General features: G+C 70.9%; 44 protein-coding genes, 1 tRNA gene, 3 pseudogenes and 1 riboswitch (1 of these 49 cut by a window edge). Of the genes and pseudogenes, 21 read left to right on the top strand and 27 right to left on the bottom strand.

Features of this window, described 5'->3' with window-relative positions; genetic code table 11:
• Positions 1–139 precede the first annotated feature (139 nt).
• The 6 genes from SH922_RS36650 to SH922_RS36675 all read right to left on the bottom strand — a co-directional run bounded on the left by SH922_RS36650 (position 140) and on the right by SH922_RS36675 (position 7,653).
• On the bottom strand, positions 140–2,041 hold the full coding sequence (locus tag SH922_RS36650) for a DUF2264 domain-containing protein (RefSeq protein ID WP_393062848.1): 1,902 nt from the start codon (positions 2,039–2,041) through the stop codon (positions 140–142).
• Positions 2,038–3,078 carry a hydroxyacid dehydrogenase gene (locus SH922_RS36655; protein ID WP_393062849.1) on the bottom strand — a complete coding sequence of 347 codons (1,041 nt, stop codon included), beginning with the start codon at positions 3,076–3,078 and terminating at the stop codon, positions 2,038–2,040. The genes SH922_RS36650 and SH922_RS36655 overlap by 4 nt, the downstream gene beginning before the upstream one ends.
• A 35-nt stretch (positions 3,079–3,113) precedes the next feature.
• Positions 3,114–3,989 (bottom strand): carbohydrate ABC transporter permease, encoded by an 876-nt coding sequence (locus tag SH922_RS36660; RefSeq protein ID WP_393062850.1) that lies wholly within the window; start codon positions 3,987–3,989, stop codon positions 3,114–3,116.
• Positions 3,986–4,981, bottom strand: a complete 996-nt coding sequence (locus tag SH922_RS36665) for a carbohydrate ABC transporter permease (protein ID WP_393062851.1) — start codon at positions 4,979–4,981, stop codon at positions 3,986–3,988. Before SH922_RS36665 ends, SH922_RS36660 begins: the two co-directional genes overlap by 4 nt.
• 47 nt (positions 4,982–5,028) lie before the next feature.
• Positions 5,029–6,387 (bottom strand): ABC transporter substrate-binding protein, encoded by a 1,359-nt coding sequence (locus SH922_RS36670; RefSeq protein WP_393062852.1) that lies wholly within the window; start codon positions 6,385–6,387, stop codon positions 5,029–5,031.
• A 102-nt stretch (positions 6,388–6,489) separates the two neighbouring features.
• Positions 6,490–7,653 carry a substrate-binding domain-containing protein gene (locus SH922_RS36675; RefSeq protein WP_393062853.1) on the bottom strand — a complete coding sequence of 388 codons (1,164 nt, stop codon included), beginning with the start codon at positions 7,651–7,653 and terminating at the stop codon, positions 6,490–6,492.
• A 138-nt stretch (positions 7,654–7,791) separates the two neighbouring features.
• Here SH922_RS36675 and SH922_RS36680 point away from each other — a divergent pair, with 138 nt between their 5' ends.
• Positions 7,792–8,562 (top strand): sulfite exporter TauE/SafE family protein, encoded by a 771-nt coding sequence (locus SH922_RS36680; RefSeq protein ID WP_393062854.1) that lies wholly within the window; start codon positions 7,792–7,794, stop codon positions 8,560–8,562.
• Positions 8,563–8,617: 55 nt separating this feature from the next.
• Here SH922_RS36680 and SH922_RS36685 read toward each other — a convergent pair whose 3' ends face one another.
• Both SH922_RS36685 and SH922_RS36690 read right to left on the bottom strand, forming a co-directional pair.
• Positions 8,618–10,147, bottom strand: a complete 1,530-nt coding sequence (locus SH922_RS36685) for an amino acid permease (RefSeq protein ID WP_393062855.1) — start codon at positions 10,145–10,147, stop codon at positions 8,618–8,620.
• An 83-nt stretch (positions 10,148–10,230) separates the two neighbouring features.
• Positions 10,231–11,238, bottom strand: a complete 1,008-nt coding sequence (locus SH922_RS36690) for a hypothetical protein (protein WP_393062856.1) — start codon at positions 11,236–11,238, stop codon at positions 10,231–10,233.
• A gap of 320 nt (positions 11,239–11,558) precedes the next feature.
• Between SH922_RS36690 and SH922_RS36695 the strand changes: the two genes are divergently transcribed.
• From SH922_RS36695 to SH922_RS36705, 3 genes are read left to right on the top strand one after another with little or no spacing between them, the layout of a single operon-like run.
• Positions 11,559–12,992, top strand: a complete 1,434-nt coding sequence (locus SH922_RS36695) for an FGGY family carbohydrate kinase (protein ID WP_393062857.1) — start codon at positions 11,559–11,561, stop codon at positions 12,990–12,992.
• Between the two features lie 19 nt (positions 12,993–13,011).
• Positions 13,012–14,433 carry an NAD(P)/FAD-dependent oxidoreductase gene (locus SH922_RS36700; RefSeq protein ID WP_393062858.1) on the top strand — a complete coding sequence of 474 codons (1,422 nt, stop codon included), beginning with the start codon at positions 13,012–13,014 and terminating at the stop codon, positions 14,431–14,433.
• Entirely contained in the window at positions 14,430–15,659 is a 1,230-nt protein-coding gene (locus SH922_RS36705) for an FAD-dependent oxidoreductase (protein WP_393062859.1), read from the top strand. The genes SH922_RS36700 and SH922_RS36705 overlap by 4 nt, the downstream gene beginning before the upstream one ends.
• A gap of 28 nt (positions 15,660–15,687) precedes the next feature.
• On the opposite strand, the gene SH922_RS36710 is transcribed toward SH922_RS36705, so the two are convergent.
• Both SH922_RS36710 and SH922_RS36715 read right to left on the bottom strand, forming a co-directional pair.
• Positions 15,688–16,026, bottom strand: a complete 339-nt coding sequence (locus SH922_RS36710) for a hypothetical protein (RefSeq protein ID WP_393062860.1) — start codon at positions 16,024–16,026, stop codon at positions 15,688–15,690.
• 94 nt (positions 16,027–16,120) lie between these two features.
• A complete protein-coding gene (locus SH922_RS36715) occupies positions 16,121–16,645 on the bottom strand; it encodes a DUF309 domain-containing protein (protein WP_393062861.1) in 525 nt (174 codons plus the stop codon).
• 109 nt (positions 16,646–16,754) lie between these two features.
• On the opposite strand from SH922_RS36715, the gene SH922_RS36720 reads away from it, so the two are divergent.
• Positions 16,755–19,388 (top strand): ATP-binding protein, encoded by a 2,634-nt coding sequence (locus tag SH922_RS36720; protein WP_393062862.1) that lies wholly within the window; start codon positions 16,755–16,757, stop codon positions 19,386–19,388.
• 49 nt (positions 19,389–19,437) lie between these two features.
• Positions 19,438–19,511: transfer RNA gene (locus SH922_RS36725), tRNA-Pro, on the top strand.
• Between the two features lie 441 nt (positions 19,512–19,952).
• Here the strand turns inward: SH922_RS36725 and SH922_RS36730 are convergent.
• Together SH922_RS36730 and SH922_RS36735 are read right to left on the bottom strand one after the other, a co-directional pair.
• Entirely contained in the window at positions 19,953–20,111 is a 159-nt protein-coding gene (locus SH922_RS36730) for a hypothetical protein (protein ID WP_393062863.1), read from the bottom strand.
• Positions 20,108–21,700, bottom strand: coding sequence for a glycoside hydrolase family 27 protein (locus SH922_RS36735; RefSeq protein ID WP_393063796.1), 1,593 nt, complete (start codon positions 21,698–21,700; stop codon positions 20,108–20,110). The genes SH922_RS36730 and SH922_RS36735 overlap by 4 nt, the downstream gene beginning before the upstream one ends.
• Positions 21,701–22,095: 395 nt before the next feature.
• On the opposite strand from SH922_RS36735, the gene SH922_RS36740 reads away from it, so the two are divergent.
• The gene (locus tag SH922_RS36740; RefSeq protein WP_393062864.1) at positions 22,096–23,706 is read left to right on the top strand and encodes a glycoside hydrolase 43 family protein; all 1,611 of its coding nucleotides are present in this window, start codon (positions 22,096–22,098) and stop codon (positions 23,704–23,706) included.
• 306 nt (positions 23,707–24,012) lie between these two features.
• Here SH922_RS36740 and SH922_RS36745 read toward each other — a convergent pair.
• Positions 24,013–25,027: pseudogene (locus SH922_RS36745) on the bottom strand (LacI family DNA-binding transcriptional regulator).
• 232 nt (positions 25,028–25,259) lie between these two features.
• Here SH922_RS36745 and SH922_RS36750 point away from each other — a divergent pair.
• Positions 25,260–26,201: a glycoside hydrolase family 6 protein gene (locus SH922_RS36750; RefSeq protein ID WP_393063797.1), complete on the top strand. Its 942-nt coding sequence runs from the start codon at positions 25,260–25,262 to the stop codon at positions 26,199–26,201.
• Between the two features lie 330 nt (positions 26,202–26,531).
• Here SH922_RS36750 and SH922_RS36755 read toward each other — a convergent pair.
• Positions 26,532–27,181, bottom strand: a pseudogene (locus tag SH922_RS36755) (tyrosine-type recombinase/integrase); the annotation flags it as partial.
• Positions 27,182–27,359: 178 nt separating this feature from the next.
• Here SH922_RS36755 and SH922_RS36760 point away from each other — a divergent pair.
• The gene (locus tag SH922_RS36760) at positions 27,360–30,251 is read left to right on the top strand and encodes a BTAD domain-containing putative transcriptional regulator (protein ID WP_393062865.1); all 2,892 of its coding nucleotides are present in this window, start codon (positions 27,360–27,362) and stop codon (positions 30,249–30,251) included.
• A gap of 270 nt (positions 30,252–30,521) precedes the next feature.
• On the opposite strand, the gene SH922_RS36765 is transcribed toward SH922_RS36760, so the two are convergent.
• Complete coding sequence (locus SH922_RS36765; protein WP_393062866.1) at positions 30,522–31,097, bottom strand: M23 family metallopeptidase; 576 nt, start codon at positions 31,095–31,097, stop codon at positions 30,522–30,524.
• Positions 31,098–31,699: 602 nt separating this feature from the next.
• On the opposite strand from SH922_RS36765, the gene SH922_RS36770 reads away from it, so the two are divergent.
• Positions 31,700–32,434: a dienelactone hydrolase family protein gene (locus SH922_RS36770; RefSeq protein WP_393062867.1), complete on the top strand. Its 735-nt coding sequence runs from the start codon at positions 31,700–31,702 to the stop codon at positions 32,432–32,434.
• A gap of 70 nt (positions 32,435–32,504) precedes the next feature.
• Here SH922_RS36770 and SH922_RS36775 read toward each other — a convergent pair whose 3' ends face one another.
• The 3 genes from SH922_RS36775 to SH922_RS36785 form a co-directional block, all read right to left on the bottom strand.
• Positions 32,505–33,905: a purine-cytosine permease family protein gene (locus tag SH922_RS36775; protein ID WP_393062868.1), complete on the bottom strand. Its 1,401-nt coding sequence runs from the start codon at positions 33,903–33,905 to the stop codon at positions 32,505–32,507.
• Positions 33,895–33,988, bottom strand: a riboswitch (TPP riboswitch). (Overlaps the previous gene by 11 nt.)
• 44 nt (positions 33,989–34,032) lie before the next feature.
• Entirely contained in the window at positions 34,033–35,007 is a 975-nt protein-coding gene (locus SH922_RS36780; protein WP_393062869.1) for a formylglycine-generating enzyme family protein, read from the bottom strand.
• A complete protein-coding gene (locus SH922_RS36785) occupies positions 35,004–36,026 on the bottom strand; it encodes an ROK family protein (RefSeq protein WP_393062870.1) in 1,023 nt (340 codons plus the stop codon). The genes SH922_RS36780 and SH922_RS36785 overlap by 4 nt, the downstream gene beginning before the upstream one ends.
• Here SH922_RS36785 and SH922_RS36790 point away from each other — a divergent pair.
• The 4 genes and pseudogenes from SH922_RS36790 to SH922_RS36805 all read left to right on the top strand — a co-directional run.
• A pseudogene (locus tag SH922_RS36790) lies at positions 36,022–36,186 on the top strand (ATP-binding protein); the annotation flags it as partial. The gene SH922_RS36785 and the pseudogene SH922_RS36790 overlap by 5 nt on opposite strands.
• A complete protein-coding gene (locus tag SH922_RS36795) occupies positions 36,183–37,184 on the top strand; it encodes an ABC transporter substrate-binding protein (protein WP_393062871.1) in 1,002 nt (333 codons plus the stop codon). The pseudogene SH922_RS36790 and the gene SH922_RS36795, both read left to right, overlap by 4 nt.
• Positions 37,185–37,334: 150 nt before the next feature.
• Complete coding sequence (locus SH922_RS36800; protein WP_393063798.1) at positions 37,335–39,248, top strand: beta-N-acetylglucosaminidase domain-containing protein; 1,914 nt, start codon at positions 37,335–37,337, stop codon at positions 39,246–39,248.
• Positions 39,249–39,314: 66 nt separating this feature from the next.
• On the top strand, positions 39,315–39,497 hold the full coding sequence (locus SH922_RS36805) for a hypothetical protein (protein WP_393062872.1): 183 nt from the start codon (positions 39,315–39,317) through the stop codon (positions 39,495–39,497).
• 67 nt (positions 39,498–39,564) lie between these two features.
• Here SH922_RS36805 and SH922_RS36810 read toward each other — a convergent pair whose 3' ends face one another.
• The 5 genes from SH922_RS36810 to SH922_RS36830 form a co-directional block, all read right to left on the bottom strand.
• Positions 39,565–40,059, bottom strand: coding sequence for an FBP domain-containing protein (locus tag SH922_RS36810; RefSeq protein ID WP_393062873.1), 495 nt, complete (start codon positions 40,057–40,059; stop codon positions 39,565–39,567).
• A 56-nt stretch (positions 40,060–40,115) separates the two neighbouring features.
• Positions 40,116–40,628, bottom strand: a complete 513-nt coding sequence (locus SH922_RS36815) for an NUDIX hydrolase (RefSeq protein WP_393062874.1) — start codon at positions 40,626–40,628, stop codon at positions 40,116–40,118.
• Between the two features lie 78 nt (positions 40,629–40,706).
• On the bottom strand, positions 40,707–41,606 hold the full coding sequence (locus SH922_RS36820) for a hypothetical protein (RefSeq protein WP_393062875.1): 900 nt from the start codon (positions 41,604–41,606) through the stop codon (positions 40,707–40,709).
• Positions 41,603–42,616, bottom strand: a complete 1,014-nt coding sequence (locus tag SH922_RS36825) for an SPFH domain-containing protein (protein WP_393062876.1) — start codon at positions 42,614–42,616, stop codon at positions 41,603–41,605. Before SH922_RS36825 ends, SH922_RS36820 begins: the two co-directional genes overlap by 4 nt.
• Positions 42,617–42,849: 233 nt before the next feature.
• On the bottom strand, positions 42,850–43,479 hold the full coding sequence (locus tag SH922_RS36830; RefSeq protein ID WP_393062877.1) for a TetR/AcrR family transcriptional regulator: 630 nt from the start codon (positions 43,477–43,479) through the stop codon (positions 42,850–42,852).
• Positions 43,480–43,642: 163 nt separating this feature from the next.
• Between SH922_RS36830 and SH922_RS36835 the strand changes: the two genes are divergently transcribed.
• Both SH922_RS36835 and SH922_RS36840 read left to right on the top strand, forming a co-directional pair.
• Positions 43,643–44,488 (top strand): phosphatase PAP2 family protein, encoded by an 846-nt coding sequence (locus tag SH922_RS36835; RefSeq protein WP_393062878.1) that lies wholly within the window; start codon positions 43,643–43,645, stop codon positions 44,486–44,488.
• Positions 44,485–45,441, top strand: coding sequence for a DMT family transporter (locus tag SH922_RS36840; protein ID WP_393062879.1), 957 nt, complete (start codon positions 44,485–44,487; stop codon positions 45,439–45,441). The genes SH922_RS36835 and SH922_RS36840 overlap by 4 nt, the downstream gene beginning before the upstream one ends.
• Positions 45,442–45,489: 48 nt before the next feature.
• Here SH922_RS36840 and SH922_RS36845 read toward each other — a convergent pair whose 3' ends face one another.
• A complete protein-coding gene (locus SH922_RS36845) occupies positions 45,490–46,041 on the bottom strand; it encodes a PadR family transcriptional regulator (protein WP_393062880.1) in 552 nt (183 codons plus the stop codon).
• A gap of 65 nt (positions 46,042–46,106) precedes the next feature.
• Positions 46,107–48,122: an FAD-dependent oxidoreductase gene (locus SH922_RS36850; RefSeq protein WP_393062881.1), complete on the bottom strand. Its 2,016-nt coding sequence runs from the start codon at positions 48,120–48,122 to the stop codon at positions 46,107–46,109.
• Positions 48,123–48,359: 237 nt separating this feature from the next.
• On the opposite strand from SH922_RS36850, the gene SH922_RS36855 reads away from it, so the two are divergent.
• Positions 48,360–48,884, top strand: coding sequence for a DoxX family protein (locus SH922_RS36855; RefSeq protein WP_393062882.1), 525 nt, complete (start codon positions 48,360–48,362; stop codon positions 48,882–48,884).
• Positions 48,885–48,933: 49 nt separating this feature from the next.
• Here the strand turns inward: SH922_RS36855 and SH922_RS36860 are convergent, their stop codons facing one another.
• Together SH922_RS36860 and SH922_RS36865 are read right to left on the bottom strand one after the other, a co-directional pair.
• A complete protein-coding gene (locus SH922_RS36860; protein WP_393062883.1) occupies positions 48,934–50,580 on the bottom strand; it encodes an FAD-dependent oxidoreductase in 1,647 nt (548 codons plus the stop codon).
• A gap of 27 nt (positions 50,581–50,607) precedes the next feature.
• Positions 50,608–51,522 carry a diiron oxygenase gene (locus SH922_RS36865; protein WP_393062884.1) on the bottom strand — a complete coding sequence of 305 codons (915 nt, stop codon included), beginning with the start codon at positions 51,520–51,522 and terminating at the stop codon, positions 50,608–50,610.
• A gap of 339 nt (positions 51,523–51,861) precedes the next feature.
• Here SH922_RS36865 and SH922_RS36870 point away from each other — a divergent pair, with 339 nt between their 5' ends.
• From SH922_RS36870 to SH922_RS36885, 4 genes are all read left to right on the top strand, one after another.
• Positions 51,862–52,110, top strand: a complete 249-nt coding sequence (locus tag SH922_RS36870) for a hypothetical protein (RefSeq protein WP_393062885.1) — start codon at positions 51,862–51,864, stop codon at positions 52,108–52,110.
• Positions 52,111–53,105: 995 nt separating this feature from the next.
• Positions 53,106–55,886: a hypothetical protein gene (locus SH922_RS36875; protein WP_393062886.1), complete on the top strand. Its 2,781-nt coding sequence runs from the start codon at positions 53,106–53,108 to the stop codon at positions 55,884–55,886.
• An 80-nt stretch (positions 55,887–55,966) separates the two neighbouring features.
• On the top strand, positions 55,967–56,725 hold the full coding sequence (locus SH922_RS36880) for a hypothetical protein (RefSeq protein WP_393062887.1): 759 nt from the start codon (positions 55,967–55,969) through the stop codon (positions 56,723–56,725).
• 66 nt (positions 56,726–56,791) lie between these two features.
• Positions 56,792–57,671: the 5' portion of a hypothetical protein gene (locus tag SH922_RS36885; protein WP_393062888.1), read on the top strand. It continues 440 nt past the right edge of the window; 880 of the gene's 1,320 nt are visible here — the first part of the coding sequence; it begins with the start codon at positions 56,792–56,794; its stop codon lies beyond the right edge, outside the window.

The raw sequence follows: 57,671 nt of genomic DNA on the forward strand, positions 1-57,671 counted from the left end.
TCCGCTACCGCGGCACCCTCGCCCATAACGCCTGCGAGGGGCCGCCCGGCCTACGGCCGGACAACCCCTCGCCAAGATCCTTTACAAGTCTCCCTGCGGGGACGGGGGCTGCGCCTCGGCGCACCCCCCGTCCCCGTCGTCAGCCGTGCTCGACCGTCACCGGACCGAAGCCGATCCGGGTCGTCGCCGAGTCCTCGGCCCAGCACACCTCGACGGTGTCCCCGTCGACGTTCACCCCGCTCACCGCCGTGTCGAGTGCATCCGCTTCCGGCTCCGCGCTCAGCGAGGCCAGCGCCACCAGGACCACCGTGCCCTCCGCGTCCGCGCCCAGCCGGGGCAGCACCGCCCACGGCGTGTACGCCGTGCCCTGCGGGGCGCGAACCTCGTCCCGCGACTCCCAGCCGTGCAGACCGTACAGCGCGGATGTCACCGCGGACTCGGGACCGGTCGCCCAGCCCGTCTGCTCCACCCGGGCGCCGTGCGGGGCGCCGAGCACCCGGTGCACGCGGAGTTCGTACCGGCCGCGGACCACCGTCACGCTCTCCACCCGCAGACCCGGCACCATCGGCGCCCCGCCCGCGAACACCGGACGGTGCCAGGACGCCGCCCAGCCCCAGCCGTCGCCCCCGCCCGCGCCCAGCGGGCGAATGGCCCGGCGGCCGCTGCGGTTACCGGCGACGACCACGGCCAGGTGGTTGTCGGCCGTGTTCCCCCGCGCGGTGGGACCGGTGACCGTCGAGTACGCCTGACGGCTGTACAGCGGGTCGTCCTGCACCGCCGACTCACCCTCGTGCGGCCGGACATGGTCGCTGCCGTGGTTGTGCAGCCGTACGATCCCGTCCGCCCGCGTCGACTGGACGAGCAGCCCCGGCGCGGACAGTGCGAGCACCCGGTCGGGTCCCTCGCTGGGTGCCGGCTCCTCGGTGGCCGTCCACAGCGGGTGGTCCGCCGGGGCGAGCAGGGAGACGAAGGCCTTGGACGCCCAGTACGGGGAGGCGGGACCCGAGTAGGGCTGGAGCGTCGCCTCGTGCGGACCGTGCCAGCCCAGGCTCAGCAGACCGTCGGTGCCGGTCGCGCCGCGGTCCAGGAAGTAGCGCAGCGACCCGCTGATCACCCGGCGGGAGGCACCCGGCGTGAGCGGGGTGTGCCCGGTGAGCGCGCCGAGCCCGACCGCCGAACCGGCCGCGAACCGGTAGGACAGCGAACGGCCGAAGTGGATCGGGGCACCGTCCCCGCCGAACAGCAGCGCGAAGCTCTCCAGGTGCTCGCGCAGCCGCGCCCCGTAGTGCGCGGACAGCTCGGCGTCGCCGGAGAGGTGGGCGTCCAGCACGGGGTAGAGGTGCAGCGCCCAGCCGTTGTAGTGGTCGAAGGCGCTGCCGTCGCCGTCCGCGTACCAGCCCTGACCGCGGTACCAGCTCTCCATCAGGTCCTGTGCCCGCTCGCGGGCGCGAGCCGTCTCCGCGTCCCCGCGGCCCACCGACTCCAGGAACCCGGCCACCGAGTAGGGGAACAGGTACCAGTTGTTCGGTGCGGGGGTGTGGCGCAGCGCGCCGCGCAGCCACTCCTCGGCGCGGTCCTGCACGGCCGGGTCCAGCCGGTCCCAGAGCCAGGGCCGGGTGAGCCGCAGCCCGATGGCGACCGAGGCGGACTCCACCATGGGCTGGCCGAAGACGGTGTGGTCGAGGATCAGCGGCCACGACTCGGCGTCGTCCCGGCCCGGCGTACGGGTACCGGCCGCGAGTCCGTCCGCGTACCGGTCGAGCCAGCCGTGCGGGTCCTTGCCGTCCGCGCCCGCGACCCGGAACGCGGCGGCGAGGAACGTGCGCGCGTATCCCTCCAGACCGTCGGAACGGACCCCGGACGCGGAGGGGCGTCCGGGCAGGTCGAGAAGCGCGCTGCCGGGGGTGGCCCACTGCCAGGCGGCCTTCAGCAGACCGTCGGCCGCCGCCTCCCAGTGAGCGCGGGTGTAGCCGGTGACCGGGCTCACGGTCCGGTCGTCGGCGGGGAGTTCCAGGGGGGATTCGGGGTGCGGATCGGTCATGCGAGGAATGCCAGCCTTTCGCGTCGTACGGGATGGGCGAAGCCGTCGCCCGCGGCCCAGCGTTCCGCCTCGCCCACCGCCAGGTCGACGAGCCGCTGCCACTCATTGCCCTGCGAGCCCGCCAGATGCGGGGTGATCAGGGCGTTCTCGCACTCCCACAGGGGGTGGTCGGCCGGCAGCTTGTCGGGGTCGGTGACGTCCAGGACCGCGCGGATGCGGTCCGTTCTCAGGACATCGACGAGCGCGTCCTGATCGACGACGGCGCCCCGCGCGGTGTTGAGGAGCACGCCGTCCGGGCGCATCGACATGAGCAGGTCCCGGCTGACGAGTCCGCGCGTTGCGGGCAGCAGCGGGGTGTGGACGCTCACCACATCGCTCCGCGCGAACAGTTCACCGAGTCCGACGGGCCGGACGCCGAGCTCGGCCGCCTCCGCGTCGGAGACGTACGGATCGTGGAGCAGCACCCGCAGGTCGTAGGGGCGCAGCAGCTCGATGACCCGGCGGCCGATGAGCGAAGCGGACAGGATGCCCACCGTCCGGCCGTAGTTTCCCAGGGTGGGCGAGGTGGTCAGCGAGTCGTCGCGGCGGCGCTCCGAGCGGTAGGCCTGCGCCCGTTCCAGGGCCCGTTTGCCGGAGAGCAGGATCATCGCGACGGTGTACTCCGCGACCGGGAGCGCGTTGGCGGCCGCGGCCGACGACACCTCGATGCCGCGCTCCCAGCAGGCGTCGGTGATGTGCCCGCGGACGCTGCCCGCGGTGTGCACCACCGCCCGCAGCCGGGGCGCGGAGGCGAGCGCCGCCGCGTCGAGGGGCGGACAGCCCCACCCGGTGACCAGGAGTTCCGTGTCCGCGAGCACGGTACGGGCCCGGTCGGTGGTGAAGTCGTCGAGTACGGGCGGTGGTGCGAGGTCGCACACCTGGGAGAGCGCGGCCAGCGACCGGGCGTTCAGCAGCGCGGCAGCGGTGCCCGGCTGCATGGCGACGGCGGCGCGCGGCCGTCGCCTTCCGGTAGGTGCGAGGGGGGTGGTGCCGGTCATTCTTCTCCTGGTTCCGGAGGGGGTGCGGGGTCCGGCTACTTCACGGCTCCGGCGGTGAGCCCCGACTTCCAGAAGCGCTGGAGCAGCGCGAAGGCGAGGATCAACGGCAGGACCGCGAGCAGCGACCCCATGATCACCACGGGGTAGTACTCGGGTGAGACGGTGGCGGCGCTGTTCCACGTGTAGAGGCCGAGGCTGACGGGATAGAGGTCCTGGTCGGACAGCATGACCATGGGCAGGAAGAAGTTGTTCCAGATCGCGGTGAGCTGGAAGAGGAACACGGTGACGAGACCGGGGCCGAGCATCCGCATGGCGACCCGGAAGTACGTGGTCAGTTCGCCGGCCCCGTCCACCCGGGCCGCTTCCAGAACCTCGTTCGGTACGTAGCCCTGGCTGAAGATCCGGCCGAGGTACACGCCGAACGGATTGAAGAGCACCGGTATGAAGACCGACCAGAAGGTGTTCACCAGTCCGGTGCCCGACGCCATCAGATACAACGGCAGGGCCAGCACGGTCTGTGGCACCATCACCGCGGCGAGCACGAGGCCGAACAGCTTCTCCTTGTGCGCGAAGCGGTACTTGTCGAAGGCGTAGCCGCAGGCGATGCTGATCAGCGCCCCGAGCGCGGCTCCGAGGACCGCGTACAGCAGGCTGTTGCCGTACCACCGCGTGTACAGGCCCCCGTCCATCGCGAACACGTCCTTGAGGTTCTGCGCGAAGGAGAAGTGGTCGAGCGACAGGATGTCGCTGCCGAACAGCGCGTCCCGGTTCTTGGACGCCGCGAGCACCAGCCACAGCACCGGCAGCAGCGTGTACAGCACGGAGATGCCGACGACGAGGTTGACGACGGAGCGGCCGAGAAGCCGGGGCCGCAGGACGGCGGCGGTGCGGGTGGGAGCGGTCGCGCTCATCGGGCGTCCTCCTCGGCGGCGTTGGAACGGTTGGTCCAGCGGGTCACGCCGTAGGAGAGCGCGATCGTGCACACCAGCAGGACGACCGAGGCAGCCGCGGCCAGGCCGTAGTTGTTACGGGTGAACGCGGCGTCGTAGATGTACATGCTGGGCGAGAAGCGCGAGCTGATCATCGGCGTCGCCTGGCTCAGCAGCATCGGTTCGGTGAACAGCTGCAGCGCGAAGATCAGGGTGAACATCGCGACCATCACGACGGAGGAACGCACCAGGGGCGTCTTGATCTGGAGTGCGGTGCGGACCGGTCCGGCGCCGTCGACGACGGATGCCTCGATGACTTCGCGCGGCACCGCCTGCAGGGCGGCGTAGAAGACCACCATGTTGTAGCCGAGGTTGCTCCACAGGGCGATGTTCACGATCGAGGGCACCACCGAGTGCACCCCGAGGAAGTTGATCGTGATGTCCGCCTTGCCGAGCAGGTCGATCACCGGGCTCAGCCCCGGTGTGTAGAGGTAGAGCCAGATGACGGCTGCGATGATGCCGGGCACGGCGTGCGGCAGGAAGAGCCCGAGCTGGGCCCAGGAGCGCAGCCGCACCACTCCGGAGTCCAGCAGCAGCGCCAGCGCGAGCGCGCCGGTGACCATGACCGGGATGTAGATCACGCAGTACAGGACGACGGTGCCGAGACCGCTCAGGAACGTCGGGTCGGTCAGTACGGCGGTGTAGCTGCGCAGCCCGACGAAGACCGTGCGCTCCGGGCCGAAGCCGAGCCCCGGCTGGTCGTCGCTGAAGAAGCTGAGCCAGACGGCGGTGACGACCGGGATCAGGAAGACCGTCACCAGAAGGATGAAGAAGGGGGTCATCAGGGCGCCGGCCGCGCCGAGTTCACGGCGGCGTGCCGACTTTCGGGCGGTGCGCGGGGACGTGGTGGGTGCCGGCGCCGCCGCGGATACGCTCACGGGGGCGGAAGCCGGCGTGGTGACTGGGCTGGTCATCGGTGTCACCTGCCTCTCTGCTGCAGGGAAGGGGGACGGACTGCGGCTCAGCTGCTGTGCTCGGTGGTGGACAGACCCAGCGCCTTGAGGTCGGGCATGGTGCCCTGCTGGGCCGCGCGCACGGAGTCGAGCAGCGAGCCCTGGCCGCCGCTCACCCGGGCGAAGCCGTCCTGCATGACCTTCAGCGTCGCGGTCATCCGCGGCCCCCAGGTCCAGCCGTCCCGGATCTTGTGGGCCTCCTGCTCGAACAGGGTGTAGACGTCCTGGCCGCCGTAATAGCTGCGGTCGAAGGCCTTGCGGCCGACGGCGACGAGGCCGGGGGCGGCCGGGTACTGGCTGCTGGCGCCGCTGGAGAGCCGGGCGCGCAGGGCGTCGGGGTGCGAGACCTGCCACTCGATGAACTCCAGCGCGGCCTCCGGGTGCCTGCTGCTCCTGGTGACCGCGAAGGTGGATCCGCCGTGGGTGCCGAGCGCGGCATCGGCCGGGTCCCACTGGGGGAGCGGCGCGATGGCCCACTTGCCCTTCTGGCCGGGCCGGGCGTTCATCTGCGCCCCGGCGTCCCAGGCGCCACTGAGCCGGACCAGGACCTGGCCGTCGGTGACCTGGGCGTCGTACTGGCGGCTGTCCACGGGCGTCATGAAGACCAGGTCCTGGTCGATCAGCCGCTGCCAGTACGCCGCCACACGGCGGCTCGGCTCGTCGGTGAGCGAGACGTTCCAGGCACCATTGCGGGTGTCGAACCACTGGGCGCCGGCCTGCCAGGCGAACCCGGAGAACTGCGGTGCGCCGTCCGTGGCGAAGGCCGCCAGCCGCCGGCCGGGCGCCTTGTCGCGTACGGTACGGGCCGTCTCCTCGAACTCTTCCCAGGTGCGCGGGACTTCGATGCCGTATGTGTCGAAGAGGTCGGTGCGGTAGTGCATCACCATCGGTTCGACGTCGAGCGGGATGCTGAAGACGCGCTTCTCGAAGGTGGTCAGCCCCAGGGCCTGCGGCAGCAGTTTGGCCCGCAGGCTGTCGCTCATCAGGTCCGTGAGTTCCAGGGTGACTCCGTCGATGGCGAAGCCCGGGATCTGGGGGTACTCGATCGTCGCGACGTCGGGGGCGTTGCCGGCCCGGGAGGCGTTGCTGAGTTTCGCGTATCCGCCCTGCCCCCCTGTGGGGATCTGCTGGAAGTCGACCTGGACGGTGCTGTGCGTCCGGTTGAACGCGTCCACCACTTCCTGGCTCCCGCGCAGGGCGGACCAGAAGGTGATGTGCGTGGTGTTCCGGCCCCTGTTGCTGACGGTGCTGGTCCTGCTCGTGCTGTCCGCCCCCGATGTACCACCGCTGCAAGCGCTCAGTGCGCCCGCCAGCGGTAGTGCGGTCATCGTGGCGAGCACGGATCGACGGCTGTGTCGACCGGGCATGGGCGCCTCCCGCGGCTCCTGAATGAAGACACGGGGAATCCTGATCGGCTGATCGGTAGCGGTCAATAGATCGCTCAGAAGAAAAATAAAGCGGTCAAACGATCAGCTCATGGCGGGGGTGATCGCCTGAGCCGATCCCCGTACCTTCAACTCGGGCAGCACCTGCGTCCGGCGCACCGGGCCGGCCGCCCCGGCCGCTCCGGAGAGCCGGTGGAGCAGAAGCTCGGCGGCAGCCCTGCCGATCTCCGCCCTCGGCGGCGCCACCGCGGTCAGCGGGGTGCTGCCCAGCGCCGCGACCACGTCGTCGTACGCCACCACCGAGCAGTCCCGGGGCACCTGCACCCCGCTCTCGGCCAGCCGTTGCACCAGCATCAGCGCGTCCACGTCGCCATGCAGCACGGCAGCCGTCGCCCCGCGCTCGCGCAGCAGCGCCGCGAGATCGAGATCGGGCGCGTCGTCCCTGCTTCCGGACGGGACGCCGGGCACCGGGCGCGCCCCGGACGGGCCGGGCCCGGGCACCGCGTCCGGCGAACTCAGCACCACCGTCCATTCGTCCACCTCAGGGTGGGCGGCCGCGATCTCGGCGAACGCGGCGCGTACGGTGCGTGCCGTCGGGCTGTCGTCCCGTGCGGCCAGCACGATCCGGCGGTGGCCCAGCGACACCAGGTGATCCACGGCGAGATGCGTCCCGTACCAGTGGTCGGAACACACGGAGTCCAGGGCGTGCAAGGTGCTGCCCGGCCGGGGCCGCCGCTCCATCAGCACGGTCGGCACGCCCGCGTCGGCCAGCCAGTCGTAGTCCAGCTCCTCGGAGAGCACGCTGCGCCACCGGGGGGCGATCAGCAGCCCGCGCGCCCCGTCCGCCAGTGCCCGCTCCACCAGCGGCCGTTCGGCATCGGCCGACTGCGGCGCGAGGTACAGCGCGATGCGGATTCCGGACTCCTCCAGCACGGTCCGGGCACCGTGCAGCGTCTCGTACAGGTACGAATGCCGCTCCGGTACGACCAGGGCGACCGCACCCCCGTCGCCTGCGGGATCGCCGCCCCGTGGCGCGGGCACCGCCGGCGGCCCCGCCGGATCGCGCACCGGCCGGGCCACGCCGTGCCCGCGCCGCAGCCGCCCCGCCCGCGCCAGCTCCTCCACGTCCCGCCGCACCGTGACCACGGAGACGGCCAGTTCGTCCGCGAGCGCGCTGACCTTGACCGCACCGCGCGACTCCACCACCGCCAGGATTCGCTGACGCCTGAGTTCAACCGGCTCCCGCATGTCTTTGGCCCCCTTGCCCTGCCGCTGTGCGTTGTGCGTTTGAACGCTTCGTGTGAGCGCTTGGAGCGCAGCATAGCCATGCGGCAGTCAGGGCTCACTCAAGGCCGAAAATCACAGGGATTACGATCTGTCCCTGGCATGGACACCCTCACACTCTGGCAACTGGCGGCGCTGGCCGCGGCATCCGCACTCGTCGGCTTCTCCAAGACGGCCGTCAGTGGTGCCAACACGATCAGTCTCGCGGTCTTCGCGGCGGTACTGCCCGCCCGCGAGTCCACCGGAGTACTGCTCCCGATCCTCATCGCCGGCGATCTGCTGGCCGTGCTCACCTACCGACGCCATGCGCACTGGCCGACCCTGCTCCGCCTCTTCCCGGCCGTCGCCGTGGGCGTGGTGGCGGGCACGCTGTTCATGATGTGGGCCGGCGACGCCGCCGTACGGACCTCCATCGGCGCGATCCTGATCTTCATGGCGGGCGTCACGATCTGGCGGCGCCGCACCGCGGCCGCGGGCGAGGAGCCGGCGGCCGGCGGGGAGCCGCCCACCGCGGCCGAGCGGTTCAAGGCGCGCTCGTACGGGGTGCTCGGGGGATTCACGACCATGGTCGCCAACGCGGGCGGCCCCGTCATGTCGCTCTATCTGCTCTCCGCCGGGTTCCGCAAACTCGGCTTCCTCGGCACATCGGCGTGGTTCTTCCTCATCGTCAACACGTCCAAGGTGCCGTTCAGCGTGGGCCTCGGGCTGATCGACGCTCGGTCGCTGCTGCTGGACGCCTGCATGCTCGCGTTCGTCGTCCCGGGTGCCTGGATCGGCCGGAAATGTGTGGACCGGATCAACCAGCGGCTCTTCGAGCGCCTCGTCATCGGCGCCACCGTGCTGGGTGGCCTGCAACTGCTCCTGAACCCGTGAGGCCCCTCCGGATCGTCGTGATCCGGAGGGGCCGGCAGGCACCGGGGAGCGCCCGTCAGACGATGTCCTCCTCGATCTCCGCCTGCTCGCGAGCGTTTCCGTACGCCGACGGCGTGCCGTACGAACCGCGGGCGACGAACCACCACACGGTGGCCAGGACCAGCACGGCGACCAGTGCGACCGACGCGTAGTTCATCGAGTCGATGGTCACGGGCGACCTCTGCGGCAGCAGGAAGAGCACGGTCACGAGGGCGACCCACACCACGGCGATCCAGCCGACCGGCTTCGACCAGCGGCCCAGGTGCCACGGCCCGCGCTCGAAGCGGTCGCCCGCGCGCAGCTTCAGGAAGATCGGGATGGCGTACGCGGGGGTGATGCCGATGACGTTGATCGCGGTCACCGCCCCGTAGGCGGTCGCCGAGTACAGCGACGGAAGGGCGAGCACTCCGGCGACGACGACCGACAGCCACACCGCGTTGACCGGCGTCTGGGTGCGGGCGCTCACCTTGCGCCACAGCGAGGAGCCCGGCAGTGCGTTGTCGCGGCTGAAGGCGAACACCATCCGGCTGGTGGCCGCGACCTCGGCGTTACCGCAGAACAGCTGCGCGGCGATCACGATCAGCAGCATCGCCGTGGCGCCCGAGGTCCCCAGCGCGTCGATCAGGATCTGGGCCGGCGGCACTCCGGTGGCGCTCCCCTGGGTCCCCGCGTAGTCCTGGATCGCGAACGTCAGCCCGGCGAGCAGCACGAAACCGGCCAGCCATGAGACCCAGATCGAACGGACGATGCCACGGGGCGCCGAGACCGAGGCGTCCGAGGTCTCCTCCGACAGGTGGGCGGAGGCGTCGTAGCCGCAGAAGGTGTACTGCGCCAGCAGCAGACCGATCGCCGCCACGTAGAGCGGATTCTCCCAGCCGGTGTCATTGACGAACTCGGTGAAGACGAACGACGGCGACTGGTGGTGCGAGGGAACGATGGCGAGCACGGACACGATCACCGCGACACCGGCCAGATGCCACCACACACTGATCGAGTTGAGCACGCTGACGAGCCGGACGCCGAAGAGGTTCAGTACGGCGTGCAGCAGCAGGATGCAGAGGAAGATGATCATCGTCTTGCCCGGGGTGGGCGTGAAGCCCCACTGCAGGTTCATCAGCGCACCGGTGAACAGCGCGGCACCGTAGTCGATGCCGGCGATCGCCCCGAGCAGCCCGAGCAGATTCAGCCAGCCGGTGTACCAGCCCCACTTGCGGCCACCGAGCCGGTCCGCCATGTAGTACAGCGCCCCGGACGTCGGGTACGCACTGGTGACCTCGGCGAGCGCCATACCGACACAGAGCACGAACAGACCGACCCCGGCCCATCCCCAGAGCATCACCGACGGCCCACCGGTGGACATGCCGAAGCCGTACAGGGTCATGCAGCCGGACAGGATCGAGATGACCGAGAAGCTGATGGCGAAGTTGCCGAAGCCGCCCATGCGGCGGGCCAGCACCGGCTGGTAGCCGAGTTCGCGCAGCCGCTGCTCCTCGTCCTTGGGCGGGGCGGCCTCGGCACCCTTCCGGTTCGAGGTGGATATGGACATGGGGAGACCTCCGTGAGCGGAAATGGGGGAAAAGGGAGAAGGGGAAACGGGACACAAGGACATGGAGGAGAGCGGTTGCACGCTCAGCCGTGCGGCCCCCGGCCGGGATCGCGGGCGGCGGCGAGGGCGCGGCTGCGGGCGCGCAGGAACACTTCCTCGGCGCCGCCGGGGTCCTTGGGCGTGCGGGTGCGGTACGCCCAGGGCAGCGAGGTGAAGTACGGGCCGAGCTCCTGGAACACGGGAGCCGCTTCGGCGAACTGGAGCGCGCCCCACAGCGCGTGAGCCAGATGGTTGAGATCGAGCAGGGTGTGGGTGGCCCGCGGTGTGCGGTGGAACCAGATCTCCAGGGCGCGCAGGGCCTCGCGCTCCGCGTCCTCGGTGACCCAGTGCAGGTCCAGCGCCTTCTCGTGACCGTTCTCGCGGCGGTACCGCTCCACCCGCACATACAGCGGCAGTACGTGGAGAGCCGATCCGTCGGGCGCCGAAGAGGCCGCCCACTGCACGAAGTTGACCGCCTCCGAGAGGGATCCACCGGCCTGGCGCGCATAGACGAACTGGAGCATGCGGTGGTAGGCCTCGCGGTTGTACGGATCGCGTTTGTCGGCCTCCGCCAGCAGGCCCCACGGCCCGGGGAAGAGCATGGGCCCGGGCGGATGCAGCCGGTGCTCCTCCAGGCGCTGGCGTTCGTCCAGCTGGGAGAGCGCCAGCAGACACACCCAGGGCACCGGGTCCGCAGGCGAGGCGTGGGCGGCCGAACGGCACGCCTCCCAGGCCTCCTGCCAGAGCTCCTGGCCGCTGGGATGGTCCGCGCGGCGGGCGCGGACCGCCCGCTCCACGGCGACCCGCGCGAGCATCACGGTGGCCGCGACGCTGCGCGGTTCCTCGGTCAGCCAGGCCTGTACCGCGTCCGATCCCGCGGCGACCGCCCCGAGCACCTGGGTCCGCTGGGTCCACAGGGTCCAGTCCGGGGTGCTCTCCAGCAGATCACGCATGGAGAGCCAGCGCCCGGTGCGTAAGTCCTGTAATGCGGAGCGGAGTTCGTTGTCGTGCCCGGCCGGGTGGTAGACCGGCCTGAAATCACTGTTGGCCATGGACGTGCTCGGGACGTGGTGTCGGACTCATCGATCCTCGGGGCGTGGGGGGTGGAGCAGCAGTTGAAAAATGAACTGCTGTAAAGCGTCCGGTTGTTGCTCGGCGGTGAGTGTAGAGCCCTGGGGGTCCAACTCCCGAATGAACCGTGGATCTTCTTCAAGTAACGTATGCAAACAGGAGGTTGAAAGTCGGTGCGGGCCTGGCGGCGCATGCTTTGCGGGCGCTTGACGTAACAGCTGGGCTGCACCACCCTGGGCTCCGGCGACCGAAGATCACGATTCCGTTCAAGCCGCAGGGCTTGCGTACCGCTGGAGACCCGATGACAGGCCCGGTACTCGCCGTGGATCAGGGCACCTCCGGAACGAAGGCGCTGGTGATCTGCCCCGAGCGGGGCGTGATCGGTTCCGGTTCCGCTCCGGTGCGCCCACGGTACGGGCCGGGAGGAGCGGTCGAGGCGGACCCCGGCGAACTGCTCGGATCGGTCCTCGAAGCCGGGGCGCAGGCCCTGGCCGAGGCTGCCGAGCCCGTCGTCGCCGTCGGCCTCGCCAACCAGGGTGAGACGGTGCTTGCCTGGGACCCGGACACCGGGAAACCGCTCACCGACGCGATCGTCTGGCAGGACCGGCGGGCCGAGCGGATCTGCAACGAACTCGCTCCGCACCAAGAAGAGTTGAAGCACCTCACCGGGCTTCCGCTGGATCCCTATTTCGCCGCACCCAAGATGGCCTGGATCCGCCGCGAACTGACCAGGGAAGGCGTCGTCACCACCAGCGACTCCTGGCTGGTCCACCGGCTCACCGGTGCGTTCGTGACGGACGCGGCCACGGCCGGCCGCACCCAGCTGCTCGATCTCGACGACGTCAGCTGGTCGCCCGCCGCCCTGGACCTCTTCGGTCTGGGCGATGAACGCCTGCCGTCCGTGGTCGACGCGGCCGGGGCGTTCGGTACGACGACGGCGTTCGGCGGCGAACTTCCGCTGACCGGCCTCCTCGTGGACCAGCAGGCCGCCCTGCTGGCACAGGGCGCCCTGGAACCCGGAACCGCCAAGTGCACCTACGGCACCGGTGCGTTCCTCCTCGCTCAGACCGGTCACGCTCCGCGGCGCGGTTCCAGTGGCCTGGTCAGCTGCGTGGCCTGGCGGCTCGGTGGGCGTACCAGCTACTGCCTGGACGGACAGGTCTACACGGCCGCCTCCGCGGTCCGCTGGCTCACCGACCTCAAGGTGATCTCCGGCGCCGCCGACCTCGACCCCGTCGGCGGCGGCGTCACCGACTCCGGCGGCGTCACCTTCGTACCGGCGCTCGCCGGCCTCGCCGCCCCCTGGTGGCGCGGCGACCTGCGCGGCTCGGTGACCGGCCTGAGCCTGGACACCACAGCAGGCCACCTCGTGCGGGCGCTCTGCGAGGGCATCGCCGCACAGGTCGTCGAGCTCGCCGACGCGGTGGCGGCCGATCTGGGCTCACCGCTGTCAGCGCTCCGCGTCGACGGCGGACTGACCCGCTCCGCACTCCTCATGCAGACCCAGGCCGATCTGCTGCAACGGCCCGTCGAAGTGTCCGCGCTGCCCGACGTCACCGCGCTCGGCGCCGGTGCTGTGGCCCGGCTGGGCGTCGACCCCGGGCTCACCCTCGCCGAGGCCGTACCCGCCTGGCGGCCGGCCGCGGTGTACGAACCACGGATCGGCCCCGAGCAGGCGGCCGAGCGCCTCGCCGGATTCCGTGCGGCCGTCGACACCCTCCTGGAACGGTCATGAACTCAGCCCGGGCCGCCCGATGACGCACACCGTCACGAGCGCCGGGGAACCACTTCCGGCGCTGCCCGGTGACGTTCCGTACGACGTCACCGTCGTCGGAGCGGGCGTGGTCGGCACCGCCATCGCCCGCGAACTGGCCCGCTACCCCATGCGCACCGCTCTCGTCGAGGCTTCGGACGACATCGGCAACGGCACGTCCAAGGCCAACACCGCGATCCTGCACACCGGTTTCGACGCCGCGCCCGGTTCGCTGGAGGCCCGCCTCGTACGCGAAGGACAGCAGAGGCTCTCCGCGTACGCCGCCGCGACGGGCATCCCCGTCGAACGCGTGGGCGCCTTCCTCGTCGCCTGGGACGCGGAACAACTCGCCGCGCTGCCCGCCCTGCTGGCCAAGGCCGAGGCCAACGGCTACCACGCGGCCCGGTTGCTCGACGCCGACGAGGTCGCCGAACGGGAACCCCACCTGGGCCCGGGAGCGCTCGGCGCGCTGGAGGTCCCCGACGAGTCGGTCATCTGCCCCTGGAGCACGCCCCTGGCCTTCGCCACCCAGGCCGTCCGGGCGGGCGTCCATCTGCACCTGGACTGCCCGGTCCTCGACATCGAACCAGGGGACACGGTCCACACCCTGACGACCGGCCGCGGACCGCTGCGCACCCGTTTCCTGATCAACGCCGCCGGGCTGCACGCCGACGAGATCGACCGCCGCTTCGGCCACGACGTCTTCACCGTCACCCCGCGCCGCGGCCAGCTGATCGTGTTCGACAAGCTCGCACGCGACCTCGTCCGCCACATCCTGCTTCCCGTCCCCACCGCCGCGGGCAAGGGGGTTCTGGTCGCACCGACGGTCTTCGGCAACGTCCTCCTCGGTCCCACCGCCGAGGAGCTCGACGACAAGACCGCCACCGAGTCGACACACGACGGCATCGCCCTGCTGCGGGAGAAGGGACGCCGGATCCTGCCCCGGCTCCTCGACGAGGAGGTGACCGCCGTCTACGCCGGACTGCGGGCAGCCACCGGCCAGGAGGACTACCGGATCCAGGAGTACCCCGACCGGCGCTACATCGCCGTCGGCGGCATCCGCTCCACCGGGCTGACCGCTTCCATGGCCATCGCGGACCACGTCACCGGCCTGCTCGTCCGGACCGGACTCGACCCGGGCACCCCCGCAGATCTGGAACCCCTCACCATGCCCGGCCTCGGCGAGGCGACCGAACGCCCGTACCTGAACGCGGAACTCATCGCCCGGGACCCGGCGTACGGCACCCTGGTCTGCCACTGCGAACGCGTCACCGCGGGCGAGATCCGCGACGCACTGGCCTCCACGCTCCCGCCGCGATCCGTCGCCGCTCTGGCCCGCAGGACCAGGGCCGGCAACGGACGCTGCCAGGGCTTCCACTGCGGGGCCGGGCTCCGCGCACTGATCGAGGGGACCGGGCCATGACCCGCCGTGAGCGGACCGTCGACGTGCTGGTCGTCGGAGCAGGACCGGCCGGACTGGGCGCCGCGGCCGAGCTCGCCGCATCCGGCGTACGGCGGGTCGAGGTCCTGGAACGCGAACAGAGCGCCGGCGGCATCCCGCGCCACTGCCACCACGCGGGATTCGGCAGCAGCCGTCCCAACGGCGGGACGAGCGGCCCCGAGTACGCCCGCCGGTCCACGGCCGCGGCGACACGGGCCGGCGCCACCCTGCGTACCGGCATCACCGTCACCGGCTGGACCGGACCCCGCACCCTCGACGCCACCGGACCGGACGGGCTCGAACGGATCACCGCACGCGCCGTCGTCCTCGCAACCGGAGCCCGCGAACGCCCGCGCAGCGCCCGGCTCGTCCCCGGCACCCGCCCGGCGGGCGTCTACACCACCGGAGAACTCCAGCAGGCCGTCCACGTCCACCACCAGCACATCGGCACCCGGGCCGTGATCGTCGGCGACGAAGCGGTCAGCATCGCCGCCGTCGGCACCCTGCGCGCTGCCGGAGTCGACGTCGTCGCCCGGGTCACCGACCGCCCGCCGGCCCTTCCCGCAGCCCTGGGACCACGCCATGGCGCCCCGCTGCTCACCCGCACCACCGTCGCAGCCCTGACGGGCCGCACCCGGCTCACCGGGGTCGCGGTGCGCCATCAGGACGGCCGTACGACGACCCTGCCGTGCGACACCGTGGTGTTCACCGGCGACTGGATCCCCGACCACGAACTGGCGCGGCGCGGCGACGTCCTCCTGGACCCCGGCACCCGCGGCCCCGCCCACGACGCCGCGTACCGCACCCACGCGCCCGGCGTCTTCGCCGTCGGCAATCTGCTCCACGCGGTGGAGAGCGCCGGCACCGCGGCGGCGGAGGGCCGGGCTCTGGCCGCCCCCGTACGACGGCATCTGGCCACCGGTGCCTGGCCCGCCCGCCGGCCCGCACTCGCCGTCGCGGCCCCGCTGGAGTGGATCGCACCCAATCTGATGGGCCCCGACGGCGACCGGCCCCTCAACGACCGCTTCATCCTGCGCACCGGCCGACAGCTCACGGCTCCGCTGCTCGTCGTCCATCAGGACGGGCTGGAGCTCTACCACCGACGCCTGCTGCGGCCCGCCCGGCCGGGCCGCCCCTTCCACCTGCCCGCCGACTGGCTGGACCGGGCCGATCCGCACGGTGGCACGGTGCGCGTCTCGGTCGGCTGACCGGGCTCTCAGGAGATCTTCCGGACACTCAGGGGATCAGCAGCCAGTCCGAACCGATCGCCGCCACCAGACCGACGCCCAGCAGCCAGCTGCCGAGCCGGGTCCGGCCGTTCCGGCTGAGCTCGATCACGATCCCGCACAGGATCAGCGCGAGTCCGTACACCCCGACCACCAGGACGGAGGACCGGCTCGCGATCCGCAGCCCGAGAACGACCGCCATCGCCGCCATTCCGACCGAGGAGAGGACGATGCGCAGGCGTCTCGCCTGCCGCGGCGTCAGTCTCCGGTCCTCGGCTTCCGCGGTGTCCTCGGGTGCGGTTATGGATGCGTCCACGGCTTGGTCCTGGTCCTGGTCAGAAGTGCTCATGACGCCGGATGGTAATGGGTTCGAACGGCAGTGTTCACCGCTCCGGGTCAAGGGCAGGGAAAGTAAGGGGAGTTCGGCAGCTCTCAGGCCTGTGTCATCCGTCGTCCGGTTGCAGCCGCGGCGCCTCGGCGGCCGCGTCGACGGCCGGCGCGCCCGCGTCCTCCACCCGCGCTGCCAGTTCCCGGGCCCAGCCGGTCAGCGCACCGATGCCGATCCCGTACACGGTCGTCGCGGCGGCGGTCTCCGCGGCCCCGCCGACCCCGGCGAACTCCGTCAGCGCTGCCGCACCCCGCCGCAGCAGTCGTGCCCCGCCCGTCACGTTCCCCCGGGCCGCATGGGTCAGCCCCACGGCCAGCTGGGCCAGCCCGCGCCACAACTCCCGCTCCGCTTCGGGGCCCGACTTCCACGCGTCCTCGAAGACCTCGTGCGCATGGAACGGCATTCCCGCGTCCAGCAGCCGCTGTGCCTCCCGTACGGTTTCCGCGGGGGTGCGGACCACCCCCTCGGGCTGTCGCTCCACCCCCGGCGTGCCGTACGGCAATGGGCGCCCCAGCCCGTCCCGGGGGCGCGCGTTGTGCGCCCGGCCCTCGGCGTCCCGGTCCCTGCGAGTCTCGTCCACCCCTCGATTGTGCCTCGTACCTGCGACGAACTGCCCGAACCACTGTTGGTGGCCCCCCGCGCACGACTAGGGTCGACTGTCATCGATACGACTTTGGGGGAGGGTAGGCATGAAGCCGTCCCGGCCGCTGTACGAGCGAGAACCGGAACTCGCCGCTGCCGCAGAAGCAGTTGACGCACTGTGCGGCGCGCAGGCGACCGGCGGGCTGCTGGTCTTCAGCGGCGAAGCAGGCATCGGCAAGACAGCGCTGCTGGCCGAGATCCAGTCCATGGCGGCCGACCGGTGCACCGTCTGGTCCGCCCGCGGCGGTGAGACGGTCACCTCGGTGCCGTTCCACGTCGTACGCCAACTGCTCCAGCCCGCGCTGGACCAGTTTTCCGCCGATGACGTGAAGGACCTGTTCGGAGCCTGGTACGAGATCGCGGCACCGGCCCTGGGCCTCGTCGAGCCGACCGGTCCGCAGCCCGACCCGCAGGGTGTGCGCGACGGCCTCGACTGGGTCGTCTCCCAGCTCGCCTCCCGGTGGAGCCACCGCCCGCTGCTGCTCATCATCGACGACGCGCACTGGGCGGACGGCGAATCCCTCGCCTGGCTCGCCTCGTTCACCGCCCGGCTCGGTGAACTGAAGGTCCTGGTCGTCCAGGCACACCGCCCCGTGGAACTCGCGGCCCGCGAGGCCCAGCGCACCACCGCGGGCAGCCATCCGGCGCAGGTCCGGGTCGCCCTGCGCGCGCTCACCCCCGACGCCACCGCCGAACTGGTCAGGGCCACCCTCGGGGAGCACGCCGACGACCCGTTCTGCCGCGAGGTGTGGGCCGTCACGGGCGGCAACCCCTACGAGGCGGTCGAACTCGTCGCCAAGGTCCAGGACCGCGAACTGGCCCCGCTGGAGGAGTCCGCCGGACTGCTGCGCGAACTCGGCGCGTCTGCCCGGGGCAGCGGACTCGTGGCCCGGCTCGAACGGCTCGGCACCAACGCCAACCGGTTCGCCTGGGCCGCCGCAGTGCTCGGTACGGACATCTCCCAGGACCTCGCCGCCACCCTGGCCGGCATGAGTCCGGCCGAGGCGGCGGACTGCACGGCCCGGCTGCGCGAGGCCCGTATCGTCAGCGGCTTCGACCCCCTGGAGTTCGTACACCCCCTGATCGCCACCGCCGTGTACCGCTCCATCCCGCCGGCTACCCGCACCGCCATGCACGGCAGGGCCGCCTGGGCGATCGCCCGGGCCGGACTCGGGCCGGCCGCCGCCTCCCGCCACCTGCTGGAAGTCCATCCGGACGACGACCAGGAGCTGGTCGAGCAGCTGCGGGCGGCCGCCAACCAGCACCTCGCGGTCGGCGCTCCCGAGGCGGCACGTCGCTGCCTGGAGCGGGCCCTCCAGGAACCCCCGCGCCATGACGCGCGCGCCACCTTGCTCTACGAACTGGGCTGCGCCACGCTGCTCAGCTCGCCTCCCACCACCGTGCAGCACCTGCGGGCCGCCCTCGATATGCCCGGCCTCGCCGACGAACTGCGGGTCGACGCCACGTTCCGGCTCGCCGCCGCGCTGTCGCACAACAACCAGCTGAAGGAGGCGGCCCTCGCCCTGGCGGCCGAGGCCGAGCGCACGGCACCCGGACCGGGCCTGATGCGCCTCCAGGCCGCTCACTTCCTCTGGGAAGGCATGCAGGCCACCGAGGAGGACGGCCCCGGCCGCTCCCGCCGGCTGGCCGCCAACGCCGACCACCTCACCGGCCGGGACAACGCCGAGCGGGCGCTGCTCACACTGCGCGCCTTCGACGCGATGCTGCGCGGCGAGAACTCCCAGCTCATCGTGGACCTCAGCGAGCGCGCTCTGGTCAACGGCCACCCCGCCCGCGGCCTCGGCTGGACCGACACCGAATGGGGCTTCGAGCTCCCGACCCTGCTCGGCATCACCTTCGCCTTCACCGACCAACTCGACCGCGCCGAGGAGCTCTTCGGTGAGGCGGTGCGCGCCTTCGAGATCTCCGGCTGGAGCGGCGCCCACCTGGCCTTCGCCCACACGCTGCTGGGTCTGGTCCACCGCCGTCGCGGCCGCCTGGCCGAGGCGGAGGGCTTCCTGCGCGAGGGACTCCGCCTCGCCGACCGTGTGGGCAGCGGACTGCCCGTCCACTGGGACGCCGCCTGTCTGCTCATCGACACGCTGCTGGCCCGGGGCCGTATCACCGAGGCCCGCAAGATCGCCGACCAGTACGACTTCGGTCTGCCCTATCCCAGTGCCATGGTGCTGCCCGACGCCCCGTGCGTCCGCGGCCGGCTGCTGCTCGCCGAAGGCCGTACGAAGGAGGCCATCACGGAGCTGGAGGCTGCCGGACAGGCCCTCGAACCGCGCGGGAGGTTCAACGGCATCTGGGGCCCCTGGGCCGGTGACCTGGCCCGCGCCCTGGCCGACGACGACCCGGGCCGCGCCGCCCAGCTCGCCAACTCCTCCCGGGTGCACGCCGAGCGTTTCGGTACGGACACGGCCATCGGAGAGGCGCTGCGCTGTGTCTCCCTCTTCGCTCGCCCGGAGGAGGCCGCCCACCTGCTGGCCGAGGCGGTCCGCCACCTGGAGGCGTCGCCGTCCGGCTACGAACTGGCGCTCGCTCTGTTCGACCACGGCGTCGCCACCCGGTCGCCACGAGAGCTCGCCCGCGCCCACAAGCTGGCCACCGCCTGCGGCGCCGAGGAGCTGGCAACCCGCGCCCAGCAGGCACGGGCGTCGATCCGGTCCTCGGAGTGAGGTAATGTTTGTCCTGCGCAGCCGCCCGGCAGGTCCGGGGGACTGACAGCGGGACGTGGCGCAGCTTGGTAGCGCACTTGACTGGGGGTCAAGGGGTCGCAGGTTCAAATCCTGTCGTCCCGACTGGAGACAGTCGCAGATCGGGGCCGGTTTCGGAGCAATCCGAAACCGGCCTTTGATCATTTTTGGGGACCAGTTGGGGACCGGCGTCCTTGACTGCGGTCAGCGGGTCATGACGATCGGGCTCGGCAGTGAGCGCGGTGCGCGCAGCACGCTGAAGTGGGCCGAGAGTGCCGCCCCGGCGGCCGTGTTTTTTTGTGTACGTCCGGGTGCAGGTAGCGCTGGGTGGTGCCCCTGTCGGTCAGCCCGCCGGGCGCGGGTGTGGTCTGACGCCGCACGGTCCGGATCCACTGGGTGGTGTCGGTGTCTCCGACACGGCAGCCTGCGATCTCTCCGATCCGTGCGGCGGTGCACGTTTTTTAGCGAAGATGACCACGTCTCCCAGTCGCGGTACTCGTCGTGGGAGGCGGCCACGAGCGCATCGGCCAGTGCGACGAGCGTCTTTCAGTCGCGCGCGAGCGGCCTGGGCGCCGATGTACCGACGTCCGGGGTCCGGCCGCAGCCGGAGCCGGGGGCGGCCGTGCCGGCGAATGCGGCAGCCGTGCGGGGGGCCGTGGCCGGGGTGTTGCCGCTCTGGACATGACGCAGTGCCGTGTCGCTCACGCGCGGGTCCACTTCTGGTTGGCCTGGCCGTTACAGGTCCACAGCACCAGCGGGGTTCCATTGGCGGTGCCGGACCCGCTGGCGTCGAGGCATAGTCCGGATCGGACGTTGCGGATCGAGCCGTCGGAGCCGACGGTCCACTTCTGGTTGTTCTGGTCGTTGCAAGGCCAGGTGATGACACGGGTTCCGTTGGTGGTGCCCTGGTTGTAAGCGTCCAGGCACTTGTCCCCGTAGACGCGGATCTCGCCGCTCGCCCATGTGGTCCACAGCTGGTTGGCGGCCGTGTGGCAGTCCCACATCAGAGTCGCGACGCCGGCAGCCGTGGAGGCGTTGTCCACGTCCACGCAGCGGCCGGAGGCATTGCCCCGCAGGCGTGAGGTGGTGGCGGCCAGCGGGCTGCCGCCGCTCACCCGGTACGCAGCGACGCCGTGCGCGGGGACGCTCGCCGAGATCTGCCCGGACGTGCTCGACGTGCCGCCGGTCCACAGGTCGGTGAGGGTGAACGGTCCTCCGCTCAGGCCGATCTGGGCGGCTGTCGTGGTGACCGTCGCTGCGCTCCCGCCCCGGTTGAACAGGCCCACCGCGACCGAACCGTCCGCAAGGGGCTTGGCGAACACCTCGATGTTGCCGTCATCGCGCACCCTGCGTCCGCCTGCGCCTTGGGGGTCCTGGTTCACCGCCAGCAGGCGCGGATTGCGCAGAATCGCGCTGACGTCGGCGGACATCGTGCGGATGTCGTTGCCGGCCATCAACGGGGCACTCATCAACGCCCACAGGGCGAAGTGGGAGCGGGACTCGGTCAGCGACAGGCCGGGGCGGCCGACGACCAGCATGTCGGGGTCGTTCCAGTGCCCCGGGCCGGACTGTGCGGCCAGCGGCGCATTGACGTCCAGGACGTTGCCGACGCCCATCGGGTAGCTGTTGGTGTTGGCGTTCTGCCAGATGTCGAGCAGGTCCTCGGTCGTCCGCCACAGGTCGGCGACCTCGCCCCAGTTGTACGTGGACCCAGTGATGGCGTGGAAGCTGTTGGGGTTGATGCTGTAGACGATCGGCCGACCGGTGGCGCGCAAGGCATCACGCATCAGCTTGAACCGCGCGACCTGCTCGTCACGCGTGCCGATCGAGGAACACCAGTCGTACTTGAGGTAGTCGACCCCCCACGTGGCGAACGTGGCGGCGTCCTGGACCTCGTGGCCCCTGCTGCCCGTGGAGCCCGGATAAGTGCCCACGGTCTGTGCACAAGTGCGCTCGCCCGGCACCTGGTAGATGCCGAACTTCAAGCCCTTGCTGTGGATGTAGTCCCCGAGGGCCTTCATCCCGCTCGGGAACTTCGTCGGGTTGGCCCGCAGGTTGCCCTGCGCGTCACGCTGCGGGTCGAACCAGCAGTCGTCGACCACCACGTACCGGTACCCGGCGTCCCGCATGCCCGAAGACACCATCGCGTCGGCGGCCTGGTGGACCTGGGCCTCGGTGATCCCGCACCCGAAGCTGTTCCAGCTGTTCCACCCCAGTGGTGGGGTGAGCGCCGGACTACCCGGCGCGGCCGTGGCCGTGGACTGCGCTGAGGCCGTCACAGACGCGGTCAGCATCAGCGTTGCGGCCGTGAGGAGACGGAACAGTCGTCCGCCTGATCGTCTGGGCACCGGGACTCCTTCGGCAGGGAAGGGAGGCGAGGAAAGTGTTCGAAATTTCGATTGTCGTTCGGAAACTTCGGATGCCCCACGGATACTAGAGTGGTGAATGGACGTGTCAACCCCCCCTCGACGGTCAGGGTTTGCCGCAAGATCGACCAAGGGCACGCTGAGGCGCACCGACTCCACGCCAGACACTTCGAATATTTCGAAGCGACGCGCGAATCATGCGAGAAGGGTTGACGGGGTACGTCAACCTCCTATCATCCAGAATGCTCGACAAGTCGCACGGTGTTCGATATGTCGAATGCAGTAGAGCCGCTCCGACCGATGAACTCGAGGTGCATACCTCCATGAATCTGTCATGGTCGCATCAATCCCTCACTCGTCGCCGCACGCTCGCGGCCGCCACCGGCCTGGCCGTCGGCGCCCTCGTCCCCCCTGGGCCCGCCCTCGCGGTCGCGGCGCAGTACACGAACCCGGTGGTCTGGCAGGACTTCGCGGACATCGACATCATTCGCGTCGGCGACACCTACTACGCCTCGGCCTCGACGATGCACTATTCGCCGGGCGCGCCCGTTCTGCGGTCGTACGACCTGGTGAACTGGGAGATCGCCGGGCATTCGGTACCCGTCCTCGACTTCGGCGCCAAGTACGACCTGAACGGCACCCGCGGCTACGTCAGAGGAATCTGGGCATCGTCACTTGCCTACCGGCCCAGCAACAGGACCTTCTACTGGCTCGGCCAGATCGACTTCGCCCGGACGTACCTCTATACCGCCACCGCGGTGGAGGGGCCGTGGAACAGGCTGACGACGATCAACGCCCCCTACTACGACGCCGGCCTGCTCGTCGACACCGACGACACCCTCTACGTGGCGTACGGCAACACCACCATCAGCGTGGCCCAGCTCTCGTCCGACGGCCGCAACCAGATCCGTACGCAGGAGGTGTTCAGGACACCGTCCAGCGTCGGCACCTTGGAAGGCGCCCGTTTCTACAAGATCAACGGCCAGTACTACATATTCCTGACCCGCCCCGCGAACGGCCAGTACATCCTCAAGTCCTCGAGCGGCCCCTTCGGCCCATACGCGATGCGGGAGGTCCTCCTCGACCTGCGCGGACCGATCCCCGGCGGCGGCGTCCCCCACCAGGGCGGGCTGGTGCAGACGCAGAGCGGCGCCTGGTACTACATGGCCTTCGTCGACGCCTACCCCGGCGGGCGCATGCCCGCCCTGGCACCGGTCACCTGGACTGCGGACGGCTGGCCCGTCGTACAGCTCGTCAACGGCGCGTGGGGCACCATGTATCCCAGTCCGGCCGTACCCACTCCGCCCCGCCAGGTCACCCCGATGACCGGCGTCGACACCTTCGACGGTACGACCCTGAAACCGAGATGGGAGTGGAACCACAACCCCGACAACACCAAGTGGTCGGTCGGCAACGGCCTGACGCTGCGGACCGCGACCGTCACCCACGACCTCTACTGGGCCCGCAACACCCTCACCCACCGCATCCAGGGTCCCACCTCCACCGCCACGGTCCAGCTCGACCACTCCGCGATGCGGGACGGTGACCGGGCCGGGCTCGCACTGCTGCGTGACTCCTCCGCCTGGATCGGCCTCAAGCGCGACGGCGGTGCGACACGGGTGGTGATGGTCACCGGGCTGACCATGGACAGCAACTGGAACACCACCGGCACCGGCACCGAGATCGCGAGCGCGCCCGTCTCCGACGGCCGCATCTGGCTGCGCGCGAACGCCGACATCCGCCCTGGCGCACCGCGCCCCGGGACCTTCTCCTACAGCACCGACGGCATCACGTTCACCCGTCTCGGCCCTGCCTTCCCCATGGGCAACGACTGGCGGTTCTTCATGGGCTACCGGTTCGCGCTCTTCAGCCACGCCACTCAGGCCCTCGGCGGCGCGGTCCGCGTCACGCGGTTCGAGGTGTCCACACCCTGAACCGATCCATCGACCGCACCTCCCGGCCCCCGCCCCGATCAGGAGAACCATGAGCCCGCGGAAACAGCTCGGTGTTCGCAGGGCGTCCGTCCTGAGCGTGCCAGCCGCGACCGTCTTGATCAAGCCGGCACCGCGACCGGCATCAGCAAAAGGAGGGGCAGGCTGCAACCAGTACCCAAGCCATCGGATCGAACGGCAGTCAGTGCTTCCGTTGCTGGACCTCGACCACTCTGGCCGGCCTTCTGGACGCCCGCGCCGCGTCCGGGAGCACCGTTCGGACCGGGTCCAGCCCCGGGCAGTGAGAGGTCAGGCGCTGGCCCGGACGGTCAGGCGGGTGGGGAGAACCAGGGAAGTGGGGTCCTGCCCGTTGACGAGCGCGACGAGCATGCGCGCCATCTCCCGTCCGAGAGCCTCTACAGGCTGATGGACGGTGGTGAGCGGCGGATCGGCGACCTGGGCGACCGCCAGGTCGTCGAAGCCGACCACGGCGACGTCGGCGGGGACCCGTCGGCCGGCCTCCCGCACGGTGCGCAGCGCTCCCGCCGCCATGTTGTCGTTGGCGGCGAACACTCCGTCCACGTCGGGGTGTTCCGCCAGCAGCGCGGCCATGGCTGCGGCCCCGCTGCGCTCCGTGAAGTCCCCCTCCGTCGGCGGGAACGGATCGAGACCGGCGCCCAGCATGGCGTCCCGGTAGCCGCGGTACCGGGCGCGCCCGGCCTCGGTGTCCAGGACGCCCGCAGATCACGGCCACGCGCCTTCGGCCGAGTGAGACCAGATGCTCGGTCGCCTCACGCGCTCCGCCGACGTTGTCCACGTCCACGTACCACCGGGGAGCCGAACCGACGGGGCGCCCGCCGAACACGACGGGCATCTGCGCCTCGTCGGCCATCCGGGTCAGCGGATCGTCCTCGCGCAGCGCCATCAGCATCACGCCGTCCGCGCCCCTGGACCGCAGGAGCTCCTCGACCCGTTTGCGGCCCCGGTCGGACGCGGCCAGGCACAGCATCAGATGCAGGTCCGCCGAGTCCAGGGCGGCCGACGCTCCCACGATCACCCGGGCGAAGAACGGATCGGCGAAGATCGACGGATCCTCCCCCGAGATGACCAGGGCGGCCGCTCCCGTCTGGCGGGTGGCCAGCGCGCGGGCGGTCGAATTGCGTGCGTAACCGAGTTGCCGCACGGCCCGTTCGACGGCCTCGCGTTTTGCGCGGCTCACGTGCGGTGCGTTGTTGAGGGCACGGGAGGCCACTGAGCGGGAAACACCGGCGTGTTCGGCCACCTCGTCGAGCGTCGGATGCCGACGCGGCGCTGCTTCTGCCATGACTCGTGAGTCTTTCACAGGCGGGGAGGCTCAGGGACGCACATATTGGGACCGCTTCCGGTCCAGTGGCCTACAGGGGGCCTAGTCCCTCGGTGAGAATCGAATGCTGTGCCGAGTATTGACAGCCCAACCGCCCACCCGCACGATTGGGACCGCTTCCAGTGGGAGCGCTCCCAAAGCGCACGTCCTCTGAAATCGAGGTACTGTTTTGAGCCGCAAACTCCGCACCCTGATGGCAGCGCTCTGTGCTCTGCCGCTGGCGTTCGCCGCCGCACCCTCCGCCCACGCCGCCGACCCCACCACCATGACCAACGGGTTCTACGCGGATCCCGACTCGAGCGCGAGCCGGTGGGCGGCCGCCAACCCCGGCGACGGCCGGGCCGCCGCGATCAACGCCTCCATCGCCAACACACCCATGGCCCGCTGGTTCGGCTCCTGGAGCGGCGCCATCGGCACCGCGGCAGGCGCCTACGCCGGAGCGGCGGACGGCCGGGACAAGCTGCCCATCCTCGTCGCCTACAACATCTACAACCGTGACTACTGCGGCGGGCACTCCGCCGGTGGAGCCGCTTCGCCGTCCGCGTACGCCGACTGGATCGCTCGGTTCGCCGGAGGTATCGCGGCCCGCCCGGCCGTCGTCATCCTCGAACCGGACTCTCTCGGAGACTACGGCTGCATGACCCAGGCCCAGATCGACGAACGCGAGGCCATGCTCACCAACGCCCTCGTCGAGTTCAACCGCCAAGCTCCCAACACCTGGGTCTACATGGATGCCGGCAACCCGCGCTGGGCCGACGCGGCGACCATGGCCCGGCGTCTCCACGAAGCCGGCCTCCGACAGGCCCACGGCTTCTCGCTCAACGTCTCCAACTACATCACCACCGCCGAGAACACCGCCTACGGCAACGCCGTCAACAATGAACTGGCCGCTCGCTACGGCTACACCAAGCCATTCGTCGTGGACACCAGCCGCAACGGCAACGGCTCCAACGGCGAGTGGTGCAACCCCTCCGGCCGCCGCATCGGCACGCCCACCCAGACGGGCGGAGGCGCCGAGATGCTCCTGTGGATCAAGACTCCGGGCGAGTCCGACGGCAACTGCGGTGTCGGATCCGGCTCCACGGCCGGCCAGTTCCTCCCCGAGGTCGCCTACAAGATGATCTACGGCTACTGATCCGGGGAGTCCCGCCGCCCGCACAGGCGACCGCAAGCCGCCGGCGGGGCGGGCACTCCCCCGACCATCTCACCGGAGAGGGGCCGACGTGACCCCCTCTTTGAGAGCCTGGCCCCGCGATTTAGTGAAGCGGGCTGTCCGGCAGACGGGCAGGAGAGCAGAAAGCGCCTCTGAGCAGCAAGAATGATGATTGTCGAGGTCTTTGTTCCTGTTCAAATCCTGTCGTCCCGACTGGAGACAGTCGCAGATCGGGGCCGGTTTCGGAGCAATCCGAAACCGGCCTTTGATCATTTTTGGGGACCAGTTGGGGACCGGCGTCCTTGACTGCGGTCAGCGGGTCATGACGATCGGGCTCGGCAGTGAGCGCGGTGCGCGCAGCACGCTGAAGTGGGCCGAGAGTGCCGCCCCGGCGGGCGTGTTTTTTTGTGTACGTCCGGGTGCAGGTAGCGCTGGGTGGTGGTCAGCGAACCGTGGCCGGCGATCCTGCGGAGGACGTGTACTTGGACTCCGGCGTCGGCGAACCAGGTCAGTCCGGTGTGCCGGAGGCCATGGCGGTGTAGATGCTCGTAGCCGAGTTTGGTGACAATGTCGTCCCGGTGTGTGGCGTCGCGCAGGACGGCGGTGGAGATGGCTCCGCCTCGCGGGCCTGTGAACAGGCGGGCGTCAGGATTGGGGCCGGCGGACAGGATGCGCTGGGCGACGAGGGGGCGCATCGCCACGACGATGGGAACCTTGCGGGCCCGCTTGCCCTTGGTGCCCTTGTCGGTCAGCCCGCCGGGCGCGGGTGTGGTCCGACGCCGCCCCCCGGTCCGGATCCACTGGGTGGTGTCGGTGTCTCCGACGCGGCAGCCTGAGATCTCTCCGGTCCGTGCGGCGGTGCACGCAGCGAAGATGACCACGTCTCCCCAGCCCCGGTACTCGTCGTGGGAGGCGGCCACGAGCGCATCGGCCAGTGCGACGAGCGTCTCCCAGTCGGGCATTCCTCCAGGGGGCCGTACCCCTGGCGGGCGCGGTGCCGGGTGGGCAGCCTGACCCACGCGTCGAGATCGGTGGCGAGCGCTGAACGGATCGAGTGGGAGTCGTCATCCGGATTTCGTCTGGAGAGGCTTCGAACATCGTTACGCTGCACCGAAGTTACCGAAACCACGGAGGACTGCGGTGAGGGAGCCGACATTCGGAGTCCTGGGGCCGCTCCAGGTGAGGGCGCACGGTGTCCCGGTACGGATCGGCGGAGCCAAGCCCCGCGCCGTACTGGCGACCCTGCTGCTCCAGCCGAACGGCTTCGTCTCACTGGACCTGCTGACGGAGGTCCTGTGGCCCGGTGGCGCACCTCGGTCCGCGGTCGCCAACGTGCGCACGTATGTGCGGACGCTACGGCTGCGGCTGCCCCCCGAAGCAGTCGACGGACTGCGTACCGAGCCCTCCGGCTACTCGCTGGACGTCGCACCCGGGCAGGTGGACATGCTGCTCTTCGAGCAGCAGCTCGCCGCGGCCCGCGCCGCCCGCGACCGCGGTGAGGACGCCGCCGCACTGCGCGCCTACGAATCGGCCCTGGGGCTGTGGCGCGGCGGGGTGCTCCAGGACGTGGCCTCCAGCGTGGTGTGGGACCCGGCCGTCACGCGCCTGGAGGGGCTGCGGTCGCTCGCGGCCGACGAGTGCCTGGAGTTGCGGCTCCGGCTCGGGGACTACGCCCATCTGGTCTCCGGCCTGCGGTCCCGGCTGACCGAGAGCCCTCTGCGGGAGGACCTGTGGCGGATGCTCGTGCACGCGCTGAACGACGCGGGCCGCAGCGCCGAGGCGCGGTCCGCGTACGCCGAGGCGGAGCACGTGATCGCCGCCGAGCTCGGGATCGGGCCGAGCGAACCGCTGCGGGCCATCGGCGCCGAGGTCAACGGCTACACCGGCCGCCGCCGCGCAGCAACGCCCGTTCCCGTATGCCAACTCCCGATGGACATACCCGACTTCACCGGCCGCGCCGTCGAGGTCGCCGACCTGGAGGAGTTACTGTCCACCGCCGGCCGGCAGCCCGTGGTCGCGGCGGTGTCGGGGCCGCCGGGTGCCGGGAAGTCCACGCTGGCCGTGCATGTCGCCCACCGGGTGCGTGACGCGTTCCCCGACGGGCAGCTCTTCGTCGACCTGGCCGGAACGAGCGAGTGCCCCCGTGAGGCGGTGGACGTCCTGGCCGAGATGCTGCGTGGCCTGGGCGTCATCGACAGCGCGATACCCGGTGAACCGGGCGAACGCGCCGCGATGTTCCGGTCCCGCCTGGCCCAGCGGCGATTCCTCATCGTCCTCGACGACGCCCTGGACAGCGCACAGGTGAGCCCGCTGCTCCCGGGCACCGGCGGCTCGGCTGTGCTGGTCAGCTCGCGGCGCCGGATGCCCGGTCTGCCGGCGCACGCCTGCCCGCTCGGGTTGATGCGGCACGACGACGCCCGTGCCCTGTTCGGTGCCATCGTCGGCGCGGACCGGCTCCGCCGGGAGGGGGCCGACGCCGACCGTGTGCTCGCCGAGTGCGGATCACTGCCGCTGGCGGTACGGATCGCGGCCGCCCGGCTCGTGAACCGGCCCGGCTGGAGCGTCGGCACGCTGGCCGACTCGCTGCGCGACGAGCGCGGTCGCCTCGGGGCGGTCCGCTTCGGCGGGCTGGAGGTGCGGGCCGGCGCCGAACTCAGCTACCGCCATCTGCCCGAGCCCGCCGCCACCGCCTTCCGCACGTTCGGAGACCTGCCCGACGACGCCGTCCCGGGCTGGCTCGTCGCCGTTGCGACGGGGTGCGACAGTGAGACGACGGGGGGTCTGGACACCCTGCTCGACGAACACCTCGTCGAAGTCGTCGGCAGAGACCGTCTCGGCCTGAACCGTTACCGCATGCACGACCTACTGCGGAGCTACGCCCGGGAACTGGTCCTGACGGACAATCAGGAGATCCGGCTGCGGCGGCGCCTGCGGGTCATAGACGCGCTCACCGCCCTCGCCCGCTCCGCCAACGCTGCCATGCCCACCCGCTTCCTCGGTGTGCTGGGCGAGCCCGACGAGCGGGCCTTGCCGGACGGACCGGCGCACGATCTCGTCCCCATGGTGCGCGCCCGGCCCGTGGACTGGTTCGAGAGCGAGCACCGCAACCTCGTCGCCGCCGTCGACGCCGCCGTCCGGCTCGGGCGGACCGACAGGGCCGCCGACCTGGCGATCGAACTGGCGGGCTTCTTCGACATGCGCGGCTACTACGGGGACTGGCTGCGGACCCACCGGCTCGTGCTCGACGCCATGCCGCACCACGACGACGTCAGGGCTGCGGCCCTGCTGCGCAACCTCGGCCAGCTTCATCTCTACCAGGACAGGTACCCGGACGCGCTCGCCTCCTTCGACCGGGCCAGGGCGCTCTTCGCTGAGCTCGGACACCCCACGGGGGAAGCGATCGCCGCGGTGGGGTCCGGCTCGGTCCACCGGATCGTGGGTGATCTCGGCGCCGCGCTCGGAACGTTCACCGCCGCGCTCCAGGACTTCGCCGCGTACGGAGACCGGCACGGCGAGGCGGTGGCACGCAACGCGATCGCCTCCGTCTGGCTGGAGCGCAAGGACCCGGAGGCCGCGGCCGGCTGGCTGCGAGGGGCCCTGGAGCTGTCCCGTGCCGACGGGGACCGGCACCGCGAGGCGCAGGTGCGCCGCAGGGTCGCAGTGCTGCACGAACTGCGTGGCGAACCGCAGGCGGCGCGTGGCGAGCTGGAGCGAGCCCTCGGCATCTTCGACGAGTTGGCCGACCTGCACTGCGCCGCGTACGTGCAGCAGAGCATCGCGGAACTGTGCTTGCGGCAGGGCGACGCCGGTGAGGCGTCGGCGCTGTTGATCGGTGCACTCGCTGTGCAGCAGCAGCTCGGGGACCGCCGCGCCGAGGCCCGGGTGGCGGGCCTGCTGGGCGAGTTGCACGACGCGACCGGCCGCAAGCAGACCGCGCGGCACTACTTCCACCGATCCCTCGCGACCTGGCGCCGCCTGGGCCTGCCCGACGAGGCCGGACTGGTGGACGCCAAACTCCGCTCCATGCGCTGAGAGGCTGTCGGGTGACCTCCGACCGGGCGGCCACGCCCTGGCACGCACGCTTCCCGCGTTGTCGTCGGTCGGCGACGCGCCGCGTCGCCTCCCTCCTCCGCCTTGGAACCGCGCGCACCGGACAGCGTCCGCTTTCGGATCCGAGGCCACCCGATAGCCTCTGAGCGGCGCCGATGGGAACAGGTGTGGGTGCGACCGCCGTCGCACCCACACCTGGCACAGGGGGTCATCGGGTGCCGGTCGGTCCTCCCGCCGACACCCGGCGGTGTGTCAGCATCTGTTGTTGCTGACCTGGTTGCGCTTGAGGTAGTCGCTCCACGTGATACCCTGGACGACCGCGACGACGACCGCTCCGTCGAGCTTCTGCTCGTAGTGGAGGTGCGGGGAGAGGTCGTAGAGGGCCGAGGTGTTGCCGACCTCGCCGATCAGCTGGCCCACGTTCACCGTGGCGCCCGCGGCCACCGAACGAGTCTTCAGATGGGCGTACCGTGTCTGCCAGCCGCCCCCGTGACCGATGACTATCGTGTTCCCGTATCCGGCGCCCGTCGAGTAGTACGACTCGAGGACCGTGCCACTGGCACTGGCGAACACCCGGCGGCCCAGGTCGTCCGGGGTGCCGTTCGCGTCGTAGTGGTTCCAGTCGATCGAGTGCGCGGGACTGTGCCCCGACCAGTTGTTGCCGAGCCATGTCTGGTTGCACTCGAAGGGCATCTTGAAGGCGGGCCGTGCGGCAATGGCGGCTTCCGACGAGTTCACGACCGGCGCCGCGACAGCGGTTGGAACGGTGAACACGGTGGCCGCGACCGCGCTCATGGTGATCAGCGACCGGCGGAAATTCCTGTGCATGGTTCTCCCCTTGTCGTCTTGCGTCGGGTGACACGGCGATTCAAGGAGGCGGGCATACACAGCGGATACATTCCGCCCGTCGACGAAGACGCCGGCCTGTCCTACGTCGTGGCCGTGCCGAAGTCCCAGCAGGTCCGCGGCCCTCGCATCGAGCACCTCATTGCCAGGCCCCCGACGAGGCATGGCAGCGGCTCTCCTGCGGCGACGGTGCCAAAGGACCGCGGCGCAACGACTGGGCTGCCGCCCGACTGCCGGCGGTCTGGGAGTTCGACGGCGACGAGCCCACCCGGCAACGCCGGGGCGACGGTCCCGGAAGCGAGGGACCCGCCGCCTCTCCGGTGCGGGGCGGTGGGTCCGTCGAGTGCGAACAGCGCTGTGGGCAGGGGGACCTGGCGATGATCCAGTCCGGTGGGCTACGTTGTGAAGCGATGACTACCGGGACGGCATTGCGCCATACACGGATCGGCTACCCGGCGCTCCTCTGAGCGCCGTACGGGTCGATACCGGCCCGCTGCGAGACCGCGGATCCGGCGCTGTTGCGCGGGCTCCGCCTCCTGTCGTGCTGATCACAGCTCGACACGTCAACCACGACAGGAGAACTCATGACCGTCAAGACATTGCACATTCCCACCGCGGACGGCCGGGCCGATGCTTTCGCCGCCTTCCCCGACCGTGGCGAGCGGTTCCCGGGCGTGCTGATGTACGCGGACGGCTTCGGGATCCGGCCCGTGCTGCGGGAGATGGCCGGTGAACTGGCCGAGCACGGGTACTACGTGCTCGTCCCCAACATCTTCTACCGGCACGGCCCGGCGCCGGTCATCGATCTTCCCGGACACATCGGAGACGAGGCCCGGGAGAAGGTGTTCGAGCAGTTGATGCCCTTGATCGAGGCGCACACCGCCGAACGCGCCCTGAGCGACGCCGACGCCTACCTCAGGTTCCTCACCACTCAGCCCGAGGTCGGCGCCGGACCGGTCGCGGTGACCGGTTACTGCGTAGGCGGCCTCCTGGCGGTGCGCACCGCCGCTGCCCACCCCGGCCAGGTGGCCGCTGTCGCCGGATTCCACGGCCCCGTGGGCGCCGACGGGCCCGACAGCCTGAGCCGTCTCACCGGCGAGGTCTACTTCGGTCACGCGGAGACGGACATGACTCCCGAGACTCTCGGCGAGCTCAACCAGGCCCTGGATGCCACGGGTGTCGCCTACACCTCCGAGATCTACCCCGGCACCGTTCACGGCTTCACGATGTCCGACACCGATGCCTTCGATCCTGCCGCGCTGCAACGCCATTGGGACCACCTGCTGCCCCTTCTCGGCCGGACCCTGGCCATGGGCTGAGTCTTCGGCCCGGAAACGGAACCGAAGCCCGCGGCTGCGGAGCCGGCCCTGTACGGAAAGTCATTCGCCGTCAGGGCCGGTGGCGCAGCCGTAGTGGTGCGTAGACCGCCAGGGCCACGAGGAACGCCACACCGTACGCGAGGTCCGCCCCGTGCAGTGCCTTCGCGACCGGACCCACGTACAGGCTGGTGCTCATGAACGGCATCGCCGCCCCGAAGCCGAGCGTGAAGGCGGTCAGCGCCGGCCACCACGGCTGTGGGCGGGAGCTCTCGGTGGCCAGGTCGATGGGGGAGCCGGCGCGGGCCCTGGCCCGGACGGTCCAGTCGACGGCGACGATCGCGACGAATGCGGGGATCCAGTAGCCGACGAGGAGCAGCACGTTCTGGAAGCGTGTCGTCGTGTCGGCCGCGTGCATCCACAGCACGAGCGGAAAGCCGAGTACGGCGGCGAGTGCCGCGGCGACGGGACGTGGCAGGCGGACCCCCATGGTCTGGAGGGCCAGCGATCCGCTGTAGTCGTTCATGGCGTTGCTGCACAGCGCGGCGAGCGCCACGGCGAGCAGCCCGAACGCTCCGAGGGCGCCCCCGCCGAGCAGTGTGTCGATGCCGCGCGCGGTCTGATCGGTGAAGACGGACGCACCCCACAGACCGAGGGCCTGAACCGCCACGAAGGAGACACTGATGCCGAGCAACGTGCACCAGAACATGCGCGGCCGGGACGCGGTGCGCGGCAGATAGCGGCTGAAGTCGCTGGCGTACGGCGCCCAGGACAGCGCCAGGCTCAGGGCGATGGTGCACGTCAGCACGAACGCGCCCGCCCGGTCGGCACCGTGTACCGAGCCGTTGGCGACTGGGTGCACGCCGTGCAGGAGTTTCGTGGCGAGCACGATGAAGGCGGCGGCCAGAGTGAAGGTCATCACTGTCTGGAGCCGGTGGATCACCTCGTACCCCAGGACGCCGAGTGCGCCCTGGGCGGCCATCATGACCAGCACGCCGAGCCAGAACGGCCAGCCGCACAGCTGGGCCAGCGCGTCTCCGCCGAACAGGCCGATCAGCGCGTCCCAGGCGATGGACGACAGCCACTGCAGCGCGCCCGGCAGTACGACACCGCGGCCGAACGCCAGCCGCGCGAGCGGGAGCTGACCGGCGCCGGTCTGGCTGCCCCAGGTGCCCAGATATGCGGTGGGTACGGCGCCCACGAGCGTGCCGAGCACGACGGCGGCGAGCGCCGTGGTGAAGTCCAGGCCCAGCGCGATGCCGACCGTGCCGGTGAAGACCCCGGTCATGGTCAGGTTGGGGGCGAACCAGACGGTGAACAGCCGGCCGGGTCCGCCGTAGCGGCGGTCCTCGGGCACGGGGGCTATGCCGTGCGCCTCGATGCGCAGATCGCCGGGGGCGGTGGGCATGCGCCCGTCGAACGCGGGTCGTGCTTCGACCGCTGCGCGCTGGTCCTGGGCATACGGCAATGACATGAGACATCCCTCCGCCAGTGCTAACTGGTTCAGGTTCGACGGGTGTGTTCTCAGCCCCTTGAGGGGCACCCCGTGTCCGGTGCGGCGGCCAGGATAGCCGGATGTGCGCGGCTCGCGATGCGGGGGGTCAGACGGTGAGCGCGCAGCGGAACCCGCCGTGTCCGGTCGTGCTGTCAGGGGTGTTCGAGGTCCGGGCGGCGATCCGGTAGCGGTTGCAGTACGAGCGGTGGCACAGGTACGAGCCGCCGCGCAGCACCCGGCTCTCGCCGTGCGGTGGCCCGAGGGGGTCGGAGCGGGTCTCCGGGCGGTCCTCGGCGTGCCAGTCGGCGCTGAACCGGTCGGCGCACCACTCCCAGACGTTGCCCGAGGTGTTGTGGAGGCCGAAGCCGTTGGGGGCGTACGCCTTGGCGGGCGCGGTGCCCGTGAAGCCGTCCTCGCGCGTGTTGCGTACGGGGAAGTCGCCCTGCCAGATGTTGCAGCGGTGCCGGCCGTTCGGGGTCAGCTCGTCGCCCCAGGGAAAGCGGGCCCGGACGAGTCCGCCGCGGGCCGCCTTCTCCCACTCGGCCTCGGTGGGCAGCCGCTTGCCGGCCCAGCGGGCGTACACCGTCGCGTCGTGCCACGACATGTGGACCACCGGGTGGTCGCGGCGGTCGCCGATCGAGGTGCCGGGTCCCTCGGGGGCGCGCCAGTGCGCTCCGGTCACCGCACGCCACCAGGGGGCGCCGGGCACGGTGCCCGGCAGTACGGCGTGCCGGGCCTCCTGCGGGACGAAGGAGCCGAACACATAGGACCAGCCGCTGAGTTCGGCCTCGGTGCGATAGCCGGTGGCCTTGACGAAGACGGCGAAGCGGGCGTTGGTCACGGCGGCCGCGTCGATGTGGAACGGGGCGACGGTCACCTCCCGTACCGGTCCCTCTCCGTCGGCCGGGAACGCGTCCTCGTCCTCGCCGCCCATCAGGAACGGACCACCGGGCACCGCGACCATGCCGCGGAGCAGGTCGGCGGGACGGCGCTCGGGTACGGGGAAGTCCGCCGGGGGAGTGGCCGTGGCGGTCGTGGCCGCCGCGGCGTTCTCGCGGGCGGGCCCGCAGCAGGCGTTCACCGCGAGGTGCCCCCGTCCAGCAGCTCCGCCAGGTCCTGGCCGGTGGTGCGCAGCAGTAGTGCCACCCCGCCGAGCGCGGCCGCATCGCCGCCGAGGGTGGATCCGCGTACCTCGATGGTGCGAGGTGCGGACGGCAGGGACAGTGCGGCGAGTTGCTCCCGGATCGGTGTGAGGACGAGAGCGTCGAGGGACGCCGGTTCCCCGTAGACGACGATGCACTCGGGGTCGACCTGGGCGGCGAGGGCCGCGAGCACCCGCCCCGCGACGACGGCCGCGGTCCGGATCACCTCGGCCGTGTCCGGCTGCCCCTCGGCGGCGAGCGCGATCAGTTCCGCGGTGTCCGCGGCCGTCACTCCGCGATCGGCGCAGGCGGCGAGCAGGGCGGGGACGGAGATGAGGCCCTCCGGACAGCCCCGGCCACCGCAGTGGCAGGGCTTTCCCTCGGGGGCGCAGCTGGTGTGGCCGATCTCCCCGGCGGTGCCATGAGCGCCGTGGACCAGTGCGCCGTTGACGACGAGTCCGCCACCGACCCCTTCCGACCAGCGCAGATAGACGGCGTTCTCGATCCCGCGCGCCGCGCCCCAGGTCACCTCGGCGAGAGCCGCGAGCCGGGAGTTGTTGTCGGTGAGCACGGGGGCGTCGAAGTGCCGGCCCAGCTCCTTCGCGACATGGCCGGCGAACGGGGTCATGGTGCGCGGGTCACTGGAGGCCGGGTTCTGCACGAAGCCGGGAAGGCCGAGGCCGATGCCCGCGATGGGGGCGAGGCTGATGTTCTCGCGCCGCACCAGGTCCTCGACGGCGCGGATCGCCTGTGCGGCACGTTCGGCCGCGCCGCTGTCCGCCGGGACGGGGGCGCTGTGGCGGCCGACGATCTCATGGGCGCAGTTGGCCACGACCACGTGGATGTGGTGGCGCTGGAGATCGATGCCGATCAGCTCGGCGCCGCGGGAGTTGAGCGAGATCTCCAGGGCCGGCCTGCCGCGGCCGCGCGGCTGCTCGGGGTCGGGGGCCTTCGTCATGGCGGCCCGCCCCGGCCGCATCCACACGATCATCCCGGTCACGCTGCCCTATCCGCGTACCGAGGAACAGCGCCTGTCGCCCGAGTTCGCCGAACTGCGTGCCCAGGTGTGGAACGCCGTCCACCACCAGCCCGCCCCGCTCGAAGGAATGCTGTCATGAAGTCGATCCGTACCGTCCGCCGCTGTACGGCGAGCCTGTTCCTGGCCCTGGCGCTCGTCTCCACGGCCTCCGGTTGCGGGAGTGGCTCCTCATCGGACGCGGCGAACGGCGGGCCGCAGAAGGTGAAGTTCGGCTACATCGCCGACTACAGCGGCTCCGTCGCGCTGGCCGTCGCCCAGAAGCAGGGGCTGTGGAAGAAGGCGGGCGTCACCCCCGAGCTGAGGGCCTTCACCAACGGACCGCTTCAGGTCACAGCTCTGGGAACCGGCAACCTGGACTTCGGCTACCTCGGCCCGGGCGCACTGTGGCTGCCCGCCTCCGGCCGCGCCTCCATCGTCTCCGTCAACATGCTGGGCCTCGCCGACCGGGTCATCGCCCGGCCCGGTTCCGGCATCGAGAAGCCGGCTGACCTCAAGGGCAAGAAGGTGGCCGTCGCCGAAGGGACCTCCGGCGACATGATCCTCGACCTGGCGCTGAGCGAGGCCGGTCTGAAGCCCGACGACGTCACCAAGGTCGCGATGGACGCCTCGACCGTCGTCACCGCGTTCTCCTCCGGCCAGGTCGACGCGGCGGCCACCTGGTACCCGCTGATCGACACGAGGAAGAAGAAGGTGCCCGATCTCAAGGAGATCAGCGAGACCCAGGACCTCGGGGTCGCTCGCGTACTCCGGGTCGGGCGGCCGCACCGTGGAGGCGTATCGCCACCGCACCTGACGGAGTCCTCCTGGAGCCGGCGAGCGGCACGCTCAAGGTGCGCGGAACCCAGAGTGGTGCCCAGCGGGTGGCCGTGCGCGCCACCGCGGACGCGGCGCCCGGCGCGCACCGGATCACGCTGGACTTCCGGCTGGCCGACGGGACGCGTCTGGTCCCCTCGGAGGTGGCGCTCGACATCCGCTGACCTGCGAGCCACTCGACCGGCTCCGCCGCCCCAGGCAGGCGGGGTCGGTCGGACGGCCCGCCCATCGACCACTCGGTATCCAACACAAGTAAACGTCTAGACCAAACAGGATCGCACGAAAGTCCTTGACGCCCCCCGCTTCGGTGCGGGATTCTCCTGAACACTTCGCTGGTTTAGACCACTTGGAGACTCTGTGCGACGTCGCGATGTGACCACGCTCGCCTGCCTGCTGGCCACGGCAACCGCCGTGATGTGCCTGGCATCGCCGGCCGGTGCAGCCCGACCGGCCGATCCGCCAGGCACCGCCGCCACCGCCCTCCCGGCGGTCTCACCCGCCCCGCAGTCCATCGGCCGCTCCGGATCCGACGCCACGGTCACCGGTCGGGTGCTCGTCGTCGCCGACGACGGGACGGACGCCGCGGCGCTCGACCGCCTCGTCACCGAACTCAAGGCACACGGCGTCGGCCGGGTCGACATCGTGACACCCGGTCACGTCCCGCCGGCCGCCGTGGGCCTGCTCACCGTGCGCCTCGGTTCCGCCGCCCGCCCGGACATCGCCCGCGTACTCGGCAGCACGGCGGCCCCCGACCACGCCGAGGGATACGCCCTGCGGGTCTCCGGGGCCGGCTCGGTGGCAGCCCTCGGCGGTACGGACGCCGCCGGACAGTTCTACGCCGTGCAGACACTGCGCCAGCTGTTCACACGCGCCGGCCATGGCTGGAAGGTCGCCGGCGTGCAGGCCGCGGACTTCCCCTCCATGCCGCTGCGCGGCACCATCGAGGGCTTCTACGGAACGCCGTGGACACACGCCGAGCGGCTCGACCAGATGGACTTCTACGGCGACGTGAAGGCCAACACCTACATCTACGCGCCCAAGGACGACCCGTACCACCGCGGCAAGTGGCGCGAGCCCTACCCGGCCGACAAGCTCGCGGAACTGGGCCAACTGGTGCAGCGGGCCACCGCCAACCACGTCCGGTTCACCTTCGCCGTCTCCCCGGGCGAGTCCATCTGCTACTCCGATCCGGCCCACCGCAAGGACCTCGACGCCAAGCTGCAGGCCATGTACGACCTGGGCACCCGGGCGTTCTCCATCCCGCTGGACGACATCAGCTACACCCGCTGGAACTGCGAGGGCGACCGGGCGAAGTTCGGCGAACCCGGCCGCGAGGCGGCCGCCAAGGCGCAGGTCGGCCTCCTCAACGGCCTGCAGCACGACTTCATCGCCACCCACCCGGGCACACAGCCGCTGCAGATGGTGCCGACCGAATACGGAGACCTGACCGACACCGCGTACAAGCAGACCCTGCGCGCCACCCTGGACCCGGCGATCGAGGTGATGTGGACCGGCACCGACGTCGTGCCGCCGAGCATCACCAACCAGCAGGCCGAAAGCGCGGCGAAGCTGTTCGGGCGCAAGGTGTTCGTGTGGGACAACTACCCCGTCAACGACTACGGGAACACCAGCGGGCGGCTGCTCCTCGCACCGTACGACAAGCGTGAGGCGGGCCTGTCCGCGCATCTCACGGGCATCGTGGCGAACCCCATGAACCAGCCGTACGCCAGCAAGGTCGCCGTCTTCGGGGCGGCGGGCTTCGCCTGGAACGACACGGCCTACGACGCACGCTCCGAGTGGCGCCGTGCCATGTCCTACCTCGCAGGCGGCGACCGGGCGGCTACGGATGCCCTGCTGGTCCTCGGCGACCTCGAACACATGGCGCCCACCTTTGGCGCCACGCCCTGGCAGCCCCAGGCCCCCGAACTCGCCCGCCGTACAGCGGCGTTCTGGACCTCCTGGGACTCCGGCGACCGGACCGGCGCACTGGCGGGACTGCGCCCGTACGCCGACGCCGTCAGGAACGCTCCCGAGGTCATCCGCGGCGGCGCCGTCCAGGACGGATTCGTCACCGACGCCGCGCCCTGGCTGGACGCCACCGCGCTGTGGGGCGGTGCCGCGGTGACGATGCTGGACGCGCTCGACGCCTGGAGCGCGGGCGACAAGGACACCGCCGCACGCCTGCTCGCCGCCTCGCAGGGGCTGCAGAACCAGGCCCGCGCCGTGCGGGTCGACCCGCCGCGCAACTCGTGGGGCAGCGTCCGGCCCAAGGTCGGTGACGGTGTGCTCGACACCTTCCTCGCGCAGGCAGCGAGCCGCATGCAGTAGCCGGGACGCCGCTCCCTGCTCGCGACGGACGAACCGCACCATCAGCACACCAGCGAAAGGGTGTTCATGACGAACCACCCCCACCGGCCGTGCGCCTTACGGCGCCGCGCCGTCGTCGGCGGCCTGACGACCGGCCTCGTGCTGTCCCTCGCCTCCCCCCTGCCGGTGTCCGCGCACACCGGCGTCGCGGGTAAGCGGAACGCGGCGCCGGACTACGCGGCGGTCACCGCACGGCACACCGCGCGGTAGCCGGTCCGTACGCCGTGCCGTGCCCGCCCCCACCACCGTCGGGGCGGGCACGGCACTCCGGCCCGGCTCAGACGAAGAGCTTGGCGACGAACGCGGAGAGATTGGCCGTCGTACGGTCGATCTGCTCCTCCAAGGTCAATGACTCCTTGAAGCGGGCGCCCGAGGCCACGGACTTCTTCCCCCGCACATAGAGCGAGCAGGCCAGGTCGGTGCACATGTACAGCCCGACCGAATTGCCCTCGCGGCCCGCCGGACCCGCCTTGCGAGCGGTCATGAGCGACACCCCGCTGCCCGGGTGCGTGGTCAGACAGAGCGAACACATACTCCGGTGGAGGAATCCCCGCTGCTGGGAGGGGAAGCGCAGCGAGATCCCGGTCAGCCCGCCCTCGCGCTCGGTGACGATGTAGCTCCGCCCGGGGGCGGAGAGATCACGCCAGCCCAGGAAGTCGAGATCGTCCCACGGCAGCTCGTCGAGATCGCGGGGCAGCGGCAGCCGCCCGGCTTCTCCCTTGGAGCAGTTGACGAACGATGTGCGGATGTCCTGCTCGGTCACGGCCTTCATACCGGCGACGCTAACTCTGCCTATGATTCCTAGGCAAATGATTAATGGCTGTAGGTCTACGCCTGTCCGCTCTCGGTCACGACGTCCAGCCGGTGGACGGGCGGGTGCGCGATGCCCAGATCGGGGCGCCAGGCCGCGATGATCTGCGCCGAGGGGTCGAAGAGCGGCATCGGCAGCTCCTCGGGCCGAGTCCACTGCCAGGTGCTGATGAGGTGGGGTTCGGTCACCTGCGCGGTGCCGTCCCCGACGGTGACCAGCGCGGCCATCGTCACCCGGTTGATCCCGTGGACCACGTCGTGCAGCATCGCGAAGACGCGCACCTCCTTCTCGGCGGCAGTCAGCCCCGTCTCCTCCCGGAGCTCACGCACCGCCGCCGCCGTGATCGACTCGTGCGTCGGATCGACCTTGCCCCCGGGCAGCTCCCAGGTGCCGCTGTGGTGCCGGCCGAGCAGGATCCGGCCCCGCCCGTCCTGCACGAGCACGCCGACGCCCAGCGCCGCCTGGGCCAGGGGCGGGCGGGAGTTGCGGGCGGGGACCGCGTGGACCTGGGGTGTCTCGGCGCTCGCCATGGTGGCTCCTCAAGAGGTTCGGTGACCGGTACGAGGCGTAGAGCCTACGGGCGGGGCCACGGCCGAGCCCGGCGGCGGTCACACGGCAAGACGCAGCGAGGTGGCGGCGATGCCGAGCCGCACGGTCTGGCCCCACGTCAGTTCCAGCGCGTCCGCCTCCATGCCGTCGCCGAAGACCACCAGCCGGTCGGACTCGACGGTCAGCCGCAGTCTCTGGCCGCGGCCCAGCTCACCCGAGACGAGCGAGGTGCCTGTCGCCGGTGACGGCCAGGCCTCCCGGACGAACCAGAGCAGCCGGGGATCGGCCGGGTCGGGCAGGGCGAGCGGGCTGCGGCGTTCCTGCCACAGGGAGCGCAGCCACCCGGTGGCGCCGGTGCCCGTGCCGACCAGGACACCGGACGAGGCCTGCGACTCGGCCGGGGAGTCCGTCGGTTCGGCACCGAGGCGGTAACGCGCCGTCTGGTGTCCGGCCGGGCCGAGGTAGATCTCGTTGAGGGCCAGGAGCCGCTGGGTGTCGTCGGCCACCGCCTCCACCATGGTGAGCTCGTCCGCCTGGCCGCCCGGCGCCACTGCCGCCCGCAGGAGAGCGGCCGCGTCGGCGGGCCGGTGGCGCACCAGGACGCCGGGGTTGCGGCCGGGGTCGGTGTCGATGCCCACGACCGGCTGGCCGGACAGGTACTTGGCGGCGTTGGCGACCAGCCCGTCCTGCCCGACGACGACCACCACGTCCTCGGGCGCGAACAGGAACCGGTCCAGATCCGCACGCTCCACCCGGGAGTGGCGCCACTGGAGCGGAACGGCCGCCGCCACGTCGGCCAGAGCCTGCCGGGTCCGCTCGTGCCGCCGGGCCACCTCGTCGATGGACCGGCCCCGGCTGGAGAGGAAGAACGCCGCCTGGCCGTGCGTGCCGTGCCGGGCCAGCAACTCCTCGTACTCGGTGGTGCGGTGGACCAGAACCGCCCGCGGGGCCAGGCTCACGCCCGGGTCTCCGGTGCCGTCCGGCCGAGCTTGGCGAGCAGGCCGGTGAGGACGTCGGGGGAGAGGGTGAGGCTCTCGATGCGCGGCAGGTTCTCGGCGAGCCGGGTGACGGCCAGTGCGTGCAGGGTGGCGGCTTCCACCTCGCCGTGCACCCGCAGCCAGGCGGCCTTCGCCTCGGCACGGGCCGCGCCGAGCTCACGGGCCGCTTCGGCCTCGGCGCGGGCGAGGCGCACCGTGCGGGCCGCCTCCGCCTCGGCGCGTACACCGTCGGCCGCCGCGTGCTCCTCGGCTTCGCGGCGGGTGTTGGTGCCGCGCTGATCGACGAGCTGCTCCTCGCGTCGGGCGAGCTCGATCTGGCTGGCCAGCTCGTTCTCGGCGATCGTCCGCTCGCGCTCGACGGCCACGGCCCGGCGTTCGTAGGTGGCCCGGTCGGCCTCCTGCTGGATCTGCTCGCGGGCGGGGGTCCGCAGGGCCCGTTCCACCTCGGCCTCGGGGCGGATCGCGACGACGCGCACGGCCACCACGTCGATGCCGGTCGCGGGCAGCCGGGGCTCGCCGGCGAGGCCGGCCGCCACCCGTTCGCGTACCGCGGCGACACCGTCCACGAGCGCACCGGCGAGCGGAGTGCGGGCCAGGACGTCCAGGGTGTGCTGCTGGGCCGTCTCGGTGAGCAGTGTCGCGATCTGCTCCAGCGGCGCGCCGCGCCAGGCGCCGGTGTCGGGATCGACGGAGAAGTCGAGGCGCGCGGCCGCCTCGGCCGGATCGCTGATCCGGTACGTCACGGTCGCCTGGACGGTGACGTCCTGGAAGTCGGCGGTGCGGGCGTGGAAGGCCATGGCCAGTTCGCGGTCGTTGACCGGCACCTCGGAGAGCGCGGCGCTCAGTGACCGGTACCAGAAGCTCAGTCCTGCCCCGTCGTGGGCGAGCCGGCCGCGCTTGTGGTGGCGGATGTGGGCGGTGGGCGCGGAGCGCAGATGGCGCCAGCCGAAGCGCCGGGTGATGTCGGCCATGATGGGACCCCCTCGTTCTCGTCATAGCGACGATAATGGCCGCGGCATATATCGTCAAGAGGACGAGAAAGGGTGAGGGGTGTTCCTGCGAGGGGTGCTCCTTCGGTACGAACACGCGGGCGGCCGGTGACTTCCGCAGAAGTCACCGGCCGGCCGGGTTGTGCGCCGCCCCCGTCCCCACGGTGCGGCGCGGGCGGGCCGTCGTCATCCGCTGGGACGGCGGCCCACGTCTGTCAGGACCCGGACGCGTGAGCGTCCAGGCCGAGTGCGGGAAAGATGGCACCCTCCACGAAGCGGACGAGGAACGTCTCGTCCGCGTAGGTGCAGTCCAGGAGCGGGCGGGCGCGCATCACGCCCAGCAGCTGCGCGGAGACGAACTCCGCGGCCGGGTTGTCCGCGGCCACCTCGCCGCGCTCCACGCCGCGCGCCACCATGGCGTCGATCGCCGCCAGTTCGGGCAGGATCAGCGACTCGCGCAGTGCGCACAGCAGCTCGGGGCTCTGCAGTGCGGCATGGCTCAGGGCCAGCATCAGGGGTGTGTCGCGCCCGGAGCCCTCGCCGATGGCGCGCGCCGCTTCACGCAGGTCCCCGGCCAGTGTGCCCGTGTCGATCCGGCCGAGCAGCCCGCGCCGGGTTCCGTGCAGCGCGGCGACGACCAGCTCGGGCTTCGAACCCCACTGACGGTAGAGCGTGGACTTGCCGCAGCGGGACCGGGAGGCGACGCCTTCCATGGTGAGCGACTCGTAACCGCTCTCCCTCAGCATGTCGAGTACGGCCGTGTAGAGCTCCTGAGCCCGCTCCGGCGTGATTTTCGAGCGGCGCGACGCGGTGGCCTGCTCCGGCTCCGTTTCCAGCGACGACATGCGCTTTCCCTCTCTGCGACTCTGCGACGAGGTCCTTCGATACGCCAGTGTACCGATACGCGAGTGTTCCGATACGGTCGCGTATCGGTACACTGGCGTATCGATACGGCGTGGAATCGGTCCACGCCGCCGAAACACCGCTTCGTCAGCAAAGGGGCACCGGGTGAAGTTCGCCGGTAGCAAGCCCGCCGATCGGGAGCCGGACACTTCTGCCCGACCACCCCTCGTCCGCGAGCTTCTTCTCGTCGTAGGACTCTTCGTCATCTACAAGTTCGGCCGACAGGCGGCCAACGGTCACGTCGACGAGGCGTTCCACAACGCCGGGCAGGTGTGGGATCTCGAACGCGCCGTGCACCTGCCCGGCGAGGGCGCCGTACAGGCTCTGCTGCTCCACGACGAGACGCTGATCCACCTGGCGAACACCTACTACGCGACCGTGCACTTCCCGGCCACCCTGCTCTTCCTCGCCTGGCTGTACTGGCGCCGCCCGCGCCACTACATCTGGTCGCGCCGCATCCTCGCCGTGCTCACCGGCGCCGCGCTGGCCCTGCACCTGCTGTTCCCGCTCGCCCCGCCGCGGCTGCTCAACGCAACCGGCCTCGTCGACACCGGCCAGGTCTACGGACCGACGGTGTACGGGTCGACGCCCGCCGCCGACTCGATGGCGAACCAGTTCGCCGCCATGCCCTCACTGCACTTCGGCTGGGCCGTCATGGTCGGCGTCGGCCTCGTCGTCGCCACCCGCTCGCGGTGGCGCTGGCTGTGGCTGCTGCACCCGGCGATCACGCTGCTCGTCATAGTCGGCACCGCGAACCACTACTGGCTGGACTCGATCGTGGTCGCCGCGCTGCTCTCGGTCGCGTTCGCGGCGCTGCGGCTGCCGCGCGCGGAGCCGGTCAGGGCGCACCTGCCGTGGCCGTCCGTGGCCGGCGCGCCGGCCCACGCGGTCGCCGCCCCTTACGGCTCCGGCCGCTCCTCTTCGTACGCCTCCTCCGGGACCGGGCGATGAACGCCACCCTGGTCGCCGTCGCGCTGTCGCTCGTCTCCGCCGCCGCCTACGCCTCGGCCGCGGTGGCGCAGGCGCGGCTCGCGGGACGCACCGAACCGGGCACCGGGACGTTCCGGCTGCTCGGCAGCGGCGCGTGGTGGTCGGCCGTCGGGCTGAACGCCGGCGGCGCCCTGCTGCACGTCGCCGCGCTGAAGTACGGCCCGCTGACCCTCGTCCAGCCGCTCGGCGCGCTCACCCTGGTCGCCGCCGTACCGCTGGGCGCCCGGGCCGCGGGCCGAAAGGTCTCGACGACCGAGTGGCGCGGCACGTTCCTGACCCTGCTGGGCCTGGGAGCCCTGCTGATGACCGCGGGCGGCTCCGCCCCGCACGAGACGCTGAGCCTGACCGAGGCGCTGGCCGTCGGCGCGGGGACCGTGGCCGTCGTCGCCGGTCTCAGCCGACCGGGCGCACGCCCCGGACTGCGGCACGCGGCAGCCTCCGGCATCACCTCCGGTGTCGCCTCCGCGCTCACCCAGACGCTGACGGTCGCCGCCACCGACCACACCACCGGCCCGCTGTTCAGCTGGCGCCTGGTGGTCGTCGCGGTGCTCGTGTCGGCCTTTGCGATGGGCGGACTGCTCCTCTCGCAGACCGCCTACCGGGGCGGCCTCGGCGCACCGCTCGCCGTCGTCACCCTGGCCAACCCGGTCGCCGCAGCGGTCATCGGCCTGGCCCTGCTGGGGGAGCGGCTCCAGGGCGGATCGATCAGCCTGGTGCCCGCACTACTGGGTACGGCGGCGGCCGTACGCGGGGTGATCCTGCTCAGCCGGGCCCAGGCGCAGACCGCGCCCGCCGCCGGTCCGGCCGCGGCCGGACCGGCCCCCAGCGCCCCGTCCAGGGTGGTCATCAGGAGCCCGCGGGCACTCCACCCTGACCACGGACACCTGCGCCGGATCAGGGCCGGACGCCCGTAACGGCCGCGTTCGGCCGCCGTCGTCACGGCATCCTCGGCGGGACCGCCCCTACCCGGGGTCCGACGCCGCGGTGCCCGCGTCCTCGGCCAGCGCCCGGGTCAGCCAGCCGATCCAGAAGTTCTCCAGATCGATGCCGCCGCGCAGCACCAGGTGCCGCAGCCGATCCTCCGGCGTATCGCGGCCGGGCGGAAAGTCCCGCTCCTCGATCTCCAGGTACTCCGCGAGCTGACGCCGGTGCAGCGCCAGATGACGCCGCAGCTCCGCATCCAGCCCGGGCGCTCCGACGACCGCCGCGGCCCGCATCCGCAACAGCAGGGGATCGCGGACCTGTTTGGGGTCCTCCGAGCGGGCCACCCACGCGGACAGCGCCTCGCGGCCGGCGGGCAGCACCTCGTACTCCTTCTTCTGTCCCCGGGCCGGCTGTGCGGGCGCCAGGGCCCTGATCTGTCCGGCCTGCTCCAGCTTTCCCAGCTCGCGGTAGATCTGCTGGTGCGTGGCCGACCAGAAGTAGCCGATCGACCGGTCGAACCTGCGGGTCAGCTCCAGCCCGGACGAAGGCTTCTCGAGCAGGGCGGTGAGGATCGCGTGCGGGAGTGACATGGGGTGCATCCTAAGAAACGGCGGGAGGACCGGACGGGCCGTCCGGTCCTCCCGCCGGGCCGTGATCAGAGCGAGGCGGCGAGTTCCGTGCCCTGGCGGATCGCCCGCTTGGCGTCCAGCTCGGCCGCGACGTCGGCGCCACCGATCAGATGCGCGGGACGGCCCGCGGCGAGCAGCTCGTCGTACAGGTCCCTGCGGGGTTCCTGGCCGGCGCAGAGCACGATCGTGTCGACCGGCAGCAGATGCTGCTCGCCGTCGACCGTGACGTGCAGTCCCTCGTCGTCGATCCGGTCGTAGCCGACTCCCGCGATCATCGTGACGCCGCGGTGGCGGAGCTCGGTGCGGTGGATCCAGCCCGTCGTCTTGCCGAGGCCCGCGCCGACCTTGCTCGCCTTGCGCTGGAGGAGATGGACGGTGCGCGCGGCCTTCGGGCGCTCGGCGGTGCCGAGTCCGCCCCGCTCGCGGTACTCGGTGTCGACGCCCCACTGCCGGAAGAACGCCTCGGGGGCCAGGCTCGCCGCATCCCCGCCGTCGGTCAGGAACTCGGCCACGTCGAAGCCGATCCCGCCCGCGCCGACCAGCGCCACCCGGTCGCCCACCGGCGCCCCGTGCCGCAGCACGTCGAGGTAGCTGACCACGCTGGGGTGGTCGATGCCGGGGATCGCCGGCGTGCGGGGGGTGACCCCGGTCGCCAGGACGACCTCGTCGTAGTCGCCGAGATCGCCGGTTCCCACCGGGGTGCCCAGCCGGAGCTCGACCTTCTCCTCCGACAGCCTGGTGCGGAAGTAGCGCAGCGTCTCGTTGAACTCCTCCTTGCCCGGCACCCGGCGCGCCACGTTGAGCTGTCCGCCGATCTCGTCGGCCGCGTCGAAGAGCGTCACCTCGTGTCCGCGTTCGGACGCCGTCACGGCGCAGGCGAGCCCCGCCGGACCGGCACCGACGACCGCGACCCGCTTGCGGGTGCGCGTCGGCGACAGGGTGAGTTCCGTCTCGTGGCAGGCGCGCGGATTGACCAGGCAGGAGGTGACCTTGCCGCTGAAGATGTGGTCCAGGCAGGCCTGGTTGCAGCCGATGCAGGTGTTGATCGCGTCGGCGCGGTCCTCGCTCGCCTTCGCGACGAAGTCCGGGTCCGCGAGGAACGGCCGGGCCATCGAGACCATGTCCGCCCGACCTGCCGCCAGGATGTCCTCGGCGACCTCGGGGGTGTTGATGCGATTGCTCGTCACCAGCGGTACGGAGACGGCGCCGCGCACCTTCTCGGTGACCCAGGTGAAGGCGCCGCGCGGCACCGACGTCGCGATGGTGGGGATGCGGGCCTCGTGCCAGCCGATGCCGGTGTTGATGATCGTCGCTCCGGCCGCCTCGATCTCCCGGGCGAGCTGCACGACCTCCTCCAGCGAGGATCCGCCGGGCACCAGGTCGAGCATCGAGAGCCGGTAGATCAGGATGAAGTCGGTGCCGACCCGCTCACGGACCCGGCGCACGATCTCGACGGGGAAGCGGATGCGGTTCTCGTACGAGCCGCCCCAGCGGTCGTCGCGGTGGTTGGTCGCGGAGGCGATGAACTCGTTGATCAGGTAGCCCTCGGAGCCCATGATCTCGACGCCGTCGTATCCGGCGCTCTGCGCCAGCGCGGCCGCCGTTACGAAGTCCTCGATGGTCGACTCGACCTCGTCGTCGGTCAGCGCGTGCGGGGTGAACCCGCTGATCGGCGCCTGGATCGCGCTCGGCGCCACCAGATCGGGGTGGTGCGCGTAGCGCCCGAAGTGCAGGATCTGCATGGCGATCCGGCCGCCCGCCGCGTGGACGGCCGACGTCACCACGGCATGCTGGGCGGCTTCCGCCTCGGTGGTCATCTTGGCACCGCCGGGCAGTGAGCAGGCCCGTTCGTTCGGCGCGATGCCGCCGGTGACCATGAGGCCGACCCCGCCGCGGGCGCGTGCGGCGTAGAAGGCGGCCATGCGCTCGAAGCCGTTCTCGACCTCCTCCAGGCCGATGTGCATCGACCCCATCAGCACCCGGTTCGGGAGGGTGGTGAACCCGAGGTCGAGCGGGCTCAGCAGATGCGGGTACGGGCTCATGCGGGGGCTCCTCGCGCAGTGTCGTTACGCCAGTTCTAGACCACCGAAACGCCATTGTGCAACAAGTTGCACAATGGCGTTCGTCGCACTGTGTCACGGATCACGTGCTGTCCCGACGTGCCCCGGACGGCGTATCAAAGCGACCCGTCCGGGCTCCGGGGCGCGGAGAGTGGATCCGTACCGTACCCGGGGCCCCTTTCCGTCCGGCCGGGCCCCCGAACCCTCCCGGAGACCCCCATGGGCAGCGTCAACCGTCGTGACCTCGGCCTGCTTCTCCTTCGTGCCGGCACCGGCGCGGTGCTGGCCGCGCACGGCAGCCAGAAACTCCTCGGCTGGTTCGGTGGCGGCGGCATCGAGGGCACCACGGCCGGGATGGAGGCCATGGGCTTCCATCCGCCCAAGCACAGTGCCGTCGCGGCCGGCCTCGGTGAGGCCGGCGGCGGCGTCCTGCTGGCGCTGGGTCTGGCCACCCCGGCAGCCGGAGCCGCCGCCGCGGGCGCCATGGCGGGCGCCGTGGCCGTCCACGCCCCCGCGGGATTCTTCGCGCAGGGCGGCGGCTACGAGTACCCGGCCTTCCTCGGCTTCACCGCCGCCGCGATCGGCCTGACCGGACCCGGCCGCTACTCCGTCGACCACGCCACCCGTCATGCTTTCAACCAGCCCTGGATGGTCGCCCTGGCCTTCGTGGGCAGCGCCGCCGCCGCGGTCGCCGTCGTCGGTAAGCGGGCCAAGGGGCAGACCGTGGAGCCGGACGAGGAGTGAGCCGGACCCCGGCACCTGTCCACCGGGGTCCGGCCTTCGCCCGCCCGATTCAGCGCGGCGACCTCCAGCGGTTTCCCTTCGCCGCCGCGACCAGCGCGGGGACCGTGTCGAACTTGATCCGGGGCCGCCCGTGTTCGCGGCCCCGGGACCGTTCGGCGCGGTCGATGGCGGCCAGCCCCCGGGCGTCGACGACCTGACGGACACGACTGCGCGCGAGCCGTGCGAACGCCTTGGCCGGGTGTGCGGGGGAGGGCAGAGCGCCCGCGACGGCGTCGGCCAGCAGGGTGCCGACCGTCTCGGCGGCGCAGGTGCGGTTGGCCCCGATGCCGCCCGAAGGACCGCGCTTGATCCAGCCGACGACATAGGTGCCGGGCATTCCCGTCACCCGGCCGCCCTCGTGCGGCACGGTGCCGGCCGTCTCGTCGAAGGGCAGCCCGGGGACGGGCAGGCCCCGGTAGCCGATCGCCCGCAGGAACAGGCCCGCGGGTATGTCCTGTTCCCCGGCCGCGCCCGTCACCCGCACGGCCTCTGCGCAGTCGTGGCCGAGCACCTCCACCGGCGTGGAGTGGAAACGGAAGACGATGCGCCGTCCCGCAGGCGGCGGCTGCGACCAGTCGGCCGTCTCACGGGGCAAACCGCGCAGCAGCGCGGCCGTGCTGCCCGGCGCCGCGCCGTCGATCGCCGCACCCGTCCACGGGTCCTGGTCGTCGACCACCAGATCCACGCCCGGCAGATGAGTGAGGGCGAGCAGCTCGGAGGCGGTGCAGGCCGCGTCCTCGGGGCCGCGCCGTCCGAGCAGGACGACCTCGCGCACCCGGGAGTCCCGCAGCGCGGCGAGCGCATGGCCGGCGATGTCGGTACCCGCCAGCACGGTGGGATCCGCGACGAGGATGCGTGCCACGTCCAGCGCGACGTTGCCGTTGCCGGCCACGACCACCCGCTCCGCGGAGAGACCGACGGCCTCCGGTGGGACTTCCGGGTGGGCGTTGTACCAGGACACGAACGACGTGGCCGGGATGCTGGCGGGCAGGTCCTCACCCGGGATGCCGAGCCGGCGGTCGGCGGATGCGCCGACCGCGTAGATCACCGCGTCATGATGAGCGGCGAGTTCCCCGGCGGTGAGGTCCTTGCCCACGTCGACGCCGAGGTGCATCCGCACCCGCGGATGGGAGTGGAACCGCGCGAAGGCCTCGCCGGCCCCCTTCGTCGCGGGGTGGTCGGGCGCCACGCCGTACCGGACGAGGCCACCGGCCACCGGCAGCCGGTCGACCAGTGTCACCTCGGCATTGGTGTGCAGCAGCAGATCCTCGGCCGCGTACATTCCGGCGGGCCCGGTGCCGACCACCGCCACCCGGATCGGTGCGAAGTCGGACGGCAGGCTGCGCGGGTACGTCGGCTCGCCCCAGGCGTGGAAGTTCGGCCCGGCCACCGGCTCCGGTTCACGGTCCGCGTAGTACGCCGCGTTGATGCCGGCGTACTCCTGCTGCGCCGCGGACAGGCTGTCCACCGGGAAGACCGCGTCGACCGGGCAGGCGTCGGCGCAGGCTCCGCAGTCGATGCAGGTCGCCGGGTCGACGTAGAGCATCTCCGTGCTGCCGAAGTCCTGTTCCTCGGGTGTGGGGTGGATGCAGTTGACGGGGCACACGGCGACACAGGTGGCATCGCTGCAGCAGGTCTGGGTGATGGCGTAGGTCATCGCGTCAGCTCGGGCTCTCGGCTCGGATCAGATCAGGTTGGCGCGCTTGTAGAAGAACAGGGCCGGCCTGGTGAGGAGGCGGGCCGAGGCAAGGAACTCCATCAGGCCCGAACAGCTGGCCCGCATGAGGGACTTGTGGTGCTCGTTGGTCCCGGCCTCGGCGCGTGCGCGGTCGCTGTCCAGCCCGGCGTTCGCGTAGACGTCCCGGTTCACCATGCTGGTGACGATGTAGTACGAGGCGATGGCGACCACGAGCGAGTTGATCTGCCGGCGCAGCGGGCCGGCGTTGCGAAGGTGCTTGCGGGTCTCGTCGCGGGCGAACTTCATGTGCCGCGACTCCTCCACCACATGGATGTTGTTGATCGTCCGGACGAACGGCGCGACCCGCTCGTCCCGCATCCAGTCCCGCTGCATCACGTCGAGCACCTCCTCCGCGACGAGAATCGCCGCATACGCGGCCTCACCGAAGGCAAGTGTCTTGAAGGCGCGGCCCAGTTCGATCACCATCCGGGGGGGCCGGTAGGCCGGGGCACCCAGTTTGGCGGCGCCGCGGGCGAACATGATGGAGTGCCGGCACTCGTCGGCGACCTCGGTGAGCGCCCACTGGAACCGCGGGTCGGTGGGGTCCTTGGCGTACATGTCGCGCAGAATCATCTGCTGGAGGATCATCTCGAACCAGATGCCGGTGCTGGCGACGGACGCGGCTTCCTGGCGCGTCAGCGCCATCTGCTGCCCCTCCGTCAACTCCTGCCAGTACGCGGTGCCGTAGAGCGTGCTCCACTCCGGGCTCGCGCCGTGGTGGCCGGTGTCCAGCGGGGTGTTCCAGTCCACCTCGGTGGCCGGGTCGTACGACAGCTTCGCGGCCGAGTCGAGCAGGCGCCGGGCGACGTCCTGCGCGGCCGGCCGGTCCTGATTCTTCGGCGGAACGGTGCTGCTTGCCATGCTGCTGCTCCTTGAATCGAGACAGATCGCCCCGACGGCTGCCCGGCCTCTTCACCCATCCCGTATCTGACCGATGAGATCGACGGCCGCCGGGCGCCGCCCCGCTTGTTAGACGTCGCGTCTAGCAAGCTGTTAGACGGAAGGTATAGCAAGAGGGCGGCGCGGGCCTACCCCCGCGTAGGAAATCCCTACGATCTCTCCACGGCGCGGCAGATTCCAGGGCTGCGGGTGGTTCTTGTCGGGCGGGTCGGTGTCGGGGGCCAAGGCGGTCGCGCCGCCACGCCCGGCTCCCGGCCTTCATCCGGCCGGACGCCGGACAGGACCCACTCCTGGAGAGTCATGGTTGTCGCTGACGTCCGCTTCGTCGTCGCCCTGACCGCCGCCGTGACGTTCGGCAGGACCCTGCCGGCTCCAGGGGCCGCGACTGCGGGCAGCCTGGGACGGCCTCATGGTCGAGGCGCGGTGTACGGGGGTGGGTACGGAGGAGACCACGGATGTCGAGGTGTGCCGATGACCGTCTCCCGTCCCACGCTGGAATTCCGTACGCTGGACGGCCGCACCGTCTCGTTCGAGGAGCGACAGGCCTGACTCGACGTGCGAGAAGACGAGCTCCTGACGGTGTACCAGGCGGGCCAGGAGGGCCAACAGGTGTCGATGAAGACCAGTTTGACCGGATGGACCGCATCCTCGCCAAGGTCGGCCCCGGCCAGCCGCCCGGGAAGCCAGGACGTGGCAGGCATGGCCGGACGGTGAGGTGACAGGCGTGCGGTCGGTTGATCCAGCGGCCCACACTCCGCTGACCCGGTGACGGCAGATCAGGACGGCCGCCGGACAAGGAAGCTTTCAACCAATCTTGTTGCGTGGTCTACCAGCGTGCACGGGTCTAAGCTGATGAAGGGGACGCGGCCGCAGGCGATGGGAGCAGGAGCCATGGGCGGCAGGCAGAACTTCAGCATCTTCGAAACGTGCACGGCGGTCGTCGGCAGGAAACACGCGGCGGAGTCTGCACACACCGCCTCGCTCTTCCGGATCGAGGGCAGGTGCTTTCTGGGGCTGACGCAACATCAGAACGTGATCTTCGCCGAGGCTGCCGATCGACGGAACCGACACGTGCCCCACGTCCTCGTCCAGGCCGGCCCAACGCGGCCAGCGGGGCACGGCTCCCCGTCACCGGTCGTAAGCGCTTCCACGACGCCGACCTGGCCGAGATGGAGGACGAGGTCACGCTCCTCGGCATGATCGCGTACGAGATGGGCCCTGTACTGGGGAAAAGTCCTGGTCGTCGAGGAGGCCGCCCCCCGTTTCCGGGGCGAGCGGCGGAAGCATCTGCAGTCACACGGTCGATCTGAACGCCGTGGAACCCTACGCCCTGCGCGACCTCCTGACGACCGCTCGTTCCCGTCGTCCGTGGTGCGGCGCGTCGTCCCGCCGGTCATCCCGACACCTATCCCGCGGAGGCCCCTTGCAGAACGCCACCGTCATCCGCGCCGCCGCCGACGGACTGCCGTGTCTGTGCGACGACGCCAATCGCCGAGGGGTGGGCGGCCAGGAGATATCGATCCATGTGCGCAGAGGAGCACGTCATGGGCTCGAACCACGAACGCAGGCACAGGAACGACCCGGGCCCGCAGGCCGGCCTGCCCCTGAGGCTGGTTCCCGGGGTCGGTGAGGACAAGGGCGCCGACGGCGTCCTGCGCAGGTACCTCGATCCGGGCGCTACCCTCTTCCGTGCGCCGACCGCCCGCAGGGCCGTCAACACCTTCGTACGAGAGCGTGCGAAGGAGCTCGGGACGGAGGGCGCGGACCTCCGCGAGGTCGGCCACGACCAGGACACGGCGACGCTGAACGTCCGCTATCAGCAGTTCCACCAGGACGTCCCCATCCTGGGGGCCACGCTCCAGATGGTGGCCGACACCGGGCAGGCTGCCGTCGTGCAGGTCGAGAACGCGACGGAGCTCGACGTCTCCGACGCCCCGGACGTGAACGAGGCCCAGGCCCTCGACGTCGTCGAGAGGAGCGCGCTCGCGCCTTTCGACGAGGCGTACGAAGCCGCTGCCGTCGTCCGCGACAACCTGGTCTACCTGCGGGACACGTCCAGGCCTCCGCTGCCGGAGGGTGACAGCCCCACCGCCTTGATTGCGCTCCTGAAGCAGGGGAAGAGGCGCTCGGACGGCAAGCTGCACCTTGTCCACGACCTCATCGTCGAGACCAGTGGGCCCTTCGAGCACTTCCGGGCCGTCGTCGACGCCGTCGGTGGTGAACTGCTCTGGATCGAAGGCGCGGGAAAGTACGTGACGGCGACGCTCAAGGTCTACCTGCCCGACCCCGTGACGGAGTCCGACGACGGCTCGCTCAGCTCCCTGTCGGACGACGACACGCTGAAGCCGTTCGCCCACGAGGTCCAGACGGAGATCGCCCCGGCCGGCAGTGACGGAAAGTTCCATCTCGAGGGGGAGTGGTGCCGCTGCAGCGACTGGGACGCCCCGGTCTTCGCGCAGCCGGAATCGGACTCGCCCACCTTCGTGTTCGACACCCATCCCAAGGACAAGGCGTTCCTCAGTGCGAACGCCTACTACTGGACCGACTCCTTCGCCCGCTATCTCCGCAGCCTGGGCAACGCGGCGCTCAACGCCCGCATGGTCCAGGTCGAGGTCGACCCGCAGGGAGCCGAGAGCACCGGCAAGAGCGAGTGGATCGGCACGACGACACCCCCGCGGATGCGCTTCGACATGAAGTTCGTGCCCGGGGCCGCCGACCTCGGCATCATCGTGCACGAGTACACGCACGGGGTCGTGCAATGGCTCCGGACCGGCGCGACGGGCCCCTTGGAGTACGAGCACAGCATCTGCGACGCCATGGCCGGCATCTACCGGGACCGGTTCAACCCCGCGGGGAACCGCCGGGCCGAGACGTTCCCCTTCGACAACAACCTGCAGGACGAGTGGAGTCAGGGCCGTCGGCTCGACCTGACGCAGCGCTTCGACGACGCGGATTTCGACGACTACACCGCCGACCTGCGTGCTTCGATGCTGGCCTCGGCCCTGTGGCAGTGCTACCTCGGCATGGGAGGGAAGTCGAAAGACGGTGTCGTGCGGCAGAAGGCCGCCGACAAGATGATCAAGACCATGCTCGCGATGGTGCCGCGCCTGGGGGCGGACACCACACAGAGCAAGAAGAACGCTGTCCACCTGGCCGAGATGCTCATCGCCTCGGATGTCACGGTCAACGGCGGTCTGCACCGCAACGTGATGAGCGACGCGTTCGTCCGCCAGGGACTCTTCGCGAAGCCCGACGTCGACGTCTTCATCGCGGACAGGCCGGGGGACACCGGCCTCGTGCCGAGCGGCAGCGACGCGGACCCGTTCTGGACGTCCCCCGACATCTGGGTCCGCAACGGGATCGGCCCCGGGGACGACCCCGAGGCGGGACACCAGGAACCCATCATGAATCGGCCGAACTACCTGTACGTGCGCGTGCACAATCGCGGGACCGCCGAGGCCCAGCCGGACAGCTTCACGGTCGAGACGCGCCGGTGCGACCCTGGCACCGGCATGACGTGGCCCAACCATTTCAAGGTCATCAGTACGGAGATGATCCACGCACCGATCCCACCCGGTGGATCGGTACGCGTCGGACCCTTCCCCTGGACACCGACCATCCCCGATCACGAATGCCTGATCGCGTTCGTGCACGGTGCGGACGATCCCGCCGTCCTCGCGACCTCGGGTACGCCGGTGCCGCACGACCGCCTCGTACGCTTCGACAACAACGTGGGCCAGCGCAACGTGTACCCGCAGAAGTCCGTCCTCGGCGGCCAGACCAGCATGACCATCGCGCTCCGGGGCGCGCCGACGGCGACGGACGGCGCGTGGGAGCTGGACGCCACGGCCATGCCGTCGGACACCCGGATCACCATCCGGACCTTGAGCCGCATCGTCGAGCCCTCCACCCTCAGCAACCTCGAGTTGACGGAGACCGGGCAGGTCCGCTCCACGCTGCAGATGTCGGGTGGCAATACGGCGGTCGTCGATGGCTTCCGGCTCGACGCCGACGACGACGTGTCGGCCGAACTCACCATCGACTTCGCCCACGAGGCCGTGCACCTCAAGAACTACGACTTCATCGCCACCCAGATCCAGGACCATGAGGTGGCCGGACGCATCACGATCGAGATCACCGCCGTCAAGGACCTGCACGAGTGGTTCTTCGGCAACCCGAAGAGCGGCGAGGTGCACATCGAGACCTGTCCCTTCTGGGGACAGCTCAGCCCGGCGAACAAAAAGCCGTACGCGCGCATAGAGGAGGCTCTGGCCCGCGACTACAACGGCTGCGCCTACTGCCTCCCCCAGTTCAACACCGGCTGAAATGGACGGAGTCCGGGGCTTCCGTGCCCGAAATGACCCGATCCTCTCCGCGGGGTACGCTGGAGAAAGGTGATGACGAGATGTCAGCGACGATTCCCTTCACGGACGGTCTGATGCTCCGGTACCTGCGGCCGGCGAACGTGAAGGCGTTGCTGCTTCCCGCCACCGACCCGGAGCGCGAGCGGGTGCGGTCGCTGTTCGCCTCCGTCTACGACCCGTCCTTCCTCGACGTCAGGACGGTGGAGTCCGTCGACGTCGTTCGCACGGAGTTCCAGAGCGCCGTCCATGCCTCGCTCTCCCTGCACGGGTCATGGGACAAGTCGATCCCCACGACCGAACAGGCCCGGGCCACCGTCGAGATCCCGGCGACACCCCAGGTGCACTGGATCGACATGTCGTTGGAGACCGTGGTCGCGGTGAAGGCGGCACCGGCCGGCGGTCTCCTCGCCTCTGCGGACGCAGAGGCATGGGCGGCCGCCGGCGGCGCCGGGGCACCGCAGGGCGAGTTCGAGCGGCCCTACCAACTCCAGTACGAGGATCCACCTCCTTTCGATCCGGCAGCGCCGGCCCGCAGGCTTCCCTTGCGGGTGTCGACGCTCTTCTTTGACCGCCTCGACCTCGTCGACGCGCTGCGCCGGCTCAGCCAGGCCAAACGGGCGGTCGACGCGGCGAGCCCGCAGCCGGAGGTGCACGACGGCGGCACCATGCTCGCCTCCAGTGCGTGGCTGGCGGTCTTCCCCGCCACCGCGACTGACGAACCGTCACAGGCGACCGAGCAATTGGTCGGCGATCTGCTGGCGACCCAGGGATTCGTCGCCGTCTTCGAGACGGCGCCCTGAAGTCCGGCGGGAACCGGCCGCGCCTCGTCCTCGGAGACCGGGCGCGCACACGGTGAGGAGCAGTCGATGCCATTCAACTACGTCACTGTCAAAGCGAGCAGTGATCTCTTCACGCCCGCAACCAGAGCCTTCGGGGACATCCTCGTCATCGGCAAGGGAGCCCTCGGGAGCACGGGTTCGGGCGCAAAGTCGTTCACGTACCCGAGCGAGGCCGTGAGGGCGTACCCGCAGGGGACGACGAAGCTGGTCGACAAGGTCGAACCCCCCGTCAGCACCGTCAGCGCCGCGGCGAAGTTCCCGGTCGGTACAGAGGTCGCTATCGGGAAGGAGGAGGAGGCCGAGGTTCGCACGATCAAGACGGTGGCCGAGGCGGCGGCCGGCAAGTTCACCTTGACTCTCGACAAGGAGCTGAAGAGCGCTCACGCGGTGGACGACCCGGTGGTCGGGCTGGACCTCAGCGAACTCGCCGCCGCCATTTCCCTGGCCTTCCGGCAGACCCCGCCCCCGACCAAGGTCTGGGGCATCGAGGTGGCCTTCAGTAATCCGGTCTGGTCCACCGCGCTCACGGCGGCGGAGGACGTCCCGGCGCAGATCGTGGTCCTCGCCAACACCCCGCTGAACGAGCAGCCGAGCAGCAAGCACCCGGTCGAACTCCTGGCGAAGCACGTCACCGAGGTCTCCAACACCGGCGGAGACGGCAAGGAGCGCATCGGAGTCGCCATGCTGGACCGGACGTTGACGCAGGTCAAGCAGATCGCCCTGAACAAGGGAGCGATCCACGACAATCGGATGGTTCTGGTCGCCCACAAATCGGCGAAGGACGACGTGGCCGCGGCGGTGGCCGGCGTGATCGCGGGCCACGAACCCCACATCTCCCTCCTGCTCAAGTCCGTCTCCCTCGAGATGCCCGAACTCTTCACGGCCACCGAGATCGAGACCTATTACA

The organism is Streptomyces sp. LN549 (genome assembly GCF_043203805.1).
Lineage (GTDB): Bacteria > Actinomycetota > Actinomycetes > Streptomycetales > Streptomycetaceae > Streptomyces.

Excerpts from the sequence above, each read along its gene's own strand:
- SH922_RS36735 (WP_393063796.1), bottom strand. The coding sequence starts at position 21,700 with ATGCTGACCGCGTCTGTGACGGCCTCAGCGCAGTCCACGGCCACGGCC.
- SH922_RS36770 (WP_393062867.1), top strand. The coding sequence starts at position 31,700 with ATGACCGTCAAGACATTGCACATTCCCACCGCGGACGGCCGGGCCGAT.
- SH922_RS36800 (WP_393063798.1), top strand. The coding sequence starts at position 37,335 with ATGTGCCTGGCATCGCCGGCCGGTGCAGCCCGACCGGCCGATCCGCCA.
- SH922_RS36810 (WP_393062873.1), bottom strand. The coding sequence starts at position 40,059 with ATGAAGGCCGTGACCGAGCAGGACATCCGCACATCGTTCGTCAACTGC.
- SH922_RS36705 (WP_393062859.1), top strand. The coding sequence starts at position 14,430 with ATGACCCGCCGTGAGCGGACCGTCGACGTGCTGGTCGTCGGAGCAGGA.
- SH922_RS36860 (WP_393062883.1), bottom strand. The coding sequence starts at position 50,580 with ATGACCTACGCCATCACCCAGACCTGCTGCAGCGATGCCACCTGTGTC.
- SH922_RS36815 (WP_393062874.1), bottom strand. The coding sequence starts at position 40,628 with ATGGCGAGCGCCGAGACACCCCAGGTCCACGCGGTCCCCGCCCGCAAC.
- SH922_RS36865 (WP_393062884.1), bottom strand. The coding sequence starts at position 51,522 with ATGGCAAGCAGCACCGTTCCGCCGAAGAATCAGGACCGGCCGGCCGCG.
- SH922_RS36675 (WP_393062853.1), bottom strand. The coding sequence starts at position 7,653 with ATGCGGGAGCCGGTTGAACTCAGGCGTCAGCGAATCCTGGCGGTGGTG.
- SH922_RS36660 (WP_393062850.1), bottom strand. The coding sequence starts at position 3,989 with ATGAGCGCGACCGCTCCCACCCGCACCGCCGCCGTCCTGCGGCCCCGG.
- SH922_RS36700 (WP_393062858.1), top strand. The coding sequence starts at position 13,012 with ATGACGCACACCGTCACGAGCGCCGGGGAACCACTTCCGGCGCTGCCC.
- SH922_RS36650 (WP_393062848.1), bottom strand. The coding sequence starts at position 2,041 with ATGACCGATCCGCACCCCGAATCCCCCCTGGAACTCCCCGCCGACGAC.
- SH922_RS36855 (WP_393062882.1), top strand. The coding sequence starts at position 48,360 with ATGGGCAGCGTCAACCGTCGTGACCTCGGCCTGCTTCTCCTTCGTGCC.
- SH922_RS36680 (WP_393062854.1), top strand. The coding sequence starts at position 7,792 with ATGGACACCCTCACACTCTGGCAACTGGCGGCGCTGGCCGCGGCATCC.
- SH922_RS36765 (WP_393062866.1), bottom strand. The coding sequence starts at position 31,097 with ATGCACAGGAATTTCCGCCGGTCGCTGATCACCATGAGCGCGGTCGCG.
- SH922_RS36775 (WP_393062868.1), bottom strand. The coding sequence starts at position 33,905 with ATGTCATTGCCGTATGCCCAGGACCAGCGCGCAGCGGTCGAAGCACGA.
- SH922_RS36795 (WP_393062871.1), top strand. The coding sequence starts at position 36,183 with ATGAAGTCGATCCGTACCGTCCGCCGCTGTACGGCGAGCCTGTTCCTG.
- SH922_RS36840 (WP_393062879.1), top strand. The coding sequence starts at position 44,485 with ATGAACGCCACCCTGGTCGCCGTCGCGCTGTCGCTCGTCTCCGCCGCC.
- SH922_RS36665 (WP_393062851.1), bottom strand. The coding sequence starts at position 4,981 with ATGACCAGCCCAGTCACCACGCCGGCTTCCGCCCCCGTGAGCGTATCC.
- SH922_RS36830 (WP_393062877.1), bottom strand. The coding sequence starts at position 43,479 with ATGTCGTCGCTGGAAACGGAGCCGGAGCAGGCCACCGCGTCGCGCCGC.
- SH922_RS36845 (WP_393062880.1), bottom strand. The coding sequence starts at position 46,041 with ATGTCACTCCCGCACGCGATCCTCACCGCCCTGCTCGAGAAGCCTTCG.
- SH922_RS36695 (WP_393062857.1), top strand. The coding sequence starts at position 11,559 with ATGACAGGCCCGGTACTCGCCGTGGATCAGGGCACCTCCGGAACGAAG.
- SH922_RS36825 (WP_393062876.1), bottom strand. The coding sequence starts at position 42,616 with ATGGCCGACATCACCCGGCGCTTCGGCTGGCGCCATCTGCGCTCCGCG.
- SH922_RS36655 (WP_393062849.1), bottom strand. The coding sequence starts at position 3,078 with ATGACCGGCACCACCCCCCTCGCACCTACCGGAAGGCGACGGCCGCGC.
- SH922_RS36670 (WP_393062852.1), bottom strand. The coding sequence starts at position 6,387 with ATGCCCGGTCGACACAGCCGTCGATCCGTGCTCGCCACGATGACCGCA.
- SH922_RS36750 (WP_393063797.1), top strand. The coding sequence starts at position 25,260 with ATGGCAGCGCTCTGTGCTCTGCCGCTGGCGTTCGCCGCCGCACCCTCC.
- SH922_RS36685 (WP_393062855.1), bottom strand. The coding sequence starts at position 10,147 with ATGTCCATATCCACCTCGAACCGGAAGGGTGCCGAGGCCGCCCCGCCC.
- SH922_RS36875 (WP_393062886.1), top strand. The coding sequence starts at position 53,106 with ATGGGCTCGAACCACGAACGCAGGCACAGGAACGACCCGGGCCCGCAG.
- SH922_RS36690 (WP_393062856.1), bottom strand. The coding sequence starts at position 11,238 with ATGGCCAACAGTGATTTCAGGCCGGTCTACCACCCGGCCGGGCACGAC.
- SH922_RS36785 (WP_393062870.1), bottom strand. The coding sequence starts at position 36,026 with ATGACGAAGGCCCCCGACCCCGAGCAGCCGCGCGGCCGCGGCAGGCCG.
- SH922_RS36720 (WP_393062862.1), top strand. The coding sequence starts at position 16,755 with ATGAAGCCGTCCCGGCCGCTGTACGAGCGAGAACCGGAACTCGCCGCT.
- SH922_RS36740 (WP_393062864.1), top strand. The coding sequence starts at position 22,096 with ATGAATCTGTCATGGTCGCATCAATCCCTCACTCGTCGCCGCACGCTC.
- SH922_RS36880 (WP_393062887.1), top strand. The coding sequence starts at position 55,967 with ATGTCAGCGACGATTCCCTTCACGGACGGTCTGATGCTCCGGTACCTG.
- SH922_RS36850 (WP_393062881.1), bottom strand. The coding sequence starts at position 48,122 with ATGAGCCCGTACCCGCATCTGCTGAGCCCGCTCGACCTCGGGTTCACC.
- SH922_RS36805 (WP_393062872.1), top strand. The coding sequence starts at position 39,315 with ATGACGAACCACCCCCACCGGCCGTGCGCCTTACGGCGCCGCGCCGTC.
- SH922_RS36870 (WP_393062885.1), top strand. The coding sequence starts at position 51,862 with ATGGTTGTCGCTGACGTCCGCTTCGTCGTCGCCCTGACCGCCGCCGTG.
- SH922_RS36710 (WP_393062860.1), bottom strand. The coding sequence starts at position 16,026 with ATGAGCACTTCTGACCAGGACCAGGACCAAGCCGTGGACGCATCCATA.